This is a genomic window from Mesorhizobium sp. 1B3, assembly GCF_050958605.1.
Taxonomy (GTDB): Bacteria; Pseudomonadota; Alphaproteobacteria; order Rhizobiales; family Rhizobiaceae.
Window position 1 is genome coordinate 169,564 of the sequence record NZ_JBJHDO010000011.1, and the last position, 53,382, is coordinate 222,945.

Below are 53,382 nucleotides of genomic sequence, written 5' to 3' on the forward strand. Positions count from 1 at the left end.
TGGCGGACCAGCCACGCCAATGGACTGGGTTGTCCTTATGCTGACGCAGATAAGGACTGGTTTCCTGGGCAAGCAGGTTTGATGCGGGAAGCGGCACGGTCATACTCCGGCTGGGACACTGAAACAGTAGGGCGCAGGCATGTCGGCGACAATCTTCAAGGACACAATCTTTGCTCTGTCGAGCGGGCGGCTGCCGGCGGGCGTGGCGGTGATCCGCCTCTCGGGGCCGGGTACGCAGCGCGCGTTGCGGGAAATGGTCGGCATGGTGCCGGAAGCACGGCATGCCAGCTATCGTCCAATCCGGGGACGGTCGGGCGAGGTTCTGGATCGCGGGATTGTGATCTTCCTGCCGGGGCCGGGGTCTTTCACGGGTGAGGACAGCGCCGAACTGCAGCTCCATGGAGGCAAGGCGGTCGTGGCGGCAGTTCTCCAGGCGCTCGGGACATTCGAGGATTTCCGGCACGCCGAAGCGGGCGAGTTTACGAAGCGGGCTTTTCTGAACGGGCGGCTCGATCTCGTCGAAGCCGAGGCGCTTGCTGATCTGATCAGCGCCGAGACGGAGGCGCAACGCCGCTTCGCCACTGCCAATGCAGAAGGCGCACAAGCGACGCTTTATGCGGAGTGGCGCCGAAGGATCGTGCATGGGCGCGCCATGATCGAGGCTGAGCTCGATTTTTCCGACGAAGCGGACGTTCCAGGCTCGGTATCGGACCAGGTCTGGGCAGACATGGCCGCGTTGGCCAGGAATATCAGAGCGCACCTTTCCGGATACCACACCGCGGAGATCATCCGGGAGGGGTATCAGGTGGTCATAGTGGGCGCACCCAATGCAGGAAAATCGAGCCTTCTCAACGCCCTGGCGCGCCGAGAAGCGGCCATCGTCACAGATGAACCCGGCACGACGCGCGACTTGGTCGAAGTCGCGCTTGATCTTTCTGGATTGAAGGCGGTCCTGGTCGATACGGCCGGGATTCGGGAAGGGGCGGGGCGGGTCGAGGCAATAGGTATAGAGCGCGCACTGGCACGCGCCGAACGCGCGGATCTCGTTCTCGAACTTCAGGCTTTGGATGAACCAGTCGATGTGGCGATAACGGGAACTGCGCCTCGCATACGGGTTGGTACGAAAGCCGATCTAATTGACTCCCAACGTGACGCGAATGCGTTTGATGTGCTGATCTCTGCGAAGACCGGGTACGGCATCGATGGGCTGATGAGCGAGATCAGCAGACGGGCGCAAGATGCTACGGAAAAGATGGCTGACGTCCTTCCTTCAAGGGTGCGGCACGTCGCGTTGCTCGAACGATGCGCAAGATCGTTGGACGCAGCCGTCGCACAGGAAAGCATGGCCTTGGAACTCAGGGCAGAGGAATTGCGGGATGCCGGTTCCAGCCTAGGGAAGATATCGGGCGCGGTGGATGTCGAGGATCTGCTCGACACGATCTTTTCGGAGTTTTGCATCGGCAAGTGACTCACGTGAAACATGAATTGCTGGCTTCATGACGCCGTCCGGGCGCGGGACGAAGCCATTCCAAGTGACTCACGTGAAACATCATCTGTTCGTGCCAAGAGATTCACGTGAAACATTGAGTTGCCCGTTTGTGGAGCAGGGCATGAAGCGTTTCACGTGAAACTTTCAACGCCTTCGGTAGTCCCTTTCTTGACTTGAGACGGCGGAGAGCGCATCTGCTCCCCAGGATTCAAGAGTATGCTTCGATGGAAATGACATACGACGTCGTCGTGATCGGTGGAGGTCACGCAGGTTGCGAAGCCGCATCCGCTGCTGCTCGCGGCGGGGCGCGGACAGCGCTTGTCACGCTCCAGTTCGCAACGATCGGAGCCATGTCGTGCAACCCTGCTATTGGCGGCCTTGGTAAAGGGCATCTCGTGCGCGAGGTGGATGCGCTCGATGGGCTGATGGGGCGGGTTGCCGACGCGGCAGGAATCCAGTTCCGGCTGCTCAACCGCCGCAAGGGACCGGCGGTGAGGGGACCGCGCACCCAGGCCGACCGGAAGCTCTACAAGGCTGCCATGCAGCGAGCGATCACGGAGCATCCTCGTTTGGACGTCGTGGAAGGCGAGGTCCTGGATATCGAGATCTCCAATGGGCGTGTCGCCAGCGTGGTTCTTGAAGGCGAGAAGCGTATTTCCTGTGGTGCCGTGGTGCTGACCACAGGAACGTTCCTGCGAGGGCTTATCCATATTGGGGAAAGACGGTTTCCAGCCGGGCGCATGAACGAGAAGGCCTCGTTCGGCTTGTCCGAGACGATGGCTCGGGCCGGGTTCAGGCTTGGCCGCCTGAAGACGGGAACGCCGCCTCGGCTTGATGGTAAGACGATCGACTGGGCGTCGCTGGAGAAGCAGGCCGCGGACATCGATCCCGTTCCTTTCTCCTTGATGACGGATCGTATCACGACGCCGCAGATCGAATGCAGTATTACGCGCACCACGGCGGCCACGCATGAGATCATCCGGACGAACATCCATCGGTCGGCCATGTATTCCGGTTCGATCGAAGGAATAGGCCCCCGTTATTGCCCATCCATCGAGGACAAGGTCGTGAAGTTCGGCGACCGGGACGGGCATCAGATCTTCTTGGAACCGGAAGGGCTGGATGACGACACGGTTTATCCCAACGGCATTTCGACGTCGCTTCCTGAAGACGTGCAACTTGCCATTCTCGCGGGCATTCCAGGCCTCGAACGAGCCGTGATGCTCCAGCCTGGCTATGCGATCGAGTATGATCACATCGACCCGCGAGAGCTCGACCAGACCCTCGAGGCGCGGCGCGTGGAAGGGCTTTTCCTGGCGGGGCAGATCAATGGCACCACCGGATACGAAGAGGCAGCGGCACAGGGTATTCTCGCCGGCATCAATGCGGCGCGGCGGGCAGGGGGAGCGGAGGGCGTGACTCTCAGCCGAACCGAAGCCTATATCGGGGTATTGATTGACGACCTCGTCAGTCGCGGCGTGAGCGAGCCATATCGGATGTTCACGTCGCGGGCGGAGTTTAGGCTCTCGCTGCGTTCAGACAATGCAGACGAACGGCTGACGCCGACGGGTATACGACTTGGAATTGTGTCGGATTCCCGTGGGCGACGGTTTGATGAACGACGGCAGTCGCTCGATCATGCCCGCACGCTGATCAAGGGGCTTGGCCTGACGCCGAATGAAGCAAGACGAAACGGCATCGAGATCAGCCAAGATGGCGTGCGGCGCAGTGGATATGAATTGCTCGCTTATGCGGGAATCGATTTCGCCCGTTTGGCATCGATATGGCCTGACCTGAATGATGTGGATCCCGTGACGGCGGAGCGACTGGAAACGGAGGCGCGCTACGCCGTCTATCTCGACAGGCAGGAAGCCGACTTCGCTGCGATTCGTCGGGAGGAACAACGGATGATCCCGAGCGATCTCGATTTTTCGCAGGTACCTGGATTGTCAAACGAATTGAAGCAGAAGATCAGGGAGCGCAGCCCGCGTTCGATCGCCGATGCGCAGCGAATCGACGGCATGACGCCAGCGGCCATCTCGCTCATCATCGCGCACATACGCAATGCTGAAGAGGCCGCATCGCGGAACGCCGCGTGAGCGACCTTCGATTTGAAGGCCTGCGAGCTGTCGCGGGCCCCGTTTCACGTGAAACATTCGAGCGTCTCGCCGAATACGAAGCTATCTTCCTGAAATGGGCGGATCGAATCAACCTTGCTGCTCCATCGACCCTTTCCTATGTCTGGAAGCGGCACATCCTCGATAGCGCGCAGCTGGCATCGCTGGCTCCCGATGCCAGGGCTTGGCTGGATCTCGGCTCGGGCGGCGGGTTTCCCGGCGCTGTGATGGCGATCATCCTTCAAGATCGCGAGGGCGCGCGAATCGACCTGGTCGAGAGCAACCGAAAGAAGGCTGCCTTCCTCCAGACCGCACTTGGGCGCTACAGAGATACGGTTCGCGTGCATGCGCGCCGAATCGAAGACGCATACGAGCTCATTCGGCAACCGGAGATCGTCACGGCACGCGCGCTGGCGCCTCTTTCTATGCTGCTGAACCTTACCTCGCCCTGGCTCATGGCCGGCGCAACGGGGCTGTTTCATAAAGGACGGGATTACCGCGGCGAAGTGAAAGAAAGCCGTGACGCGTGGAATCTCGATCTGGTAGAACATGAAAGTCGGATCGACCCTGAAAGCGTCATCCTGGAAATTCGAAACCTCCGGCCGCGGTAACGCAAAGAGGGTGTCACCGCTGAACGGCCTCAGAGAACCTAGTTTCGGAAAATGAAGAACCGTCCTCGCATTATTACAGTCGCCAATCAGAAGGGCGGCGTCGGCAAGACAACGACCGCCATCAACCTGGCCACCGCCCTTGCCGCGATCGGCGAGCGCGTGCTGATCGTCGACATCGATCCTCAGGGCAATGCCAGCACGGGCCTGGGCATCGATCGGCAAGACCGCAGCGTTTCGTCCTACGACGTGCTGACAGGGGCAATGGGGATCGTAGAGGCGGCCCTGCCGACGGCTGTTCCCGGCTTGTCGATCGTTCCCTCTACCCTCGATCTCCTGGGCGTGGAGATGGAGATCGCCGGAGCGCCCGATCGGGTTGTGCGACTCCGCAATGCGCTGCGCGAGGACAAGGGCGTGCCTTATTCCTATGTGTTGATAGACTGCCCGCCCTCACTCAACCTCCTCACGCTCAATTCCATGGCGGCCGCCGATTCCGTATTGGTGCCGCTCCAATGTGAGTTCTTCGCACTGGAAGGGCTCAGCCAGTTGCTGCAGACCGTCGACCAAGTCCGCCGCACCATCAACCCCAATCTGGCGATACAGGGCATCGTCCTCACCATGTTCGACGGCCGAAACAATCTTGCCAACCAGGTGGTGGAAGACGTTCGGGCGCATATGGGCGACAAGGTCTACGAAACCGTCATTCCCCGTAACGTGCGTGTCTCCGAAGCGCCGTCCTATGGCAAACCGGCCATCCTCTACGATCTGAAATGCAGCGGCAGCCAGGCCTATCTCCAGCTTGCCTCGGAAGTGATCCGGCGCGAGCGGAGGCTGCGCGCGGCATGACCACCCGACCTGCCAACGAAACGACCGGAACGAGACGATGAGTGACGACCTTTCGCGCAAACGCCTTGGCCGTGGCCTTGCCGCGCTGATCGGCGAAATCGACAAGCCGGCCGCGGCCGAGAACCGTCCCGTCAGCGCTGACGGGCGGGCACCGATCGAGTTCCTGTCACCCAATCCGCGCAACCCGCGGCGCCATTTCGGGGATGCCGACCTCGCCGACCTCGCACAATCCATCAGCGAGCACGGCGTCGTTCAGCCCGTGGTGGTGCGGCCAGCATCAGAGAGTGGCCGATACGAGATCATTGCTGGCGAGAGGCGCTGGCGCGCAGCTCAGCGCGCCGGCCTCACGGAGATCCCGATTATCATCCGTGACGTGAACGATCGCGTCGCACTCGAACTGGCAATCATCGAGAACGTGCAACGCGCCGACCTCAACCCGCTCGAAGAAGCGCTTGGTTATCAGCAACTGATCGACGAGCACAGCTACACCCAGGCCGATCTTGGCCAGGTGATCGGCAAGAGCCGCAGCCATGTCGCCAACACGCTGAGGCTGCTGAAGCTGCCCGACGCGGTTCGCGATATGCTCGTCGACGGCTCCCTCTCCGCAGGCCATGCCCGGACCCTGGTGACCGCCGAGGACCCGGCCGGCCTCGCCAAGCGTATCGTGGAGGGGGGGCTGTCCGTTCGCCAGGCCGAAGCCCTCGCACAGCAGCCGCAAGCGGCGACGAAAGAACGCGTTCCGTCGGCCGGTCAGGACAAGGATCCCGATACGCTTGCGCTCGAGAAATTGCTGACGGACGTGACCGGCCTGCGCGTCACCATCAGCCACAAGGACAAGGGTGGCGAGGTGAGGATCGCGTATCGCACGCTCGAGCAGCTCGACGAACTCTGTCGCAAGCTTCAGGATTGAAGCGCGGTGCGTCCTTCGAGGCCCGCTTCGCGGGCACCTCGGGATGAGGTCCGCTGGCCCCAGTTTGCCTTCCTGAACCCGGAAAGCCGGCCTCTGGAAAAGGCATGCGTAAAATCAAGATTCTACAGCGCGGGCGTGAATCCTTTTCCCGCGACGTGCCGTAAACTTCCGTGTCGCCAACGCTCCTCATCCTGAGGTGCCCGCGAAGCGGGCCTCGAAGGATGCACGGCATGACCGTGGCGGGTCTCCGCGCGCGGAGCGCCCGATCTATCTTCTACCGCTGTCGAGCGCGATAGCGAGCAATGTGTGCCGGGCGATTGCTTCGGCCAATTCGGGCCGGCGCCTGGTCTGGAGCACCGCGTTTTGCAGGCGCTCCAGAACGCGGGCGGCGCCGGAGGCGCTCCAGCGTTGCAAGGCGTTTTCGACGGTCCTGCGTCGCGAAAAAAAGACGGGTGGCCGTGCGCCCGCAACGGCCGCAGCCGCGGATTGCCCTTTGGAATCCATCGCCCCGCGCAGTGCGTGCAGGGTCTGGAACTGACGCATCGCGGCGGCGAGCATCGGGTAGATCTGGTTGTTGCCGGAGGCCACCAGCCGCGCGAAAGCGGTCTCCAAGACATCGAGCCGGCCATCGAGCACGGAATCGATCACCTCGTCGACGGACAGCCCGGCCACGTCACCAATCGCCAGTTCGACATCCTCCAGGCTGATCTGATCCTTGCCCTGTGCATAGAGCACGAGCTTCTCCACCTCGCCGCGCGAGGCCATGCGGTCCCCGCCCAAGCTGCGCCGCAGCGCCTGCCTGGCTTCCAGCGTGATCGTCATTCCTGCCTTCTGCAGCTCGTCATCGATGACGGCATCGACGCCTTTCGCCTCATCGGCGTAGCAAGGCAGCGCGATCGCCGCGAAGGCACCTTCGACGACGCTACGCAGCGCCGCGCCTTTCTTGAGGTCCCCCGCCTCGATGAGGATGACTGCGTCGCGCGGCGGATCGCCGGCAAGCACCTTAATCTCCTCGGCGAACGTCTTGCCCGCGCCTGCGTTGCGGATCCAAACCAACCGGCGGTCGGAGAACATCGGGACGGTGCGCGCCTCGTCGATGAGGCGCCCCGGTTGCTGTTCGGCTTCGCCCGCGTCGATCCGTACGACGGAAAAAGGATCGTCAAGGGGAAGACCCGTCTTGCCGGCGAAAAGCCGCGCCCGCTCCGAGACCAGCCCGCGATCGGGTCCGTAGAGAAGGACGATCTTCACCGCTCCGTCGGGCCGCGCCAGCCAGCCGTCGACCTCATGCGCCTTTTTCTGTGCCATGAGGCCTCGCTAGCACGCGACAGCCGCGCGCGCATCAAAATCATGAGGGGAACTTTGATCGTAGCGCCCGGAAGTACGTCATTCTCCGTCGCGCGCGATCTGGAGCATCATTGCCTACCCGAATGCGAAACTTTAAAATCGACAAAGTCTACTAAAACGCTAGACTAAGAGGAAGTAACGGAGGTCCTATGACGTTTCCTTCCAATTCTGCTGGCCGTCGCACGGTGGCAAACGCTGCTCGCCGGTCGAACGTCCAAGTGCTCAGGCATGTGGCGGCCACGACCGCATTCCTTCTCGCCGTCGGTTTCACGGCGGCCTTTGTCTTTGGCGTTCTCGGCCATTGAGGGCGACTGAGAGCAGTTGGGGAGGGGCAGTTCCATCCAGGTTCATTCAATTTTCGGCTTAGACCGGATCGAGCCAGCGGAGGAGAAATGCCATGACTATCCAATTCGTCGCCGACGCCTGCATCCCTGCGGTGCACGGATCCGCCGATGCGCGAAGGCTGCGTGACTTCGCGGCCGCCGCCGAGCAGAACGGCTTCGACGAGGTCGCATTGCCCTTCGGCATCCAGGGGCAGGATGCGATCTTGCTAGCGTCCTACATCTTGCACTCTACCGCCGAGCTCAGGGTGGCGGCCGCCCATGAAGCCGGTCTCGTCGCTCCGGAGATCGCTGCCCGGCAGATCGCGGCTCTCGATCGGTTGAGCGGCGGGCGGCTGACAATCGCCGTTGCCGAAAACGGCACGCAGAATCACGAGGAAAGGCAAGGCCGTCTCGACGAATATCTCGTTCTGCTCAAGCGGCTGTGGGCGAATGACGTGCCCTTCGACCACGAAGGCCGGTACTATCGGGTTGCAGGTGCCTTCACGACCGCGAAGCCCTGCCGGGACGGTCGCGTGCCGATTATGCTTAGGGGGCTTTCGGGACTGGCCATCAAGGTGGCGGCCCGTCACGCAGACATATTCGCGCTGCCCTCGTCGACGGTCGCCGGCGCCGGTCTCACCGTAGAGCGCGTTCGGCGCACTGCGGCCAATCACGGGCGCGCAAGTGCCATTCAGTTCTCATATCCGCTTCGCGCGGCCATCGGCCGAAACAAAGCAGAAGCCAGGGCAAAAGCTGGGCCGGGCCGCGGGGCCAGCGCCGCAACACTGGTCGCCGGCACGCCGGAGCAGGTCGCGCTTGCGATCCTCGACTATCATGCGATCGGCGTTTCCCATTTGGTCATGCATGGTTTCGCTACAGGCGAGGAGGTGGCGGCGTTCGGCCGCCAAGTCATCCCGCTGATTCGCAACGCCGATCGGCACCGGAGCAGGCATACCGGCGATCTTGCGGCCATGTCGCTGCCACCTCCGCGCGACCTGCCCCGGCGGGCCAGCTGACCGCCAGCCAAGACAGGCGTCGATGCAAAATCGCGGGGAGCGGCAGAAACGGGTTGCGTTTTTTCGTGCCATGACCGACCCTGCCTTGTCCCGGGCCTTCGGGTGTCATGAAAGTCGCGTCGTTTGAGTTGCGTTGACGGGGCGGGGGAACAGCCGCCAACCAACAGGTGAGGAACCGATGAGATATCTTCTCCCCCCGCTTCACGAGGGCCACGCGCCGATCTTTCTCCATCAGGCTTTCGAGGATGCGGTGGAAGCGTTCGAGAACTGGGCCCCCGAAGCACCGGAACCAGCGGTCGATTGCGACGGCCGGCCGACGGCCATCAGCGCGGTGTTCGGGCGAATGCGGACATGCACCGATATATTGCCGATGCGTGTCCTGGAGGACGTGCTCGCAGTGTTGCGCGATGTCGACGAACTTGCCCTCGACGCGGGTCAGGCGAGCTATGCGGAGGCGGCCCGCGTCTTGCGCGCGCATTGCGTCGCCCGATTGAAGGCATAGCGCGTATTTTCCACGCTGGATGCGAACGCCAATCCGCGACATTGTACATTTCATTCTCGGCGCGCGCCTGGGCGCGGGCGATCGATGTCACTCACTTCAAGGTGAGGCCGGCACTGTTGCTGGCGCCTGCCTGAGCGACTAAGAAGTTGCGAAATCCAGCGGCTATTCCAACTACGCGATGTCTTCCCTGACCACGTCTTCTGCTTTCCCGGCGCTCGACAACCTGCATGTCGGCATTATCGGGCTGGGTTATGTCGGCCTGCCGCTGGCGATCGTCTTCGCCAAGCATTTCCGCGTCACCGGTTTCGACGTCGACGAGGCTCGTATCGCGGCTCTCAGGGCTGGCATCGACCGTACGGGCGAAGCCACGCCGCAGGAGCTCTCGAGCGAGAATCTTGATTTTTCGGCTGACCGCGGGGTGTTGCGTGACTGCAAGCTGATCATCGTCGCAGTGCCGACCCCGATCGACCAAGCCAAGCAGCCGGACTTGCGGCCTCTGTTCGACGCCTGCCGGACCGTCGGAGAGGTGATCACCGAGGGCACCACCGTGGTCTTCGAATCGACGGTCTATCCCGGCGCCACGGAAGAGGATTGCGTGCCGCTGATCGAGTCCGTTTCCGGATTGCGTTGCAATCGCGACTTTTTCGTCGGCTATAGTCCCGAGCGCGTGAATCCAGGTGATCCGACCCACAAGATCGAGACGGTGGTCAAGGTGACTTCCGGAGGCACCGCCGAGACGGCCGAATTCGTCGACAGCGCCTATCGCCAGGCCATCCCGGCCGGCACCTACAAGGCGCCGTCGATCCGGGTCGCGGAAGCCGCCAAGATCGTCGAGAACACGCAGCGCGACGTCAATATAGCTCTGGTGAATGAATTGGCCGTGCTGTTCGGCAAGATGGGCATCGACACGTTGCAGGTGCTGGAGACGGCGGGCACCAAGTGGAATTTCCTGCCCTTCCGCCCTGGCCTTGTCGGCGGCCACTGCATCGGCGTCGATCCGTATTATCTCACCCACAAGGCGCGCCAACTCAACTTCCATCCGGAGATGGTGCAGGCAGCGCGGCGCATCAACGACGATATGGGCGAGCACGTCGCGATCGAAACGGTCAGGCTGCTCCTCGAACGAAAGCTGACTCCGCCTTTCCGAACGTTGGTCCTCGGCTTCACCTTCAAGGAGAATTGCCGCGATATCAGGAACAGCCGCGTCGTCGACATCGTCAGGAAATTGAGAGGCTTCAACGTCGCGGTCGATGTCCACGATCCCGAGGTAGATCCGCGCGACGTGCGCCAGGAATACGGGCTCGAACTCCGCGAGACGCTCGAAGCCGGGACCTATGACGCGGCGATCGTCGCGGTCGGCCACAAGAGCATCCGCGAAATGGGCGTGGAACGGGTTCGCCGATTGCTGAAGCCGCAAGGCATCGTCTTCGACGTCAAGGGGATTTTTCCAATGGATGGCGTCGATGCGCGCCTCTGACGCCGCGAAAACAAGGCTGGGGCGGTCGACATGAAAATCTTCGCGTACAAGCCCGGTCATGATGGCCACGTGACCCTCGTCGAGGATGGCAGCCTCGTTTTCTCCATCGAGGCCGAGAAGGATTCTGGTCCGCGCTATGCGCCGCTCTCGCCCGAGGACATTCTTCACGGGCTTTCCCTAATCGACGGGATCCCGGACGTCGTCGCGGTATCGGGCTGGCTCAAATCCTTCAGGCCGATGGCTGATCCGATCGGTGCGGGTTACTTCGATGCCGACGGGTCGAAAACCGAAGACAGGCCCCATCGCCTGCTGGGACGCGAAGCCCGTTATTTCTCTTCCAGCCACGAGCGATCCCACATCGTGGGCAGCTACGCCCTGTCGCCTTTTCCGCAGGGCGAACCTTGCTATGCGCTGGTCTGGGAAGGAGTCATCGGCACGTTCTACCGCATCGATGCTGATCTCAAGGTGACGCGCCTCGGCACGCCGCTCAGCGGACCCGGGCACAAATATGCCTTCATCTACGGGCTCGCCGACCCGACCTATCCGGCGGACGCCCGCAAATCGCGCCGCGAGGATGCCGGCAAGCTGATGGCCCTGGCGGGTTTCGGCGGTGAGGGAGGGGAGACGGCCGAGGAAAGGCGGCTGATGGACCGCGTGCTTTCGCATGACGCGGTGGCGTCGGCGCTGAGGAAAGCCGACTTCACCGATTCGCCCTTTTTCAATATCGGCCTGGAGACCCAGGCGTTTCGGGACCTGGCAAGGCGTTATCAGCGCGAGATCTTCGAGCGCTTTCACGATTTCGCGCTAAAAAACATGCGCGACGGCCTGCCGTTGCTCGTCTCGGGCGGTTGCGGGCTCAATTGCGACTGGAACAGCGACTGGCGCGCGACCGGGCTCTTTGCCGACGTCTTCGTGCCGCCCTGCGCCAATGATTCCGGGTCGGCCATCGGTACGGCCGCGGATGCGCAATTCGCACTCACCGGCAACGCAAAGCTCGACTGGTCCGTCTATGCGGGTGAAGATTTCGTCGTCGATGCCACCGATCTCGATGGTTTCGTGGCGGAGCGGCGGGACGATGCCGAGATCGCGCGGCGGCTCGCCGACGGCGCCGTCTTCGCCTGGGTGCAGGGGCGCTACGAGATCGGGCCCCGCGCGCTGGGCAACAGGTCGCTGCTTGCCGCTCCCTTCACCGCGGAAACCCACGCGAGGCTCAACGCGATCAAGCGGCGGGAGGAATTCCGTCCGATCGCACCCATCATGATGGAGGAGGAGCTAAACCGGCTGTTCCACAATCATGGGCCGAGCCCTCACATGCTCTATTTCCAAAAGGTGAAGACCGACGCGCTGAAGGCAGTGACCCATGTCGACGGAACCGCCCGCGTCCAGACGGTGAGCCGCGTCCAGAACAGCCGGATCTACGATCTCCTTTCCGCCTTCAAGCGGCTGACCGGCTATGGTGTTCTCTGCAACACCTCGCTCAATTTCAACGGCAAGGGTTTCATCAACCGCATGAGCGATCTTGCCCTCTACGCCCGTCAGACTGGGCTCGACGGTTTCGTGGTGGGCGACACCCTCTATCGCAAGGCGTGAAGCTTCAGCTTCGGACCAAAAGCAGGTTCTGGCCGGTGGCGCCCACCTCCCTGTAGCCCCGCGCCGCAAGAAAGGCGATACAGTCCGTTTCCCATAGATCGCGCTGGACGGTTTCGATCAGTAGCGCGGCCGGCCAGAGATCGGCTGGGCCTTTCGCGAACAAGGGCAGAAGCGCTCGGTCCTCGTAGCCCTCGACATCGATCTTGAGGAGGTCGATTGTCGAGAAACCTTCCGCTGCCAGGAGGTCCGGCAACGGTTCGATTCGCGCATCCTGTGGCTTCGCGTCGGCGCCGGCCCCGGCAGCCAGCATGGAAGATTGGCCGACATTGCCGCCACCGTCGAAATAGAGCTGCATGACGGCGCTCCTTTCGCCGGCGCCGAGATCGAGCGCGACGACGTTGCGAGCGCCATTCGCTTCGATGTTGAAACGCAGCTTGGCGAATGTGCGGGGATGCGGCTCCAACGCCAGGATCCGCGACGGCGGCCCGGCCAGGCTGGCGACCCACAACGCATAGGTGCCGATATTGGCGCCGATATCGACGAAACTCATCCCCGGGCGAATGTAGGGCTCGATCAGCCGCCGTTCCGCCGTTTCCGGCAGTCGGCCGGCGCCGAAAAGCACGCGGTCGCAATAGTTCTCGGCCGGGTAGGTCCTGAAATTCAGCCCGCCCACCGTGACGTCGTATGGCCCCCGGTACTTGCGCCGGATGCGTTTGCGCAGGCGGTGGCGTGTCGAGCCGGAGAATAGACGATGCGTCGCGAGCCACCATGAAAAGCGGGCGCCAAGCGAGGCCCGACGTCGGCCGAAGAGCGTTTCCGCGTCCAGCTCGGTTGTTTTCATTGGGCCACGGATATCGAACGTTTGGGCTGCGGTTCGTCCAGAGCGGCGCGCGCGGCGCCGGTGACCGCCTCCTTCTGCTCCGGCGTGAGATCCTCGACTTGTTCGCCGTCGGCCAGTCGCACGGTCACCTCCCGATGCGCGAAATGTATGCCCTCCCTCTGGAAGAGCTCGCGGATGGCGGCATAGATGACCTTGCGTGTCACGAACTGATCGCCGGGACGGGTCATGAACTTGACGCGCAGGATCATGGCCGAGTCCTCCATGGCATAGACGCCTTGCGACTTCAGCGGCTGCAGGAACATCTTGCCGATGACGGGATCCTCCAGCAATTGCTGGCCGAGCTTCTTGATCAGCTTGCGGACCCTGTCGACATCGGTGTCGTAGGTGAGCCGCAGCGGCAGTTTCATCATGACCCAATCGCGCGAATAGTTGGTGAGCTGGCGGATTTCGCCAAAGGGAATGGTGTTCACCGCGCCGCGGTGATGGCGCAGTTGGAACGAGCGGATGGAGATCTTCTCGACCACGCCCTTCGCGCCCGCGACTTCGATGTATTCACCTTTGCGGAACGCGTCGTCGAGCAGGAAGAAGGCGCCGGAAAAGATGTCCCGAATGAGCGTCTGGGCGCCGAAGCCTATGGCTATGCCGACCACACCCGCGCCGGCGAAGAGCGGCCCGATCGCCACGCCGAGATTGGCGAGCACGATCATGGTGGCCACGACAACGATCAACGCCACGATGGCGTAGCGGAAGATCGGCAGCAGAGTCGCCAGGCGGGACTGCCCCTTGCCGCTCTCCCCTTCGCTTTCGCCGGGGTTGAATGGCCGGTCCTCGAGCGAGCCGCCTTCCTCGACGATCTTGATGTCGATGAAGTTGTTGACGGCGCTATAGGCCGAAGCCGCGACGAAGATCACCAGCAATATGTCGAGGGTCGCCGAAACAGGATGACCCCCCTCCCGTCCGAGGTCGATGCCCCACAGTCGCGCCAGCAGGCCCATGGACAGGACGAGCACGACCGCGAAGACGGCGTTTTCGAAGAAATACTTGAAGACGGGATTGAATTTCTGCGGCCTCGGCCTCTTCACCAGGAGCTCGGGCTTGAAGACCGTGATCTCCTCGCCCTCCTCGAGAATATCTCGTTCGTGCTCGCTCAGTGCGGCCAATTTCTCCTTGGCCTCCTCCTCCCGTTGCTGGGCGCGCCTATCGGCTGCTTCCTCGCGGGCCAGCCGCCGATAGAAGGATAGTTCCAGGCGCTCGTAGATCGAATCGAGCACCAGGATCGCGACGCCGTAGACGAAGATGGCAACAACGAAAACGAGCAGCGGCGCGCCGACCAGCACATAGCCGCCTGGAAGACCTAGAATGAGCCGCAGCGAACTCACGAACCATGCGATGCCGAGATAAACCAGGATCAACGACAAGGCGGCCCGCGCCGCGAAGCGCTGCCAGGCCGGCTTGGAAGCGGGGTCGCCCTTGCCGAGGAGGATGGCGTGCAGCTCCCGGCGGTGGAGGATCGCAACGGCGCTGAACATGACGGCGCAGATCAGCATCGCCACGATGAAGGCGAGGCGATAGGCGTCGTCGTCGATGCCGAGCAACTGCGTCCAGCGACAAAAACCGATAAGAAAGGCCGCGACCGCGGCTACGAGCGACCAGTCGCGGTGGAGCCTGCGGGCAGCTTCGTCGTCGACGTTGATCAGCCTATGGGCCGGCGTGTCGGGGGCGTAGAAATTCCATAGGATAACCGACCTGACGATGCGGTAGATCGCGAAGACGGAGATGATCAGGAAAGTCGTTTGCCGCGTCGGTTCGTGACCCGTGTCGAAGATCAACGCAACGCCCATGGCGACGACGACGCTGATTCCCGTGCTGAGCAGCATGACCGCGGCCCGTCCGAGCAGAAAGGAGAGCTTTCGCGACCGTCGTGTTTCGTTGGGATGATAGAGTTCCTTGAAATGCTCGCGCGCCCATCCGGTGGTGAAACGATAGGTCTCGAGCCCGAGGAACAATCCGCTGAAGGCCGTGCCGACGGCGACGAGAATCCAGGTGAGCGTGCCCTGCGGGCTCGACGCTTTCAGCATTTCGTCGAAGTTTTTCAGGAAACCAGCCGAGTTTGCGATCATGCCGCGCAGCTTCTGCCGGGCAATCAGGAGCTGCTCGCTCGACAGAGCCGTCACCATCGACATGGAAGGCGACTCCTCCGCCTTCGGCTGCTGCGGCTGCACGACGATCACGGTCGAGCCGGCCTTGCGTGCATCGTCGAGGAACTGGTCGAAGGAAGTTCCGGTGCCGGCCTGCTTGCCGGATGAGGCAAGCGGCAGGAACTGGGCGGAGGCGACCGTGGCACCGAGGGACGTCGCCAGAATGGCTGCGATGAAAATGGGAAAAAGCCATCGGATGAAGACGGTGGCCCGCCGACTGCACATGCCAATCATCGCTAAGAACCTGACTCCTGGCGCGGCTGCACTTTCCCGCTTCCGCCAAACCGCGGATACGCTCATCCGCCTATTTAGGTTCAGTTCCCCCTGCTTCGCAATGTGTGTCCCTGCAATCGCCGGGCGAAGCGAGGCCGGCACACTGTCGTTCTGGCTGAGCATCGGCTCGCCGCCGTAAGGAATCGGACGGCTCCGCCAGGCGCAAACCCACGCGACGCGAGGTAAACTTCCCCTTGCGTCCGATGTCGCGCATTGCAACAGTACGGGACGGGTGGAGAAACACTCTCGGCGATCCGAACAGGTTCGAAACCGGCGTGTGTTTCTTCCGGGCCAGGGACAGGGAATGGACAAAGGGACGGATCTTCTAAGAGTCGAAGGGCTACGGGTATCAATCGCCTTGCAGCGCTCGATGCTGGAGGTCGTAAGCGACGTTTCCTTCCGCGTTCCCGCCGGTAAGACCGTCGCGATCGTCGGCGAATCCGGGTCCGGAAAGTCGATCACCGCGCAAGCGATCCTGGGGATTCTGCCTCCGGTCGCCTCCGTCACCGGCGGCCGCATCCTCTTTCGCGATCCGAAGATGCCGGAAAAGCAGATCGATATCGCCGCGCTCGACCCCAGAAGCGCCGATATGCAGCAATTGCGCGGCGGCCGCATCTCGATGATCTTCCAGGAGCCGATGACCTCGCTCTCGCCGCTGCACAAGATCGGCAATCAGGTGGAGGAGGCGCTCGTGCTCCACCGCAAGGTCGAGCGCGGTCAGGCACGGCCCATGACGGAGGAGATGCTCAGGAGGGTCGGGTTCCCGGATCCTTCGCGAGCCTATGACATGTATTCGATCGAGCTGTCGGGCGGCCTGCGGCAGCGCGCCATGATCGCCATGGCGCTGATTTGCCGGCCAGCGCTGCTGATTGCCGACGAACCCACGACCGCCCTCGACGTGACGGTCCAGGCGCAGGTGCTGGGCCTCCTGAAGAACCTGCAGAAGCAGTTGCACATGTCGTTGCTGCTCATCACCCACGATCTCGGCGTCGTCGCCAGCATGGCGGACGAGGTGATTGTGATGCATCAGGGCGAGGTGGTGGAGGCCGGGACGGTGGAGGCCATTTTCCGGCGGCCTGGCCACGCCTACACAAAAGCGCTGATGCGTGCCGTGCCGACCTTGTCCATGGGCCCGCACGAGAAGCTTGTTGCGCTGCGTGACCACGAGCACGTCATTCCGGCCTCGATGCGCAAAAAACCGGTCGTGGCCGACCGTGAGGGCAAGCCCCTGCTCTGTGTGCGCAATCTGTCGAAAGGCTTCAACATCCGCAAGGAGGGTTGGCTGCTGGGGCATCAGCGCAAGGTGATGGCGGTCGACGACGTCAGCTTCGACGTCTTTGCCGGAGAGTGCCTCGCCATCGTCGGGGAAAGCGGTTCTGGAAAGACGACGGTCAGCAAGCTAATCATGCGGGCTCTCTCGGCGGATGCCGGGCACATCCATTTCGACAACGGCGACATCGATTGCGAGATCACGGAACTCGCCGGCAAGGCGCTGATGGAATTCCGGAAGCGTATCCAGATCGTTTTCCAGGACCCCTTCGCTTCGCTCAGCCCCCGCTCCACGGTGCTCAACATCTTGAGAGAGCCGCTCGAGATCCACGGCATCGGCACGCCGGCTTTGGTCAAAAAGAACGCCGCCGAGCTTATGGGATTGGTGGGGCTACAACCCAGTTACCTCAACCGGTACCCCCACAGCTTCTCGGGCGGCCAGCGCCAGCGAATCGGGATCGCCCGCGCGCTCGCCCTGTCGCCCGATCTCCTGATCTGCGACGAGCCCGTCTCGGCGCTCGACGTTTCCGTCCAGGCGCAGATCCTGAACCTTCTCAAGAAGCTGCAGGCCGAGCTCGGCCTGACGCTGATCTTCATCTCGCACAATTTGGCCGTCGTGAAATATCTCGCCAACCGCATCGCCGTGATGCGCCGGGGCCGGATCGTCGAGATCGCGCCGACGGCCGCCCTGTTCGGCAATCCCGTCCATCCCTACACCCAGGCGCTTCTCAACGCCGTGCCTCATGCCGATCTCGACCACAAGCTCGATTTCGAGCACCAGATCGACGAGACCCAGGACGAGACCGAATGCTGGGACCCGGCCTTCAAATCCGACGACCCGGCGGAACTGTCGCTACAGAAGGTCGCTGACGGTCACTTCGTGCTGTCGCGCGCCCATTTCAAGGAGAGGCTTTCGGCATGACCCCAGCCCGTTCGCTCCGTCTCAAGATGCTCGCCACCCTGGCGGCCCTCTGGTGGCTCGCCGTTCCGGCCGCGGCCGAGGAGCCCGCCGACATAGCGGATGCCGTGAAGAGCGGCGCGCTGCCGCCGGTCGCCGAAAGGCTCCCGGAGAAGCCGCGTATTATCGATATGGCCGCGCTGGGCAAGACCGAAGGGCGCTATGGCGGCACGATGCGCCTGATCATGGCGGATGCCAAGGACATCCGCATGATGACCATCTACGGCTATTCGCGACTGGTCGTCTTCGACAAGGACCTGAACCTCGTTCCGGACATCCTCGAGTCCTTCGACGTGGAGGAGGGGCGTATCTTCACGCTGCATCTGAGACGCGGGCACAAATGGTCCGACGGCGCCCCACTCACGGCCGAGGACTTCCGCTATTTCTGGGAAGACGTCGCGCTGAACGAGGAGCTGTCGCGCGGCGGTCCGGACCAGCAGATGCTGGTCGACGGCAAGCCGCCTCGCTTCGAGGTCGTCGACGAATTGACCGTCCGCTACACCTGGGACAAGCCCAACCCGCTGTTCCTGCCATCGCTTGCTGGGGCCAGCCCCAATTACATCTATCTGCCCGCGCATTACATGAAGCAGTTCCACAAGCGTTATGCCGATCCCGAAAAGCTCGCCGGGGCAGTCGCCAAGGAGAGATCGCGGGACTGGATCGCGCTCCATACGGTGAAGGCGCGGCAATACCGGCCGGAAAATCCGGATCTGCCCACGCTCGAGCCCTGGGCCAACACGACCCGGCCGCCGGCGGAACGTTATGTCTTCAAGCGCAATCCCTATTTCCATCGCGTCGACGCTTCGGGCCGGCAATTGCCCTATATCGGCACGGTGTCGATGACCATGAGCTCGAACGACATCATCCCCGCCAAGACGGGCAGCGGCGAAAGCGATCTTCAGGCGCGCTATCTGCGCTTCGACAACTACACCTTCCTGAAGCAGGCGACGAAAACCCATCCCATCAAGGTGAAGCTGTGGCGCGACGGGACCGGCTCGAAGGCGGCCTTCCTGCCCAACCTCAACACCAATGATGCCGTCTGGCGGGAGATCTTCCGCAAGGTCGAGTTTCGGCGCGCGCTGTCACTGGCCATCAACCGATCGGAGATCAACCAGCAGTTCTTCTACGGCCTGGCGCATGAGGGGGCTAATTCGGTGCTGCAGAGTTCGCCCCTCTACAACGAGAAATTCGACCAGGCCTGGGCCGCCTACGATCCCGAACAGGCGAATGCGCTGCTGGACGGGATCGGCCTGAAGCGAAACGACAGCGGCACGCGGGTGCTGCCGGACGGCCGGCCAGCGCAACTGATCATCGAATTCGCGGGAGATACGCAGGAGACCGATATCGTCGAGCTGGTGCGCGAACATTGGGGCGCGCTCGGCCTCAAGGTCTATGCGCGGCCCTACCAGCTCGACATGTTGAGGCGCCGCTTCCTTGCCGGCGATACGCTCATCTCGGTCTGGAGCGGACTGAGCGTCGGCGAGGCTACGCCCGACCTGCCGCCGGAGGAGCTCGCTCCGGTTTCCGGCGTCCAGGGCAACTGGCCGAAATGGGGAGAACATACCGACAGCGCCGGCAAGGCCGGCGAACCGGTGGATCTGCCGGCGGCGAAGGAGCTTCTCGATCTCTACCGGAGTTGGCGGGTGTCGGAGACCACCGAGCAGCGCCGGGAGATCTGGGAGAAAATGCTCGCCATCTTTACCGATCAGGTCTTCACCATCGGCACGGTCAACAGCGTGCGCCAACCGGTCGTGACTCACGCCAAGCTTCAGAACGTACCGGAGGAGGGCGTCTACGCCTTCTCGCCGAGCGCCTATTTCGGCCTCTATATGCCGGATACGTTCTGGTACCAGGAATAGCCGCTCGTGCTCCGCTATATCGGATTCAGACTCCTTGCGGCGATCCCCACACTTCTGCTGATCAGCGCGCTGATCTTCTTCATCATCGAGCTGCCGCCTGGTGATTATTTCGAGACCTACATTGCGGAGCTGCAGGCCCAGGGCGAAACCGTCGATCCCAGGAAGATCGAATATCTCAAGCATCAATATGGCTTCGACCAACCGGCGATCGTGCGTTACGGCACCTGGTTATGGGGCATGCTGCAAGGGGATTTCGGCTATTCCTTCGAATATGAGATGCCGGTTACGGATGTGGTTGGCAACAGGCTTTGGCTCACCATCCTCGTGTCCACCGTAACCATCATCTTCACATGGCTTATCGCCTTTCCGATCGGCATCTATTCGGCGACCCATCAATATTCGTGGAGCGACTACGGCCTGACCTTCTTCGGCCTGCTCGGCCTGGCGATACCCAATTTCCTGTTCGCCCTGATCCTCATGTATCTGGCGAATATCTGGTTCGGCACGTCGATCGGCCATCTGATGGATGCGCAATATCTCGATCAGCCGATGAGCTGGGAGAAGTTCCGGTCGATAGCCGCGCATATGGTTATTCCGGTAATCGTGATCGGCACGTCGGGCACGGCCGGCATGATACGCCGCTTGCGGGCCAACCTGCTCGACGAGCTCCACAAGCAATATGTGACGACGGCCCGTGCAAAGGGTGTGCCGCCGCTGCGGGCCCTGGTCAAATATCCGCTGCGCATGTCGCTCAACTTTTTCATCGCCGATATCGGCAGCATCCTGCCGGCGGTTATTTCCGGCGCGGAGGTGGTGGCCATCGTGCTTTCGCTTGAGACAACCGGCCCGCTGCTCATCCGCGCATTGCAGAGCCAGGACATGTATCTGGCAGGTTCGTTCCTCATGTTCCTTGCCACGTTGACGGTTATCGGGGTGCTGATTTCCGACATTGCGCTTGCCATACTGGATCCGCGCATCCGCCTGCAGGGAGGGCGTCGCCGATGAGTTCGGCCCTCCCACCCGATGGCGCGCCGCTCGCCCATTTCGTTTCCGACAAGCCGTTCGATCCCAAGGCGATCGAGAAGCTGACGCCGGAACAGGAGCGCATCTATCTCGCCTCGCAGCTCAGGCTCATGTGGTGGAAGCTGCGGAAACACCGGGCAGCGGTGGTCTCGGGCCTCTTCCTTGCGCTGCTCTATCTGTCGATTCCCTTCAGCGAATTCCTGGCCCCTTACAACCTCAATCATCGTCAGGTCGACCACATCTACATGCCGCCGCAGCGGCTGCATCTTTTCCACGAGGGCCGCTTCGTCGGGCCGTTCGTCTACGGTAGTTCGTTCGAGTTGGACATGGAGACGCTGGAGCGGAAGTACGAGACGGATCGCACGAAGGTCTATCCGCTGCGTTTCTTCTGTAAGGGCGAGGAGTACACTTTCTGGGGCCTGTGGCAGGCCAACCGACGCCTGTTTTGCGCAGCCGAGAACGGCACGGCCTATCTGCTCGGCACCGATCGCCTGGGGCGCGACGTGCTGTCCCGTATCATCTACGGCACGCGCATCTCACTGACCATCGGCTTGATCGGCATCACGATCAGTTTCGTGCTCGGCATCACGATTGGCGGGCTGGCGGGATATTACGGTGGGTGGCTGGACCACGTCGTGCAGCGCATCATCGAGGTTCTGCAGAGCTTGCCGAGCATCCCGCTGTGGCTGGCGCTTGCGGCCATCATGCCCGTCACATGGAGCCCGATCCTGGTCTATTTCGGCATAACGCTCATCCTGGGGCTTCTCGATTGGACGGGACTGGCGCGCGCGGTGCGCTCGAAACTGCTGTCGTTGCGCGAAGAAGACTATGTGATGGCGGCGGAACTGATGGGGGCGAGCCCGATACGCATCATCTTCCGGCACCTCATCCCGGGCTTCATGAGCCATCTGATCGCCTCGGCCACCATCACCATCCCAAGCATGATCCTTGGCGAGACGGCGCTGAGCTTCCTCGGCCTCGGCCTTCGCCCACCCGTCACGAGTTGGGGCGTGCTTCTCAACGAAGCGCAGAACATCAATGTCGTCGCGCTTTATCCATGGCTGATCGCGCCCGTCGTGCCGGTGATCCTGGTCATCCTGGCCTTCAACTTCCTGGGTGATGGGCTAAGGGACGCGGCCGATCCCTATCGGTGATCCTTCGAGGCCCGCTTCGCGGGCTTCCGGACGAAGAAGTTGTACCAGACCAAGTTGGTCTTTGAGCGGTCGCGCGTTGCCCCTCACTGTCCTGCCGGACATCTCTCCCCGCGCGCGGGGAGAGAGACGACGGCCGCTTGGGTTTCGCCAATCGGAGCCGTTGGCGATTGGCGAAAGTCGGGACCACAGCGGTCTTCTCCCCGTTCACGGGGAGAAGTGGCCGGCAGGCCGATGAGGGGCTTGCCCGAAGGTCAATCCTGCGTGAGCGAAGCAGGCCTCGAAGAACGAACCAATTCATCCGCTTCGTGAAACGACAAGCCGCGCTCTAGGCGCAAATAGGAGATCAGGGCTTCGAGTGTCGACCACGCCGATTCGTCGTGCACGAGATGATGGCTCAAGATGCCGAGTGGAGCGCCGCCGCGGCCGCGGGCCTGGCGAAGCCGGCGCAGCAGTTCGTCGGCGATCGCCTCCGGACCATGGCCAGTGCGGCCGCCCGTCCAGTTCATCACGTCGATCTGGGTATTCAACTCGGGCAGCGTCGTACCGGTCCTCTGCCAGGACCAGGTGGAAAGAGCGGTGAAGCCGCATTCATGCACGCGCGCCGCCAGCTCCGGGGCTATCCGGTTCCAGGGCGGTACCAGGATGCCCGACAGGCTGCCGGGAAACAAGCCGAGCAGGCGGCGGCGCCCAGACGTCAGTTCGGCAAGCTCCGCTTCCACATCTCGGCCGGCGAGCTCGACCGCCTTCTGGCCCTCGGGCATGTGGTTGCGATGTGCGTAGCCGTGGGTGCAGGAGGTGACGAGCAGCTCATCGGACAGACGGTCGGCCAGGGCCGCGGTGGCAAGGGCCGGGATGACGGCGAGGAGAAGCGGGACGTCGAAACGCCGGACAAGGTCGATCAGCCGGTCGAGGCGGTCGCTCGGTTCGGTCGCATCGTCGTCGCGCAGCCAGAAACGGGCCTGCAGGCCCTCGTCGCGCCAAATGTCGAGCTCGGCGCTGACCGCCCTAAAATGTTTCACGTGAAATGCCCCTGATCGTCCCGCCCATAAAGCAGGGGATCCAGATGCGAAGCGAGCAGCCGGGCGACGTTGGCGATATCGTGGTCGCGCTCCACCTTGCTCCGGCCGGCGGCACCGAGTTCCTGCCGTGCCGCAGGGTCGGTAAGCAGCGTGCGTAGCGCGCCGGCGTAAGCCTCGGCGCTTTCGCCCGTCAGGAATCCCGTCACGTTCTCCTCGACCACGACCGGCACGCCGGCCGTGCGCAATGCCGCGACCGGCAGTCGGCACGCCTGGGCTTCGAGATAGACCATGCCGAAAGCTTCGCTGAAGCCGGGCCAGGCGAAGAGGTCGCCGGTCCGCATCCAGCGCAGCACTTCATCCGGCTGCAGCGCGCCGGTGAACAGGATGCGGCCGGCGGGAAGCGGCGCGAACAGGGCCTCGATATCCGGCCGCATCGGCCCGTCGCCGATGACGACCAGATTCCAGGGGGTGTCGGCCAAACGGCCAAGGGCAGCCGCCAGCAATTGGTAGGAGCTGAACTTGGCGTTCGGCCGCATCATGCCGACGGCGACGATGAGCGGAGCAGGGCTGTAGAAGCTTTCTGTCCCGACCTGCTTGTCCTTCACCGCATCGATCGCGGCGAGATCGATGAAGGGCAGGAGCCGCACGACCGTTCTCATATCCGGCAGGAAGGATTGCAGATACTCCCCGTCCGAAGGCTTCAGGCAGAAGTTCACCGCCGCCTGCCGTACCGCTGCTTGGACAGCCTGACGGGAGACAAGCCAGTCCTCGTCGGTCGCCTGGCGGGTCCGGCAGGCTTCGGCGGTGACGTAGGGGATGCCGAGCTTTACCGCCACTTGCGGGCCGATCCAGTCCGGCGCCTTGCAGTAGGGGTGATAGGTAAACCAGAGGTCGGGCCCGGGCTCCACGCCTTTTTCCCACGCGTCGATCAGCCGACCGGCCTCCGCTTCCGCGGCCAGCCGCCGTTCCGCGCCGATCTCGGCCGATGGCCGCTTCTGGTAGGATATGACGCGCGAAGCGAGCTCGACTTCGTAGCCGGCCTTTTCCAAAGCAGCCATGAGCAGCCGTGCGACCACCCTGTCACCGGATGGAATGGGATGATCGGGTGTCTTCAGCGGCGCATAGAAGGCAATCTTCATGGGGTCATCGATATCCCGCCACGCTCCTGCCCGCCGCGAGTTCGGAGATGATGCGCGCCGTATTTTCCGCGCCCTCGAGATCGATCCGCGGCCGGTCCGGGGCAGGGCGCGCCATGACACGCGTTATTGCCGCAGCAATTTCCTGCGGCGTCTCCATGTCGTGGCTCAGCGTTTCGGCCAGGCCGTTCGCGTCCAGGATTTCCGCGCGACGTATCTGCTCCGTCTCGATGCCGTCGGAAAGCGGGACGACGATCGCCCGGCAGCCGGCCATGCAGAGATCGGCCACCGTGTTGTAGCCGGCCCGCGATATGGAGAGCCTGGCCCTCTTCAGCACGGAAGGCAGGTCCGGCAGGAAGTCGCGAAGGACGACGTCACCGGAGACGAGACGCAGCAGTTCGGCCCGGTCTTCCCTAGAGAAACGCAGTCCGGTGACGATGCACCAGCGCGCATCGCGCAGAATCGAGAGCTCCTTCGCCGCCGCGGCTGCCATGACGAGCTTGCGCCCTAGGGCCCCGCCCCCGACGGATACCACCACGTCGTAAGTCTCTCCGGCCGAGGATGCCGGCGTTTCCTCGGGCGCGACGATGCCGGTGTAAAGCACCTTGTCGGCGATCTCGCCGGCGAGCGGAAAGGTCCGCTCGAGGCGCACCAGCCGCGAGTCGCCATGCACCAGGACATGGTCGAACAGCGACCGGACATAATTGATCGTGTCCCGGTCCTTCTCGATCTTGCCGGTCTCCTGAAGTATGTCGCGCACCGACGAAATTATGACTGGCCGGGGCTGCATTCGCCGAGCGGTCTCTAGCAGCGGCAGCAGCTCGAAGCGCATCTGGCGCCGCCCGAAGGGAAAGGCTTCGGTGATGACGACGTCCGGCTCCGCCTGGGAAAGGATGCCGAGCAGCATCTCGCGGCGCCGGTTCCGGTATTCGTCGGTCAGCGGATTGCCGGAAGGATCCTCCAATTTGTTGAAGGCCTCTCCGACGGCGCGCACCGGCGGCAGGAAATGGACGCGGGCGCCATTATCCTGGAAGTTCGGGATGGGCTCGCCACCGTAGGCGAGCTCGACTTCCATGCCGGCGGCTGTGAGCGCCTTGACGATGCGCATGGCGCGAAAGACATGGCCGACACCCATGAGGTGCTGCACATAGAACAGGATGCGGGTCATGGCTGGACCGTTTCGAGAGTCTTGGCGCCGCCGATGCCGGAGTTTTCAAACCGGCCGATCAGCGTGCCGATCGTCGCCAGATGGTCGAATTTCGCATGGACGCGGCTGGCGCCGGCCACGGCATAGCGTTGCCGCAGGGTGGGGTCGCGGACAAGACGGTCGATCGCCGCGGCAAGAAGCTTGGGATCGTTGGGCGGAACCAACGCGCCGTTGACGCCGTCCTCGATCAATTCCGGAATGGCCGAAACGGGCGTCGAGAGGCAGGCCAAGCCCTGACTCTGTGCTTCGACAAGCACGTTCGGCAGCCCGTCGCGATCGCCATTGCCGGCTACGCGACAGGGCAGGATGAAGAGGTCGGAGGAGCGATAGGCCGACAGGATTTCGGCCTGCGCGCGCGAGCCGAGCAGCGAGATGCGGTCTTGCAGGCCGCGGCGCGCGACATGCGCCTTGAGCTCCTCCCAGAGCTCGCCGCCCCCGACATGCGTCCAGTGCCAGTGCAGATCGTCGGGAAGGAGGGCGAGGGCTTCGACCAGCGTGTCGAGGCCTTTCTTCTCGACCGCCCGCCCAACCGTGAGAAGCCGAGCGGGCCGGTCGGGATTCCCGTCATGTCCGAGAGGGATGTCGGCGGGTTTCGGGAAACGCGAGAGATCCAGCCCGTGATAGACGAGGTCGACCTTATCCGCCCTTGGAGCGAGCGCCTTCAGATGTCGGGCGCCGGATGCCGTGCAGGTGACCGCCCATTCCGCCGATTGCAGCTTTTCCGTGATCTCCCAGTCCGGAGAGGTCCAGATGTCCTTGGCATGGGCCGAGGCGCTCCACGGCACGCGGCGAATCTCGCTCGCATAGCGCGCCACGGAAGACGGGGTGTGGAGAAAGTGGCTGTAGATCCAGCCGCCATCGTCCGGAAATTCCGCGGCAAAGACGAGGGCCTGGCCGAAGCGCCGGATGCGGTTTGCCGTGAAGTCGCGGCGAAAATCACGCAGCCAGCTTCGGCGAGCCTTCGCGTAGCCCGGAAGCCTGCGCATTTTGAGCCATGAGCGCAGGACCCGGACGGGCTCCTGATAGAGATATTCCGGCAAATAGCTCACCGGCGCCCGGATCTCGGCATTGATGGGATGCTGTTTCTTGTCGGTAGGATGGCGAAGCGAGACGAGCCGCAGCGTATAACCGGCCTGCTCCAGCGCGTGGAGCTCTTGTGCGATGAAGGTCTCGGACAGGCGGGGATAACATTTAAGTACCACCGCAATGGTGTTGGCCCGCATGACTCAGGCCCGGCGCCGTGGATCTGTCATGGGCGGATCATGCTCTCGCTGCGTCCCGCATGGGCATGATCCCCTCGTTGCGCTGTTCGAACAGGATCTCGGTCAGCGCGCAGACGCGGGAAAGACCGTCGAGGTCCGGGCTCGCGACGGCTTCCGATGGCAGCGGATTGCGCTTCAGCCGTTCGATCGCGGAAACGAAGGTCGACGGGTTCTTCGCCTTCTCGATGTCAAGCACGTCCACCCATCCGAACTCGGCCGCGCGATGGGCGCGAATGCTCTGCTCCCGGCGCGGCGCCGTGCGTGGCACGAACAAAGCCGGCTTGTCGAAGGACATGACCTCGCAGAAGGTGTTGTAGCCGCACATCCCGACCACCGCGGCGGCGTTGGCAACGAGGGTCTCCACGTTCACGTGGAAATCGACGACATCCACATTGCGCAGCGAAGAAGCCCGCGCCGTGATCTCGAAACGCTGCCGTTCCGTCATGAACGGACCGAGCACGAATAGATAGCGGTTGTCGTTGCCGGCGTTGCGTTTCGCGGCATTCAGCGCAGCCGCCATGAGCTCGTACCCGTCGCCGCCGCCGCCGGCGGTTACGAGGATGTAGCCGCTGCCGAAATGCCGTGCCGTGCCGTCGTCCATCGGCGGCAAGGAGCGGGCGAGGAACCCAGTGTAGCGGGTGCGGGCGAGCAGCTCCTCGCGAAGGTCGATGGCGGATAGAGGATTGTAGAAGCTGCCCGGGCCGTACACCCAGATCTCGTCATAGATTTCCTCGGTGAAGGCAGCGTTCTGCTTGCGCTCCCATTCGGCCTGGAGGAGCTCGGGGGCGTCGAGCACGTCGCGCAGACCGAGCACGGCGATGGCTCCCTGTGCCTTGGCCCAGCGCAAGGTGGGCAGCATTTCGCGCCCGAGCCCGAGCGGCTCCTTGTCGACGATGACCATATCGGGGCGCAAGCGCTCGGCGGCGTCGCGGATGATTGCTTCCCGTGCGGCCAGCGTCTCTTCGAGGGAATGGGCGCTGTTGGCGGAGGAATATTCCCCGTTCGAAAGCTTCTGCGCAGCTGGGATCTGCACATAGCTGACCCGGTCGTGGAACCAGAACGCATCGACAACCGGCGAACCCGAGATGATCGACACTTCCAGGTCGGGGAAGTGGCTGACCAGAGCGTGGGCGATCGTGCGGCTGCGGCGCAAATGACCAAGGCCGAACGTGTCGTGACTATACATCAATATTCGGTGATTGGCGGATCGAGCCATGAAGACCTTGGAAAAGGGCGCCCCTGGGCGGCCATAAGACGTTATCACCCGAGGCAAGTCAACTTCGTGACAGCCCGCCAGCCGGACGAATACCTAATGACTTCTTTAGAACATTCAAGTTCCGATACGGTAAGTTCGAACTGCATTGTCCCGCAGCATCGCCCGTTGCTCTTCCTCCGGATAGGCAGCCAGCGCCGATCGATAGGTGGAAATCAAGCCGGCATAATCGGTCCATAGCTTCTCGATCGGAAAATTGGAACCGAACAGGCAGCGCTCGGGGCTGAAGACGGCGATCGTTTCCGTTACGATATCGGCGATATGACCGGCGTCGTTGCGGTGGATGAAGGTCCCGAGACCGGAAAGCTTGACCACGACGTTTTCCTGCCCGGCGAGACGTCTGATCCCCTCCCTCCACGCGCTGCGGCCAGAAGCCGACAGGTCCTCCGGCATGCCGGAATGCTGGAGAACGAAGGTGATGTCGGCATTGTCCGCCGCCAATCTTGCCGCCTCCGCCATCTGGCCCGTGAACACCTGCAGGTCGAAGGACCAGCCATGGTCGGCAAGCCGGCGCATGTTCCGGCGCAGCATCGGATGGTCCATCAGGTCGGGACGAGCCGCGAAGCGGTACATTTCATTCTCGTGCCAGTGAAGCTGCATGCGAATGCCCCGCATCAACGGAAACCGCGCCTGTCGCTCGAGCGTCTTTCCGACTCCTTCATCGAGAAGATCGGCGTAGCCGACGATCGCATGCGGCCAGCCATATGCCTCGGCGACCGACTGGACCCAGGCGACCTCTTCCACGGCGCCGCTCTTTTCCCAATTGGTCTGAACATAGACCGATCGTTCGACGCCTGTTCCCCCGATGTCGGCAAGAAACTCCTCGATCGGGTAGTCGCGCCGGATCGGCTCGTAAGGGCCGAAGATGCGGGGTACCATCGGGCCCTGCAGCCACGGCAGATCGGCCTGCCTCCAGATGTGGTGGTGCGCGTCGACAATAGGGATCATCATCCAGACCTCGCGAAAGACCGTGCCGCCTGCCCGCGCGCCAGCCGCGAGATGCGGCCGAGTGCGCGCAGCATCCGTTCCAGCGCCGGCAGTCCGCTGCCGTCGAACAGCCCGTCTATGAAGGGCAGAACGCCGGCCATCCCGCGTGTTGCGGGCCGATAATTCGGATCTGCCGCAAGCGGGGTCGCCCAGACGAGGCGATGGCTGAGGCGCGCCAGCCGGCCGATCGCGTGGATCATGGCCGATGGATCGCCTCGTTCGAGGCCGTCCGACAGGACGACGGTGATAGCGCCCCTTACCAGCGCGGCATAACGCGAGACGGAAAGGAACTCCTCCAGCGAGCGGCCGATCAGCGTGCCGCCGTCGAAATCGAGGACGATGCCGGAGAGACGCGACAAAGCCTCGTCGCTGTCCCCATGACGGAGCGTGGCCGTGACGCGGGAAAGCCGGGTCCCGAAGCAGAAGGTCTCCACGCGCTGGGCGCGTCGTGTCGCAAGATGCGCGAATCGCAGATAGGTCTCGGACTGCGCCTTCATCGAACCGGAGACGTCGATGAGCAGGAGCAACTTTCGCCGCCGCCGGGGGCGCGCCAGCCGGAAGAGCCGCAAGGTCTCGCCGAAGGTACGCCGCGCGGCGCGCATCGTGCGCGAAAGATCTATCCGCCGCCCTGCCGGGGAGGGGCGCCAGGCACGGCGCTCCAATGTCGGCAAGAGGTCGAGAGCGCGCTTCAGGCGGGCGAGTTCGCTGGGGTCTTGCGCAAGCCGCCCGAATGCCTTGTGGCCACGCGACATGTCGTCGGCCGCCACCCGGCCGGCTGCGGCGCCTTCGGCTTGTGGCAGAAGCGTTTCGGAGCCCTTCGCCTTCTCGGCGCGGGGCCCTTCGTCTTGTTCCGGCCTACTCACTTTGCCGGCTAAGGTTCCGCGGCCGAACCAGGCTGCGAACGTATCCTCATAGATCGGAAAATCATTCGGGCCATTTGTCAGAGTAACCCGGCCGATACGTTGGAGATCGGCGATGCCGCGCAGCCGACAAAGCCTGACGGCCCGCAGAAAATCGGCCGCGCTGCCGGGATCGACGGACAAGCCCGCCTCGCGCAGCGCCGACGGGAAGCCGGCAAGACGATCGGCCGCGATTCCCGTCACGACCCTCATAGCACACCCGCCTGGGCGACCACCGAGAAATCCTCCTGGTCTTTTACCAGCAGGCCCAACGAGCGCCTGAGCGCATCGGGCCAGGCCACGCCGTCCCGATGGAGCACTTCGGCGGCGCGCGCCCAATCGATGCTTTCGGCGACTCCAGGACGCTTGATGAGCGGCAACCGCCGCACGGCCTCGACCGCTTCGACAAGCCTTTCCGCGGCTTCTCTGGCGACGCCCGGCGCGTGACGCTCGACGATTGCGCGCTCGCGGGCCGGATCTGGATAATCGATCCAGTGATAGAGGCAGCGCCGCCGCAAGGCGTCGTGAAGCTCCCGTGTGCGGTTGGATGTGAGGATCGTCACCACCGGCCTGTCCGCTTTCACAGTTCCGATCTCGGGGATGGAGATCTGAAAGTCGGACAGGAACTCGAGCAGGAAAGCTTCGAAAGCGTCGTCGGCGCGGTCGATCTCGTCGATCAGGAGGATGCACGTATCCGCATTGCGCAGCGCTTTGAGCAGCGGCATCTCAAGCAGGAATTCCGGCGCGTAGAGATCCGACGTCGCGAGCGTCCGCTTGCGCTCGGCGATGCGGATGTGAAGCAGTTGCCTGGCATGATCCCAATCATAGAGCGCGCTCGTCGCGTCGATACCCTCGTAACACTGCAGGCGAATGGCCTGGCGTCCAAGAATCCGTGCAAGCGCATTGGCCACTTCCGTCTTGCCGACGCCCGGCGCGCCCTCCAGAAGCAGGGGTTTGCCGAGTTCCAGCGCCAGATAGAGCGCCGTCACCAATGTTTCGTCGGCAAAGTACCCTGCCTCGGCTAGTCTTGCGTCCAACTCGTCCTGGGCCAGACGCATGGCCTAAAACTGCAGTTTTTCCTCGCAGACCATGCGGAAGCGATTGGAGCAATGCGCCGCCGCGTCGCCTCCGGCCGCCTTGCCTGCCTCGGTGGCGAAAGCCGCCGCCATCGCCGCCTCGTCGTCGAAATGCATTTCCGAGACACCGTCGAAAGGAGCGTCCGCATTTTCCGCGCGCAGCACGTTCGAGGTGTATTTGCGCAACCCCGGCAGGTTGCGGGCGAAAGCGACGTGGTCCTCCATGATCCACTTCCTGAAATCGTCGAAGGCCATGCCTTCCCGCCGTTTCATCAGGGCCATGACCTTGATCATTGCAGTCCTCCTTGGTCGGTTTGGGCGCGTAGCGTGTCAAGGCCGCGCAGGATCTTCTCCGGCGTGATCGGCATCGTCGTGACGCGGACGCCGCAGGCGTCAAAGATCGCGTTGGCGATAGCGGGGATGGGCGAATTTGCCGTCATTTCGCCAATGCCCTTGGCTCCATAGGGTCCGTTCGCGGCGGGGCGCTCGATGATCACCGAGTCCATTTCGGCGATGTCGCCGGGCCCGGGCATCAGATATTGCGAGAAGTCGAGCGGACCATGGGAGCGGTCGGGATAATAGGGCTCGGTGGTTTCATAGAGGGCGTGGCTGATCCCCATCCAGGCGCCGCCGACGATCTGCTGGTGAGCGAGCGCCGGGTTTACGGCGCGGCCGATTTCGTACGCATTGGTCAGTTTGATGACCCTGACCTCGCCCGTCTCGTCGTCGACCTCGACCTCGGCGACCGTGCAAGCATGAGCCTGGCACGAGTCCGGGTCCATCTCACCGGTCTCCGGAACCACTTCGCTTTTTGGTTTCAGGAACATTCCCCGGCCGGATATGGTGCGGCCATGCTTGAAATGGGCGGCAAGCGCGACATCGACCACCGAGATGCCCTTGTCCGGCGCGCCGTCGACGTGGATTCGGCCCTTGCCGTCGGTCACGAGATCGCCCGCATCGGCTTCGAGTTCCGTCGCGGCCACGTCCATCATGACCTCGCGGGCTTCCCGGGCCGCCATCATGATCGCGTTGCCGATCCGGTGCGTGCCGCGGCTGGCGAAGGTGCCCATGCAATGAGGACCGGTGTCGGTATCGGCCGTGTCGATGACGACGCTTTCATACGGAACCCCGAGTGTCTCGGCGGCGATCTGCGCGCCGACTGTCTTGATGCCCTGGCCGAGATCGACGGAGGAGAGGGTGATGACGAAGCCGCCGGTCGTCGTGGCGTGGATCAGCGCTTGGCTGGGGTCGCCCCCGAGATTCATCCCGGTGGGATAGTTCACCGCGGCGACGCCGTGTCCTCTAAGCCAAGCCATGTCACGTCTCCCTCTGATAAGACGACATCGCTGCGAAACGCGGCGGCAGCTCCTTGCCCGTCTGGCGCGCCGCGGCCTGGATCACCTCGACCAGGGCCGCGCCTTCCACCATCTTGCGGTGGGCCTTCATATCCCCGTCGCGATAGGCATTGACCAGCCGAAGCTCCATCGGGTCCATGGCGAGGAATCGGGCGATCTGGTCCATCTGCGACTCCAGCGCGAAATCGCCGATGGTGACGCCGAAGCCGCGCATGGCCGAGGAAGGGGTGCGGTTGGTGTAGACGCAATAGGCGTCGACATGGACGTTCGGGATCGTATAGGGACCCGGCATGTGGGCCGCCGCCTTGGTGGTGCCATAGGTCGAGTGCCGGCAATAGGCCCCGGCATCGACGTAGAGCGTGATCTTGCGGGCGACGATGCGTCCGTCCTTCATCACGCCGTCTTTTATGTAGAGGCGTTCGGAGGCGCGCGGCGACGAGACCTGCATCTCCTCCGCCCGGGAATAGGCGTATTTTACGGGGCGGTTGGTCAGCAGGGCGCCGATCGCGGCGATCGGCTCTACGATGACGTCCACCTTGCCGCCGAAGCCGCCGCCCACCGTGCCGCCGATCAGCCTGAGCTTGTTGAACGGCACGCCGAGGATCAGGGCCATGTTGTCGAGCGTGAAATAAAGCGCCTGCGTGTTGGAATAGACGGTGATGCGGCCATTGCCCTCGGGCTTGGCGATGCAGCCCGTGGGTTCGGTCGGCGCATGCTCGATGGGCGAGGATTCGTAGCGGTGCTCGATGATATGATCGGCATCGGCGAAACCCTTGTCGACGTCGCCGAATCGGATGCGCCGGCAATCGTGGCCTTCGTAGACGAAATAGTTGGTGCCATGTTTTTTGAACGGCGTGGAGATCATGGCCTCCTCGACGTCGAATATGGCCGGGAGGTCCTCATATTCGACGACGACACGGCGAGCGCCTTCGAGAGCCGCCTGAGGCGTCTCGGCGAGCACCGCGCAAATCTGCTCTCCCATGAACAAAACACGGTCTTCCGGCAGGACCGGCTCGTCGTCCGGCCCGACCCCGATCAGCTTCAGGATCGTGTACCAGTTGTTGGGCACGTCTTTATAGGTCAGCACCCGCACGACACCGGGAACCTGTGTCGCCGGCTCGGTGTCGAGCCGCTTGATCAGGGCGTGATGGCGCGTCGAGCGCACCATCCTGAGATGGAGCATGTTGGGGAAGCTGACGTCCTCGTAGAATTGGGTGCGCCCGGTGACATGGCCGCGCGCGTCGGCGCGCTGCACGCTGTCGCCGACGACGCTGAGTTCGGCCTCGCGCTCGCGGGTAAAGAAGCTGGTGTCGATCTTCTCCATGGCCGGCATCCTCAGGCTGCCCTGGAAGTCTGGGAAGCGCGCATCCGGGCAGCGGCGTCCAGAACCGCGTCGATGATCGCCTCATAGCCGGTGCAGCGGCAGATGTTTCCCGAGATCGCCCGCACTGCATCTTCCCGAGTGGGATCAGGGTTTTCGCTGAGCAGGCCCGCCGTCGCCATGATCATGCCGGGGGTGCAAAAACCGCATTGCGTGGCGAAGCCTTCGAGGAACGCTTCCTGGATCGGATGCAGACCGGCGGTCGGGGTGAGGCCTTCGATGGTCGTCACCACGGCACCGTCGATCGTCTCGACCGGCAGCAGGCAGGACATCATCGACTGGCCGTCGACCAGCACGGTGCAGCTTCCGCAAGCGCCCTGCTCGCAGCCGCGCCGCGTGCCGGTGAGGCCTTGCCCCTCGCGCAGCGCCTCCAGCAGTGTCGCGCCCGGCGCAACCAGCATTTCCCGCTCGGCACCGTTGATGGTGAGAGATACGATCGATTTCCTCATGGCTGCCCTCCCGGTAGCGTCGAGGTTCTATTCGCCCAGCAGGGCGCGGCGGATATGGACCGGCGTCACGCGCGCCCGGTACCAGGCGCTGGCATAGGCATCGTCCAGGGGTGCGATATCGTTCACCGCCCGCTTCGCGGCTGCCTCTACATTCGCCCTGTCGAATGATCGTCCGACAAGCGCCTTTTCGACCGATGGTGCGCGCATGGCATGTGGGCCCACGCCTCCAAGCGCGATCCGGCATTCGGTGACCAGCCCGTCGGCCAGCGAAACCAGCGCCGCGACGGTGACCACCGCGGCGGAGTTGACGGTCTTCCGCCCAGCCTTGGCAAACCGGAAACTGCCGCTCGGCGGGAGGGGAAAAGAAACTCCGGTCACGATTTCCTCATGCTCGAGACCGCGTACAACCTGCTCTACCGGAGCGACACGCATGCCCTTCGGAGCCGCAATGCTCGCCGAGGCGCCGAGCGCAACCAGGCAGGCGGCGAGGTCGCCGTAAGGCTGCTTGACGAAGAGGTTGCCGCCGACCGTCGCCATGTTGCGGATGGTGGGCGAGGCCATCGCGTCGAGCGCGGGCCACAGGAAGGCGAGCCGGTCGTCGGACTCCAGAGCCGCGAGCGTGGTCGCCGCGCCGATCGACGCCTCGCCTGCATCGATCGAGATGCCGGACAGCCCGGCCCGGCGCAGGCTCACCAGCGTCGTGAAATCGTCCGTGCCGTAGTTGAGGAGAGGCATAACGGCCGTGCCGCCGGCGATGATTGCCGCGCTCTCCCGACTGCCCAGCACTGCTTGCGCCTCGGCCAACGAGCCGGGCACGACAACCGCTTGCAGCATCGTCTCCTCCCAGAGAACCAGCCTTTTGCCGGGACCTTAGCGGTCTCTTGATTATCCATTATCGATAAATGAAAATCGCTTTGTCAACCGCCTCCTGGCCAATAGGATGTCGAACCGCAATAACGCTGGCCATTCGATGGAAGTTCTATGAGCGAGAAGCCTGTCCTCAAAGCGTCGCTGGAACCGGATTTTTCCAATATTCCGCTGCGGCAGCGGTTGAAGGAAGTGCTGCTGCGGCGCATCCTCGGCGGGCATTACGACCCCGGCGAGAGATTGGTCGAGTTGAGGATCGCGGAGGAATTCGGCACCAGCCAGGGACCGGTTCGCGAGGCGCTGCGTGAGCTCGAGGCGACCGGCCTCGTCACGAACCTGCCCCGGCGCGGTACTTATGTCTCGGAAGTCATGGGCGAGGGGCTTCGCGAGATCTACACGGTTCGCGGAGCCCTGGAAGAGCAGGCGACACGAATCGCCACGCGCCGCGGCACCTGCGACCTCGACTTGCTCGCGCAGGAGGTGGCGTTGATGCGCAAGGCGGCGCTGGCCGGCGATACGCATGGGGTGGTCGAACATTCCGTTAAGTTTCACCGCTCGATCATGGAGGCAGCGAGAAACCGGCTGCTGCTCAACATCTGGCAGTCGCTGCAGATCGAGACGCGCACGACCATCACCATGCTGGTCGAAGGACTCGATCTCGTCGAGATCGCCGACAGCCACCAACCCATCATCGACGCCATTGCGAGCGGCGATGCCGAGGAGGCGGCGCGCGTGGCGCGCGAACATCAAGACTATTTCGAGAGACTGCCGGTGCTGAGCCGCGGAGGGTAGGCGAGGGGTAAGAGCCCCGTAGGCCGCGGCTGTGTAACACCCCCCTCTGTCCTGCCGGACATCTCCCCCTCGAGGGGGGAGATTGGCAGCTTTGGTGTCGGCGCCCCTTCCGCCACGTCGACGATTTTCGAGAAGATACGTGACAGCCGATCTCCCCCCTTGAGGGGGAGATGGCCGGCAGGCCAGAGGGGGGTGCGGCGCGAATGGTCGATCACCGACGCCGTCGGTATGAGCGGCCGCGTCGCGCAGCGTGCCGAGGTGCAGAAAAAAGGGTTGAAGGTGACGTCGGACCTCACCCGCCCAGTCTGTCCCGCACTCGCATCTTGACGTGCTTGGATTCGCGGAAGGCTTCGATGCCTTCCGGGCCGAGCTCACGACCCATGCCGCTCATTTTCCAGCCGCCGAAGGGCGCCTGGAGCTCAGTCGTGTCGTTGACATTGACGCCGATCGCGCCGGCCTCGATCCTGTCGGCCAGTGTCCAGGCGCGTTCGAGATCGCCCGAATAGACGTAGGCAGCGAGACCGAATGGAAGCGCGTTGGCGACGGCAAGGGCCTCGCGGTCGTCGGCGACCGGCCGGATCGCGGCGAGCGGACCGAATGTCTCCTCGGTCAGGGCGAGCGCGGTGTCGGGCACTTCGTCGACCAGCGCCGGCTCGTAGAAGAAACCGCGGTCATAATCCGGCCCGGTGGGAACCCGCCCGCCGATCAGCAGCTTGCCGCCTCGCGCGACCGCGTCGGCCACGTGGCCGGCGACGCGCTGGCGCACTCCTTCATGGAGGACGGGTCCGTAGAGCACGCCGGGTAGCACGCCATGGCCGAGCCTGATCTTCCTGGTCTCCGCAACGAGCGCCTCGACGAAATCCTTGTGGATGCCGCGGGACACCAGGATGCGGTTCACCGCAATGCAGATCTGGCCCATATTGGAGAAGGAGCGCCGTGCCGCGGCGGCGGCTGCTTCCGCCGGGTCGGCGTCATCGAGCACGATGAAGGGGCTCTGGCCGCCGAGTTCGAGCGACAGGCGCTTCAGGTTTCCTGCGGCGGCCCGCATGATCGATTGGCCGGCCGGCACCGAGGCTGTGGCGGTAATCATGCGGATGCCGGGATGTTCGGCGAGTGCCGCCCCGACCTCCGGACCGGTACCGGGAATATCGTTCAGCACCCCGGCGGGCAGACCGGCATCGGCGAAGCACTCGACCATCATGGCGATCGCCAGCGGCGTCTCATGCGGCGGTTTGGCGACCAGCGTGCAGCCGGCAGCCAGGACGGGCGCGACCTTCCAGCAATAGAGGTCGACCGGATAGTTCCACGGCACGATCGCGCCGACCACGCCGACGGGGGCGGTGGTGACGAGGCTGCGGATATCGGAACGCGAGGAGGGCCGGATCGAACCGCCGAGACGGCGGCCTTCCTCGGCATAGTAGCGGATGACCGAGATGCCGAAGGAGATCTCCTTGCGCGAATCAGGCACCGGCTTTCCCTGCTCCCGCGTCAGCATCTCGGCAATGGCCTCGATCCGCTCCTCGACGAGATCGGCGGCGCGATGCAGGATGCGAGCACGCTGGTCGGCGTGAGTTTCCGCCCAGAGCGGCAGGGCCCGTGTGGCAGCCGTCACAGCGCGATCGACATCGGCGCGGCCGGCTATCGCGGTGGAGCCGACATGCTCCGATGTCGCGGGGTCGCGGATCTCCAGGTGCCCGGCCTCCTTGGCCTCATGCCAGGCACCGTCGATATAGAGCTTGCGGTCCATGGCGATCACCGTGCCTTGAGCCGGCGCCAGAGCTGCTCGTAATTCCCGTCGTTCTGGCGGTTGGCAGCTTCCTTGCCAGTGGTGTTGGGGCTGACCATCACATGCGGCTTGATCCCTTGTCTGACCAGCTTCTCCGCGGTGGTCGAGACGATGGCGTGGGCGACCGCGATGGTGACGCTGGTCGAGCTCGCGCCGACAGGCGATTCCAGCCCGTCGATGAACAGTGAGGCGTCGGCCAGCGGAATGCCGGTATCGATGACGACGTCGGCCACCTCGAACAGGCGCTTGCCGGACGAGTGGCGCGACGGGGTCGCCGAGGAATGGGGCAGCGAGGTGACGCCGATCAGCTTGATGCCGCGCTCCTTGCACTCCATGGCGATGTCCATGATCACGGCATTGATGCCGGAATGGGAGAACAGGATCATCGTGTCAGCCGGGTCGACCTGGTGCGAGCGCAGGATCGCCTTTCCGTAGCCCTCCTGGGCATGGATGAACCGGTACTGGCGGGCGCCCATGTCGCCCCACACGTGGTGGAAGGAGATCATCGTGCTCTCCACGATCGGGCGGAAACCGACGATCGTTCCGGTCCGCGGAAAGCTCTCCAGCGCCGGTAAGGCGCCGTGTCCCGTGCCGAAGGTGAAGACGAGCTTGTCGGCGGCGATGCTTTCCGCGCAGAGCTCGGCGGCCTTCTCGATAGCCTCGCCCTGGGTCGAGCGGACCTTTTCCAGCCTTTCGGCCAGCGTGCTGAAATAGCGGTCGACGATGGACGTCATCTGATTGCCTTTCTTGTCTTTTTCGGTCAGGCCGTGATCGCGTCGAGGGCGATCTCGAACAGATCGCGTTCGGCCTTGGCCATAGCCTCGTCGCCGATCTTCTCCTGGGTGAAGGCGTCGACCGTGGCGACGCAGAGCGTCGAGGCACGGGCGCCGAGGATGCGCCCCGCCGTCAGCAGGGCGGAGGTCTCCATATCGGTGCCGATCAGGCCCATTCGCTGGATGTCTCGCTTCAGCCCGTCGATCATTTGCCGGCGCTCGCCGGAAAGGCCGAACATTTCGGTATAGAAACCGTCGTAGGTTCCGTAGATGCCGGCGTGCCAGGGTCTGCCGGAGCTTGCCAGGCGCTCCCGCAGCCTGGTGTTGAGGTCGAAGTCGGCGATCGCCGGGAAGCCGATCGGCGCATAGGTGTTCGACGTACCCTCAGCACGCAGGGCGCCGTCTGCCAGCACGAAGTCGCCAAGTTTGGCCGGGGGCACGGCCATGGCCGTGCCGATGCGCAGGAAGGTCCGGACACCGAGCGCGAAGAGCTCGTGCATGACGATGGTTGCGATCGGTGCTCCCATTCCGAAGGCCGACACGGTCACACGTTTGCCGCCGCGTGTGCCCGTTGCCGTGCGAAGGCCACGATTTTCGGAGACGAAATGCACATCGCTCATATGCTCCGCGATGCGTCCGATGCGAGCCGGGTCGCCGACGAGAATGGCATATTCGCCGATCTCGTCACGACGGGCGCCGATATACCAGGCGGTGTTGGACCGTTCTTCACTCATGTCATGCACTTTCCATTTCAATTGTCCGCCGGGCGCCGAGCAGGGCGGCGGCCGCGCGATGGCCGGCCTGCAGGATCACAGCGGGCTCGGTCGCTCCGCCGGCGAGCGCGGCCAGCACGCCGGCGGCAAATGTGTCTCCCGCGCCGGTCGGGTCGCTGAGCGCGATCGGGGTCGCAGGCACAAAGCTTGTCATGCCGTCGCGCGTCAGCGCCGCACCCTCGCCGCCTTGTGTCTCGATCAGGATTTGCCGCTCGCGTGGCTCGGCGGGCAGCATGTCGTCCACGAAGGCGCGCTCCGCCCGGCTGCAGCAGATCAGGTCGGAGCGCCCGGCGAGCTCCCGCGCGAGCGCCGTGGAAAGCGCGCGCGGATCGTGCTTCACCACCCAGGCGAGTTTCGTTTCGGGGCGCAGGTTCTCAAGAACGGCTTCCGTCGCTCGCGGAGGGCCGATCGTCACGCAAACCCAATCGGCCCTGGCGACCAGGCTCCTTTGGGCATCGACAAGCGTCAGCCCGGCCGGCATGCCGGGATCGTAGAGACAGAAACAGCCGCCGTCGGGCTCGTAGGCTAGCACGGCGACGGGCGTCCGCGCGCCTTCGATCACGGCGAGACCCGCCGCCGGGATGCCGCGCTCGGCAAGCTGGCTGCGATAGGTCTCGCCCCCGGCATCGTTGCCGATCCAGCTCACCGGATAGGCGTCGGCTACCCCGCTCGCCACCAGTGCGGACGTGACATAGGCGGGTGCGCCACCGAGGCGAGGCCAGGCGTTTTCCGGACGATCGAGAATGGTGGTGGTGCGTCCGGGTCGCGGTGACCCGTCGAGCACGGCCACGTGATCCAGGCTGGCATAACCCGTGACGACGATCATGACAGCATCCCGATGGCCTCGGCGAGCGGCACGACGCGGCCCATGTAGCGATCGATGTCCTCCAGCGAGGCTTCGGCCAGATGCGGCCTGTTCGAGTTCGTCGCTTCGCGCGGAACGACCGGCTCGAAGCCGTTGGCGAAGGCGTCCTGCGCCGTAGCGCGAATGCAGACATTCGTCTTCACGCCGGCGATGACCACGCGCGTCACCCTCTGTTCGGCGAGGAAAAGCGCCAGGTCGGTGGCGAAGAAGGCGCTGAATCGCCGTTTGAAGACGGTCGTCTCCTTCTCGCCTCGCGGCTCGAAGCCGGGGAAAAAAGCGGCGTCAGGGGCGTCGGCGAGGTGGTGCACCGGCAGCTTGCGCCATTCGAAATCGTCGAAGGCCGGGCGATGCTTCTCGGCGGCATGGACGACGACGGCCCCGGAATCGCGCGCCGCGGCAAGCAGGGCAGCCAAGGCGGGAAGCACCTCCTCGACGCCTGCATAATGGTTGGGATGCCCGGGTTCGAAGAAGGAATTGATGACGTCGACGAGGATGAGGGCAGTCTTTTCTGTCACCACTGGGTTCCTTTCGCGCGTGCCCGCTTCACGGCGAGCGCCATCAGGGTCAGCACCACGATCACCATCACATAGGGCAGCGTCTGCACCAGCTCGGCGGGAACGCCTCTGCCCTGGAGCCTGATCTGGATGGCGTCGAAGAAGCCGAAGAGCAGGGCGCAGGCAGCGGTCAGCCACGGGCGGTTGCGTCCGAAATAGAAGGCAGCGAGCGCGATGAAGCCGCGTCCGGCGGTGATGCCTTCGTTGAAGATGCCGACGACGCCGATCGACAGATACGCGCCGGCAAGACCCGACATGATTCCCGCATAGGCGGTCGAGATGTCGCGCAGCGTCAGCGGCTTGAGGCCGAGCGCCCTGGCCGCCTGCGGTGCCGCTCCCGTGGCGCGAAGGCGAAGGCCCGCCCGGGTGCGGGCGAGGAACCAGGCTGTCAGAGGCACCATCAGCCATGCAGCCCAAGTGAGCGGGTCGTGGCCCGAAAAGATGGCGCCGAGAACAGGAATATCGGCAATCACCGGAATTTCGAAGCGCGGCAGCCGCGCCACATCCGGGAGGCTGAGCGTTCCCGAGCTGCCATAGGCGGATTTCAGGAAGAAGCGCACGAGGCCGGCGACGGCGATGTTGAAACCGAGCCCGACAATGATCTCGTTTGCCTCGAGCCGGGTAACCGTGAGCGACATGAGGAGGCCGAGAATGCCGCCGGCGGCGGCTGCGACCACCAGGGCGGCGCTCCAGCTCCCGGTCTGGGACGCGACGATGAGCCCGAGCAGGGCGCCGGCGAGCATCATGGAATCCAGCCCGATATTGACCAGCCCGCCGATTCGGTTGATCAGGCCGCCAAGGGCCGCCAGCAGGATCGGCGTCGTCATGACGAAGGCGGCGTGTATGACGTTGTCGATCATGGCCGGTCCCCTTTTCGGATGAAGATCCAGCCGACGCGGGCGACGGCGAAGATCATGACCATGCCTTGCAATATGCTGACGATCTCGATCGGAACGTCGCTGAAAAGCTGAATGGTGGCGCCCGACGTGGCGAGCGCGCCGAACAGGATGGCGGCGAGGAAGATGCCGAGAGCGGAGCCGCGCCCGAGCAGCGCCACCGCGATGCCCGTGAAGCCGTAACCCGGGGAGAAGCCGGAAACGAAGCGGCCGACGCTGCCCAGCGCATGGATGCCTCCGGCCAGGCCGCCGATCGCGCCGGAAAGCAGCATCATCTTGATCACGAGCATCGGCACGTTGATGCCGGAAGCTATGGCGAAGCGGGGGTTGAGGCCGGCGAGCCTCGTTTCGAGGCCGAGTGCGGCCCTGGAGCTCCAGAAGGCATAGGCGAAGAGCAGTGCCACGGCGATCAGGAAGCCGGCATTGAGGGTCGAGGGAGGCATGAGCTTGGGAAGGCGCGCGGCCTCCACCACCATCGGCGTGGCGGAATTCGCGGCGCCAGGGGCCAGAAGCGGCCCGTTGACCAGATAGGCGGTGAGGCTGACGGCGATGAAATTGAGCATCAGCGTGGTGACGACCTCGTCGACGTCGAGCCTGGCCTTGAGCAGGCCCGGCACCAGCATCCACAGGCCGCCGACAATCACCGCCGCGGCCAGAGCGGCCGTCAGGAGGATGAAGGCGGGAAGGCCGACATAGGTGAAGCCGACATAGGCGGCGGCAAGCCCGCCGACGAAAACGCAGCCCTCGACGCCGACGTTGAAGGCGCCGGCTCGGAAGGCGACAGCGGTTGCAAGACCGGTCAGGATCAGAGGTGTCGCCGCCGCGAGGGTCGCGGCGATGCGCTTCGCGCCGCCGAAGGATTCAACCGCGAGAAGTCGATAGACCTCCAAGGGGTTATGGCCGGCGAGTGCCAGCACCAGCGCGGCGGCGATCAGCGCGACGGCAAGGGGAGCGAGCGCCTCCGCCGCGCCCCGCCATCGGGCGGCAGCCGGCATGGATTGGACGGTCGCGCTCATGCCGCGGCTCCCTGGAGCATAAGCCGGCCGATGTCCTCGATCCGGGCGGATCCGCGCTCGACCTCGCCCGTGACGCGCCCGCCGTAAATGACGACGATGCGATCGGAGAGGGTGATCAACTCATCGAGTTCTTCGGAGATGACGAGCACGGCGCCGCCGCGATCGCGGAAATCGAGCAGGCATTGGTGGATGAAGGCGATGCCGCGGATGTCGACGCCGCGTGTCGGCTGGCAGGCCAAAAGCACCTTGGGGTCGCCGTCCAGTTCCCGGGCGATGGCCACACGTTGCTGATTGCCGCCGGACAGGCTCCCGATGGGCTGCGCGGCGGAGCCGCGAACCACCGAATAGCGATCGAGCAGCGCCTCGACGTGACGGGCGATGGCGCCGACCTTCAGCAGACCGTGGCGGCTGAGATCGGAGCGCCGGTGGTGACCCGCGATAGCGTTCTCGCCGATGGAGGCAGGCAGACAGAGACCTTCCGCGGCGCGATCGGGGCTGAGATAGGCGAGGCCCATCAGGCGGCGTTGGCGCAGCGAGCACGTTCTCGCGTCGGCGCCGGCGATACGGATCGATCCCGCGTCGGCCCGGCGGAGGCCCGTAATCGCTGCGGCAAGCTCGTCCTGGCCGTTGCCGGCGACCCCGGCAATGCCGACGATCTCGCCGGCGCGCAGGATCAGGTCGAAGTCGGAAAGACCGGCTTGGCCTCGTGGATCGCACACGTCGAGCCCGGCGATCTCCAGCACCGCTTCGCCCGCATTGCCTGGCCTGGCCGTCGGTCGCGCCAGGATCTCGCCGATCATCATTTCGGCAAGCCTCGGCTTGCTTGCCTCGGCAACCGGCATGGTGCCGATGACCTGGCCCGCGCGGATCACCGTGATTTCGTCCGCCACGGCCAGCACCTCGTCGAGCTTGTGGCTGATGAAGAGAATGGTGCGGCCTTCGTCGCGCAGCTTGCGTAGCAGCGCGATCAGCTCCTTTATCTGCGGCGGCGCCAGCACGGCCGTCGGCTCGTCTAGGATCAGAGCGTCGGCGCCGCGATAGAGAAGGCGCAGGATTTCGACGATCTGGCGGACATGGACCGGTGCGTCCTCCACCGGCATGCCCCAATCGAGCTTGACGCCGGCCAGTTTTTCGAGCCTGCGCGCTTCGGCGAGTGCGGCCTGCCTGTCGAGGCGCCCCAGGGCGTCGACGGGCTCGTGCGCCAGCACCAGATTCTCGAGGAGAGAAAGTCCGGGCACGAGCATGAATTCCTGGTGGACCATGCCGATGCCACGGGCGAAGGCGTCCGCCGGCCCCAAAAAGACAGTGGGAAGACCGTCCACGATCACGACGCCTTCAGTCGGCCTGTCCATGCCTTGCAGGATGCGCATCAGCGTCGATTTGCCTGCACCGTTGCCGCCCACGATGGCATGGACCGTTCCGCGCCTTGCGCGGAAATTTATGTCCTTGTTGGCGACGACGGTCCCGAACCGCCGGGTGACGCCATGGGCACCCAGCCGGATCGATGGATCGGGCGTGATCTCTGGTCTCGGGGTCATCATACGCCTGGCAAGAACCTACTTGAGGTAGTCGGGGTAGCCTTGATCGACTACGTTCCAGACCTTGATTTTGCCCGACAGGATGTCCTGCTTCGCGGTTTCGACCTTTTCGAGGATCGGCGCGGGGACGAGGTCCTTCGTGTGCTTCATTTCGGAAAGGCCGACGCCGTTCTCCTTGAGGCCGAAGGTGACGGTCTTGCCGCCCTGGAACTTGTCCGCCGCGTAGTCCTTGAAGACGCTCTCGACCGCGACGTCGGTGCGCTTGACCATGCTGGTCAGCACCGAGCCCGGCGCGATGCCGTCCTGATCGGTGTCGACGCCGATGGCGTAGTGACCGGTTTCCTTCGCCGCCTGGATCACCCCCATGCCGGTGCCGCCGGCAACCTGGTAGATGATGTCGGCCCCTTCCTCGAACATGGCCTTGGCCATCTGGAGACCGATGGCGGGATCACCGAAATTGTTGGAATATGCGACCTTGACCTGGACATCGGGATTGGCGGCCTTGGCGCCTTCGATGTAGCCAGCGATGAACTTGTCGATGCCGGCCGACTTGGTGCCGCCGATGACGCCGATGATCGGCTGCGGGTTGATGCCCTTTATAGAGGTGTCGGTGGTTACGAGCGCGGCAAGCGTGCCGGCGAGGTAGGAACCTTCCTGTTCCTGGAACAGGACCGATGCGATGTTGGCGCCTTCACGAACCTGATTCAGGATGACGTAGTTGGTCTCCGGATAATCCTTGGCGACTTCGACCATGGGCTCGCCATGGGAATATTCGAGGTCGATGATGAGACCGAAATCGGCATCGGAGGCGCGGCGGAGGATCTCGGCCGCCTGAGCGACCACATCCTTCGATTCCACCGGCTTGCCTTCGATCCCGGTCTCCTGGGCGGCCTTCTGGAAACCGGAATAGGCGAGATCGTTGTAGGACTGGTCTCCCAGCCCGCCCTGCGCGACGATCAGCGCGGCAGGTTTCTCAGCGGCCGTCGCCGCTTGTGCCCCAAGGCCCGAGGCGAGGGCCAAGATGGCCGCGCCCTGCATCCAGTATTTCAACATGGTTTTTCTCCTGTCCGAGGTTCCCCGAACGATGCTGCCGGACGAGGCGGGCCTCGTAGGAATATCGGCGGGCATCGTAGATTGCGCTGACGGCGTCGAGCGGCGTTCCGTCGGCTGCAAAGGAATGACGGGTGACGGCGACGACGACGGCGTCGCCCGTCAGCCCGAGAAGCTTGCGATCGTCCTTGCCGGCGACGCTGGCGACGAGATGTTCGGTGGCGGTGTCCACGGAAAGGCCATGCTCGCCGTAGTAGCGATAAAGCGAGAAATCGCTTGCGCGGGCGACCTTCTCGGTGAGGCCGATCGAATCGATCAGCTCGGCCGAAAGCACCGACCTGTGGCGGGCCACCGCGACGCCATCGACCCTGCGAAGCCTGTCGAGCAGCACCAACTCGGCATCCTCCGGATAGGGTAGCCCGTCCCGCCAGCCGGTCTTGGTGAATGCGATCAACTCGTGGCTCGGCTTGCGGCCGGCCGCCTCGACTGCCTCGGTGAAGGAAAGCAGATAGCCGGGCGCGCGGCGCAACGGTGCCTCTGCCACGAACGACCCGCTGCCCTGACGGCGCGTGATCAGGCCTTCGTCGACGAGCTGCTCCACCGCCTTGGCCACCGTGAAGCGGCTCACGCCCCAGTCCTTGGCGAGCTGCGGCTCGCTCGGGATGCGCGCGCCACTGTCCATGGCGATGATATCCTCGCGCAGCCTGTCGGCGATCTGCAGGTAAAGCGGTCCTTCGCGATCTCCGGTTCTGGGATTCATGCTTCGCTCAAGTTGTCCAGTCAACTGTACAGGTTATTTGCCGGCGTGCAAGGGGGCGATTTCATCGATGCGGCCGGGTCCAAAAGAAAACGCCCCCTGTCCGGTGGGACAGAGGGCGTCGAGAAGTGCGGCTTCTGGAAGGATCAGTGCGATCCGGCCGGCTGCGCTTCCGGCATCTCCGCCGGTTCGGGCAGGTCCTTCTTGGCGATGAAGGTGTAGAACATCGGCACCACGAACAGCGTGAACACGGTGCCGACCAGGATGCCCGAGAAGATCACCAGGCCCATGGAGTAGCGGGCGGCCGCGCCCGCGCCGCTGGCGATGATCAGCGGCACGACGCCGAGCGCCATGGCCGCCGTCGTCATCAGGATCGGGCGCAGGCGCACCTTGGCCGAAGCGATGATCGCCTCGCGCCGGCTGAGGCCATGCTGCTCGCGCTGCTGATTGGCGAATTCGACCAGCAGAATGCCGTGCTTGGTGATGAGCCCGATCAGCGTGATCAGGCCTACCTGCGTGTAGATGTTCAGCGTGCCAAGGCCGAGATTGAGCGGCACGATGGCGCCGAAGATCGACAGCGGCACCGTCATCATGATGATGAGCGGATCGCGGAAGCTCTCGAATTGCGCGGCAAGCACCAGGTAGATCACGATCACCGCAAGGGCGAAGGCGATGGCGATGGTATTGCCTTGTTCCTTCTCCAGCCTGGACTGGCCGGAATAGTCGATGAAGAAGCCGGCCGGCAGCGACTGCCGGGCGATGTTCTCGATGGTGGCCAGACCGTCGCCGGTGGTGACGCCCGGAATCGGCAGCGCCGAGATGGTTGCGGCGTTCAACTGATTGAACTGCTCGATCGAGGCCGGCGAAGCGTTGGTGGAGATGTTCACCACCGCCGACAGCGGCACCATCTCGTCGGTCACGCTGCGAACGAAGAACTCGCCCAGCCTCTGGGGGTTGTCACGATATTCCTGCGGCACCTGCATGATGATGTCGTAGCTGTTCGATTCCCGGTCGAACTGCGCGAAGGAGCCGCCGCCCACCAGCAGGCTGAGCGTCTGGCCGATGTCGCGGATCGGCAGATTGAGCGCCGCCGCCCGGTTGCGGTCGATGGTGACCGTCACCTGCGGAGCGTCGAAGGACAGCGAGTTCTGCACCACGATGAAGCGGCCGGAAGCCTCGGCCTCGCGCTTGATCTTCTCGGCGACCTCGTAGACCTGGCTCGCCTCGCCGGTCGACTGGATGACGACCGAAATCGGCAGCCCGCCGCCGGCGCCCGGCAGCGAGGGCGGCGCGAAGACCAGTGCCTCGACGCCGGCTCCCTTGACGAGACGCGACTGGAGATCCTGCTGGATCTCGGCCTGGGAACGATCGCGTTCGGCCCAGTCCTTGAACGCCCAGACCGCGAAGGCCTGGTTGGTGACGCCGCCGCCGAAGGCGACCGCCGAGAAGGAAGACTGCAGCTCGGGCAGATCCTTGGTCAGGTCCATGAGTTGGTCGACATAGCGGCTGGTGTAGTCCGAGGTCGCATAGCGCGGCGCGGTCACCAGCGAGAACAGCGCGCCCGAATCTTCCTCCGGGGCCAGTTCGCTCGAGGTTTTGGTGAACAGGTAGCCGCCGAGCGCGACCAGCGTCACCACCACCAGCAGCGTCACCGGACGATAGTTCAGCGAGCCCGCCACCAGTCGCTCGTAGCCGTTGGCGAACCGCTCGAAGGTGTTGTCGACGATGTTCTGGAAACGGCTGTGCTGGCCGGCCTTGAGCAGGCGCGCCGACATCATCGGGGTGATCGTCAGCGCCACGACGCCGGAGATGACAACGGCGCCGGCCAGCGTGACCGCGAATTCCCGGAACAACGAGCCGGTCAGGCCGCCGGTGAAGGCAAGCGGTGCGAAGACGGCGGCGAGCGTGATGGTCATCGCCACCACGGCCGAGGTGATCTCGCGCATGCCGTTGAAGGCGGCCTGGATCGCGGACATGCCGTCTTCTTCCATATGGCGGTGGATGTTCTCCACCACCACGATCGCGTCGTCCACGACAAGGCCGATCGCCAGCACCATCGCCAGGAGCGAGAGCAGGTTGATCGAATAGCCCATGACGAAGAGCACGAAGCAGACGCCGACCAGCGACAGCGGGATGGTCACGATCGGCATCAGTACCGAGCGGAACGAGCCGAGGAACAAAAGAATGACCACGATGACGATAGCCACCGCTTCGGCGATCGTCTTGAAGACCTCCTCGATCGAGGCGCCGATCTGCTCGGTCGCGTCATAGACCATGGTCACGGTCATGTCCTGCGGCAGGCTTGCCTGCAGCGCGGGAAGCTCCTTGATGACGGCGCCGGCCGTGTCGAGCGGGTTTGCCGCCGGCGTCGGGAAGATACCGATGAAGATGCCGGGCTCGCCGTTGAAGTTCACCCTCGTATCGGTGTTCTCCGCCGCCAACTCGACGCGTGCCACGTCACGCAGCCTCACCACGTCGCCATTCTCCGATCGGAGCGGCAGCGCCCCGAAGGCCTCCGCGGTCTGCAGGGTCGAGCGAACGGTGATCGAATAGGCGACGAACTCGTTTTCGGTCTTGCCGGGGGCGGACAGGAAGTTCGAGGCGTTGACGGCGTTCATGACTTCGGCTGCCGTCAGACCGCGTGCGGCCAGCTTGATCGGGTCGACCCAGACGCGCATCGAATAGTTTGCCGCGCCAAGGACCTGGACCTCGGCCACGCCCTCGATGGTGGACATGCGGGGACGGATGACGCGCTCGATATATTCGGTGAGCTGCTCCGACGTCATGTTGGGGTTCTGGATCGCCAGATACATGATGGCGAACTGCTCGCCCGTGCCCTTGACGATGACCGGGTCCTCGGCGTCTGTCGGCAACTCGCCGCGCACGCCCTGCACCTTGGACATCACCTCGGTAAGAGCGATGTCGGGGTCGGAGCCGAGCTTCATCTGCACGGTGACGACACTGGCCGAGGGACGGCTCTGCGAGGTCACGTAGTCGATGTTTTCCGTGGTCGAGACGGCGCGCGCGATCGGCTGGCTGATGAAGCCCTGGATAAGATCGGCACTGGCCCCGGGATAGGTCGTGGTGATCGTGATCACCGTCTCCTCGACCTCCGGGTATTGGCGCACCTGGAGGTTGAAGATGCCTTGCAGGCCAAGCAGCATGATGAGCAGCGCCAGCACCGTCGAAAGGACCGGGCGGCGGATGAAGATGTCGGAGATGCTCATTTCTGGGCAGCCTGCTGATTGGGTGGCGTGTTCACGTCGAGCGTGTTGTCGACGACCACCGGCGCGCCGTTGCTGAGCCGGTTCTGGCCGGCAGTGACGACCTCCTCGCCCGGCGACAGGCCCTCGGTGATCTCGACCAGGCCGAGGTTGCGCCGGCCGGGCTTGACGAAGATCTGGTGGGCGACCAGCGAGGATTTGTCACCGGCCGCGGCGGCGGGAGCGCCTTCTGCCGGCTGGGCCGGAGCCTCTTCATCCCCTGCCTTTTCGGCCGGCCGCACGACATAGATATAGTCGCCGTAAAGGCTGGTAACGAGCGCGGTCTGCGGCAACGCCACGATATTCTTCTCCTCGGGCAGCACCACGCGCACGTGGACGAACTGGCCGGGGCTCAACTGGTCGCCGGTGTTGGCGACCTCCGCGCGCACGGCCACAAGCCGGCTGGCTGGGTCGATCTTGGGATCGATACCGAGAATCTGACCCCGGAAAGGCAGGCCCTCATCGTCTTCTCCCGTGCCGAGTTGCACCGGCTGGCCGATTTTGAGCAGCGGCAGCTGCTGTTCCGGGATGGAAAAGTCGACCCGCATCGTGTCGAGGTCTTGCAAGGTCGCGACCCGGTTTCCGGGTTGCAGGAACTGGCCGAGGTCGACGCGCGGAATGCCGACAGTGCCGCTGAACGGGGCCCTCAGCTGCTTCTGGTCCAGAACGGCCTGCAGCTTTGCGACCTGGGCGGCCGAGACGGCCGCCTGTGCCCTGGCCGCGTCGAGCGTGACTTGGGAGCCGACGCGACGATCCGCCAGTTCCTGGGCGCGCGTCAGCGCCGTCTGGTCGTTGGCGGCCTGTGCCTTCTGCGCCTCGAGATCTGCCTTCTCGACGGCGTCGTCGAGCTGGATGAGCACCGCTCCCTGTTCGACCTTCTGATTGGCCTGGAAGCGGATTTCCTTGACGATACCCGTCGTCTCCACCGTCAGGTCGACGCCCCGAGCGGCACTCACAGTGCCGATCGCCTCGACGCCCGGCGTCCAGGTGATCGGTTCGACCTTGACCGTCGAGACGGTCACCGGCTGTACCGGCATGTTGGCGAAGAATTGCTGGATGGCGCGATCGCGGAAGATGTTGAATCCGACGAGGCCGCCGACCACCAGGACGAGAAGTATGAACGCGATGACAAAGCGCTTGATCATGACGGAGGCGAACCTGTGATTGTCTTTTAAAAGGGTGCGACTTTCGATCGTGCGGCGTCGCGCCGCTGTGCGAATCCACGGCTGGATTCAACCGGCGCGTTACTGTACCGTCTGGACGGTATTGTCAATTCCGGCGCATACAGTTCCTGACATAAGTGTGATCGCGACATCGTGAAGTCAAAGAAAAGTTCCAGGCTGAAGATCCTTCTTGCCGCAGACGAGCTGGCCCATGATCTCGGACCTGGAAACCTGTCGTTGGAGGCGGTGGCGCATCGCGCGGGCGTCTCCAAAGGTGGGCTGCTCTACCATTTCCCGTCCAAGGCGAAGCTGCTCGAGGCGCTCGTGGAGCACCATATCGAAGCTTTCGACGCCATGCTTTCCGAGAAGCAGAAGGCCAAGGGCGACGAATGCAATGGGTTGCTAGCAGCCTATCTTGACCTCGTGATGGCCGATTTCGACAAGAAGCAGCCACCGCCTTCGGGCGTATTGGCGGCTCTCGCCGAGAATCCGGATTTCATCGCCCCGATCCGGCAATATAACCGCCTGCTGCTCGACAGGCTCAAGGCGAATGCGACCAACGAGGCCGCCGCGCTCATCATGTTTCTCGCGCTGGAAGGCATGCGAGCCATGCAGGTCTTCGGCCTCGACGTGCTGACGCTCAAGGAGCGGGATGAGGTCATTGCGGCCTTGCACGTTCCCATTGAAGCCGGCAAGCCTTGACTTTGACGGGTTTTTCCTGTCTAAGCCGCCCGAAATTCCGCGACGAGTTCCACTCCGAGCAGCCGACCGGGACGCCATAGAGCCTTGATCGATCCCGGAGGCCAACACCCGGCAGCGCGATGCGCCCCCGGGTGCTTTTTGGCTTTGGCCTATCGAAAGTGCCGGTGGCCCGGTTGGAGCAAAGGCGCGGAAGCATTACCTCTCCGGCATTGTCTGGATGCCGGAGACGAAGGGAAGATGAATGTTTGAATCCCTGCAAGAGCGCCTTGGCTCGATCCTGAACGGCCTCACCGGCCGCGGCGCGCTGTCCGAAGCCGACGTGGCGGCGGCGCTGCGCGAGGTTCGGCGCGCATTGCTCGAGGCCGACGTGGCGCTGGAGGTCGTACGTTCCTTCACCGAGCGCGTGCGCGAAAAGGCTGTGGGCGCCGCCGTGCTGAAGTCGATCAAGCCCGGCCAGATGGTCGTCAAGATCGTCCATGACGAACTGGTCGAGATGCTCGGCCAGGAAGGCAAGACGATCGACCTCAACGCGCCGGCCCCGGTGGTCGTGATGATGGTCGGCCTGCAGGGTTCCGGCAAGACCACGACTACGGCGAAGATCGCCAAGCGGCTTGTCGAACGGCAGAACAAGCGCGTGCTGATGGCCTCGCTCGACACGCGCCGGCCCGCCGCGCAGGAGCAATTGCGCCAGCTCGGCGAGCAGACCAAGGTGCCGACTCTGCCCATCATCGCCGGCCAGTCGCCCGTCGACATCGCCAAGCGCGCGGTACAGGCCGCCAGGCTGGGCGGCCACGACGTGGTGATCCTCGACACGGCTGGCCGCACCCATATCGATGAACCGCTGATGGCCGAGATGGCCGAAATCAAGCGGGCTTCCAGCCCGCATGAGATCCTGCTCGTCGCGGATTCTCTCACGGGTCAGGACGCGGTCAATCTCGCCAGGAGCTTCGACGAGCGCGTCGGCATTACCGGCCTTGTCCTCACCCGCATGGACGGCGACGGGCGCGGCGGTGCCGCGCTGTCGATGCGCGCTGTCACCGGCAAGCCGGTCAAGCTCATCGGCACCGGCGAAAAGATGGATGCGCTGGAGGAATTCCATCCCAAGCGCATCGCGGACCGCATCCTCGGCATGGGCGACATCGTCAGCCTCGTCGAGAAGGCCGCCGAGACGATCGACGCGGAAAAAGCCGCGGCGATGGCCAAGAAGATGCAGTCGGGCAAGTTCGACCTCAACGACCTCGCCGACCAGCTTGGCCAGATGGAGAAAATGGGCGGTATGGGCGGCATCATGGGCCTCATGCCCGGCATGGGCAAGATGAAGGAGCAGATGGCCGCGGCCGGTCTCGACGACCGGATGTTCAAGCGCCAGCTCGCCATCATATCGTCGATGACCAAGGCGGAGCGCGCCAATCCCGATATGTTGAAGCACAGCCGCAAGAAGCGCATCGCCGCCGGCTCCGGCACCGATGCTGCGGAGATCAACAAGCTCCTCAAGATGCATCGCCAGATGGCTGACATGATGAAAGCAATGGGCGGCAAGGGGAAAGGCGCCGGCATGATGCGCGGCATGATGGGCGGCCTGGCTTCGAAGATGGGCCTCGGTGGCGGCATGGGCGGCCTGCCGGATCTGTCGAAAATGGATCCCAAGCAGCTCGAGGCCCTGCAGAAACAGGCCGAGGCGGCTGGGCTCGGCGGCGGCCTGCCCAAGGGCCTGCCGGGTGGATTGCCCGGTCTTCCCGGCGGCATGAAACTCCCGGGCGGCTTTCCCGGTCTGGGTGGCGGGCTGCCGGGTCTCGGCAAGAAGAAGTGAGCAGAACCATGGGTGACCAGGCCGAGAAAGAGAAGGCGCTTGTCGCGCTCGCCGAATACCGCGCATCGATCGACAATATCGATGCGGCGGTGATCCACATGTTGGCCGAGCGCTTCCGCTGCACCAAGGCGGTGGGCGTGCTCAAGGCGGCGCATGACCTGCCGGCCGCCGACCCGGCACGCGAAGGCCAGCAGATCGCGCGGTTGCGTCAACTTGCGCGCGACGCTCATCTCGATCCCGATTTCGCCGAGAAATTCCTGAACTTCGTGATCAAGGAAGTGATCCGCCATCACGAGCAGATCGCCGCTACCAATGGCGGCGCCACGACATCCGCCCCTCCCGGCGGGGTCAACGAAACCCACTGACGCCGCCCTCGGCAGTCTCGACGAACCACTGAATCGCAACGGATTGAACCTTTAGGAGAAAACCATGGCACTGAAAATCCGTCTCGCCCGCGCGGGCTCCAAGAAGCGCCCGTACTACCACATCGTCGTCGCCGACGTGCGTTCGCCGCGCGACGGCCGCTTCATCGAGGCGATCGGCTCGTGGAACCCGCTGCTGCCCAAGGACGGCGAGCGCGTGAAGCTCGACGCCGACCGCGTCAAGCACTGGCTGGCCAACGGCGCGCTGCCGACCGACCGCGTGCTGCGTTTCCTCGACCAGGCAGGGCTCTCCAAGCGCCCGGCCCGTTCGAACCCGACCAAGGCCTTGCCGGGAAAGAAGACGCAGGAGCGCCTCGACGCCATCAAGAAGGCCCAGGAGGAAGCCGCCGCCGCGCTGGCAGCTGCCACCGCTCCGGCCGAGGAAGCCGCGTCCTGATCGGACCGACATCGATGCTTTCGGAAACGGCGGGTCCTTGACCCGCCGCTTTCATTTTGAGCGGTCACCGAGGGGCGGGGAAGGAAGCGGGCACCTTTCCCCTTTCCCACCCGCCCT

Annotated in this window: 47 protein-coding genes (1 of these 47 only partly in view); 18 read left to right on the top strand and 29 right to left on the bottom strand. The window is 64.0% G+C overall.

Annotated elements, in window-relative coordinates; genetic code table 11:
• A protein-coding gene (locus ACCO56_RS25710; protein WP_433643740.1) for a thioredoxin domain-containing protein crosses the window boundary here: on the bottom strand, window positions 1–97 show its 5' portion. It extends 1,925 nt beyond the left edge of the window; the window shows 97 of its 2,022 coding nt (coding positions 1–97); the start codon lies at window positions 95–97; its stop codon lies off the left edge, out of view.
• A gap of 42 nt (window positions 98–139) precedes the next feature.
• Here ACCO56_RS25710 and mnmE point away from each other — a divergent pair, with 42 nt between their 5' ends.
• From mnmE to ACCO56_RS25735, 5 genes are all read left to right on the top strand, one after another.
• The gene (mnmE, locus tag ACCO56_RS25715) at window positions 140–1,468 is read left to right on the top strand and encodes a tRNA uridine-5-carboxymethylaminomethyl(34) synthesis GTPase MnmE (protein WP_433643741.1); all 1,329 of its coding nucleotides are present in this window, start codon (window positions 140–142) and stop codon (window positions 1,466–1,468) included.
• A 245-nt stretch (window positions 1,469–1,713) separates the two neighbouring features.
• Window positions 1,714–3,588, top strand: coding sequence for a tRNA uridine-5-carboxymethylaminomethyl(34) synthesis enzyme MnmG (gene mnmG / locus ACCO56_RS25720; RefSeq protein WP_433643742.1), 1,875 nt, complete (start codon window positions 1,714–1,716; stop codon window positions 3,586–3,588).
• Window positions 3,585–4,217, top strand: coding sequence for a 16S rRNA (guanine(527)-N(7))-methyltransferase RsmG (rsmG, locus tag ACCO56_RS25725; protein WP_433643743.1), 633 nt, complete (start codon window positions 3,585–3,587; stop codon window positions 4,215–4,217). The genes mnmG and rsmG overlap by 4 nt, the downstream gene beginning before the upstream one ends.
• Before the next feature lie 51 nt (window positions 4,218–4,268).
• Window positions 4,269–5,060 (top strand): ParA family protein, encoded by a 792-nt coding sequence (locus tag ACCO56_RS25730; protein WP_433643744.1) that lies wholly within the window; start codon window positions 4,269–4,271, stop codon window positions 5,058–5,060.
• 37 nt (window positions 5,061–5,097) lie between these two features.
• Entirely contained in the window at window positions 5,098–5,970 is an 873-nt protein-coding gene (locus ACCO56_RS25735; RefSeq protein WP_433643745.1) for a ParB/RepB/Spo0J family partition protein, read from the top strand.
• Between the two features lie 267 nt (window positions 5,971–6,237).
• Here ACCO56_RS25735 and holA read toward each other — a convergent pair whose 3' ends face one another.
• A complete protein-coding gene (holA, locus tag ACCO56_RS25740) occupies window positions 6,238–7,275 on the bottom strand; it encodes a DNA polymerase III subunit delta (protein ID WP_433643746.1) in 1,038 nt (345 codons plus the stop codon).
• 436 nt (window positions 7,276–7,711) lie between these two features.
• Here holA and ACCO56_RS25745 point away from each other — a divergent pair, with 436 nt between their 5' ends.
• The 4 genes from ACCO56_RS25745 (at window position 7,712) to ACCO56_RS25760 (ending at window position 12,222) form a co-directional block, all read left to right on the top strand.
• Entirely contained in the window at window positions 7,712–8,653 is a 942-nt protein-coding gene (locus ACCO56_RS25745; RefSeq protein ID WP_433643747.1) for an LLM class flavin-dependent oxidoreductase, read from the top strand.
• Window positions 8,654–8,831: 178 nt separating this feature from the next.
• Complete coding sequence (locus tag ACCO56_RS25750) at window positions 8,832–9,155, top strand: hypothetical protein (protein ID WP_433643748.1); 324 nt, start codon at window positions 8,832–8,834, stop codon at window positions 9,153–9,155.
• 178 nt (window positions 9,156–9,333) lie between these two features.
• Window positions 9,334–10,632 (top strand): nucleotide sugar dehydrogenase, encoded by a 1,299-nt coding sequence (locus ACCO56_RS25755; protein ID WP_433643749.1) that lies wholly within the window; start codon window positions 9,334–9,336, stop codon window positions 10,630–10,632.
• A gap of 30 nt (window positions 10,633–10,662) precedes the next feature.
• Window positions 10,663–12,222 carry a carbamoyltransferase C-terminal domain-containing protein gene (locus ACCO56_RS25760; protein ID WP_433643750.1) on the top strand — a complete coding sequence of 520 codons (1,560 nt, stop codon included), beginning with the start codon at window positions 10,663–10,665 and terminating at the stop codon, window positions 12,220–12,222.
• A gap of 4 nt (window positions 12,223–12,226) precedes the next feature.
• Here ACCO56_RS25760 and ACCO56_RS25765 read toward each other — a convergent pair whose 3' ends face one another.
• The gene (locus ACCO56_RS25765) at window positions 12,227–13,063 is read right to left on the bottom strand and encodes an FkbM family methyltransferase (protein ID WP_433643751.1); all 837 of its coding nucleotides are present in this window, start codon (window positions 13,061–13,063) and stop codon (window positions 12,227–12,229) included.
• The gene (locus ACCO56_RS25770; RefSeq protein WP_433643752.1) at window positions 13,060–15,486 is read right to left on the bottom strand and encodes a mechanosensitive ion channel domain-containing protein; all 2,427 of its coding nucleotides are present in this window, start codon (window positions 15,484–15,486) and stop codon (window positions 13,060–13,062) included. The genes ACCO56_RS25765 and ACCO56_RS25770 overlap by 4 nt, the downstream gene beginning before the upstream one ends.
• Window positions 15,487–15,838: 352 nt before the next feature.
• Between ACCO56_RS25770 and ACCO56_RS25775 the strand changes: the two genes are divergently transcribed.
• From ACCO56_RS25775 to ACCO56_RS25790, 4 genes are read left to right on the top strand one after another with little or no spacing between them, the layout of a single operon-like run.
• Window positions 15,839–17,725 (top strand): ABC transporter ATP-binding protein, encoded by a 1,887-nt coding sequence (locus ACCO56_RS25775; RefSeq protein ID WP_433643753.1) that lies wholly within the window; start codon window positions 15,839–15,841, stop codon window positions 17,723–17,725.
• A 26-nt stretch (window positions 17,726–17,751) separates the two neighbouring features.
• A complete protein-coding gene (locus tag ACCO56_RS25780) occupies window positions 17,752–19,620 on the top strand; it encodes an ABC transporter substrate-binding protein (protein WP_433643793.1) in 1,869 nt (622 codons plus the stop codon).
• Between the two features lie 6 nt (window positions 19,621–19,626).
• The gene (locus ACCO56_RS25785; protein ID WP_433643754.1) at window positions 19,627–20,625 is read left to right on the top strand and encodes an ABC transporter permease; all 999 of its coding nucleotides are present in this window, start codon (window positions 19,627–19,629) and stop codon (window positions 20,623–20,625) included.
• On the top strand, window positions 20,622–21,797 hold the full coding sequence (locus ACCO56_RS25790) for an ABC transporter permease (protein ID WP_433643755.1): 1,176 nt from the start codon (window positions 20,622–20,624) through the stop codon (window positions 21,795–21,797). The genes ACCO56_RS25785 and ACCO56_RS25790 overlap by 4 nt, the downstream gene beginning before the upstream one ends.
• Before the next feature lie 251 nt (window positions 21,798–22,048).
• On the opposite strand, the gene ACCO56_RS25795 is transcribed toward ACCO56_RS25790, so the two are convergent.
• The 13 genes from ACCO56_RS25795 to ACCO56_RS25855 all read right to left on the bottom strand — a co-directional run bounded on the left by ACCO56_RS25795 (window position 22,049) and on the right by ACCO56_RS25855 (window position 34,675).
• Entirely contained in the window at window positions 22,049–22,816 is a 768-nt protein-coding gene (locus tag ACCO56_RS25795; protein ID WP_433643756.1) for a polysaccharide deacetylase family protein, read from the bottom strand.
• Entirely contained in the window at window positions 22,813–23,955 is a 1,143-nt protein-coding gene (locus tag ACCO56_RS25800; RefSeq protein ID WP_433643757.1) for a glycosyltransferase family 4 protein, read from the bottom strand. Before ACCO56_RS25800 ends, ACCO56_RS25795 begins: the two co-directional genes overlap by 4 nt.
• A gap of 4 nt (window positions 23,956–23,959) precedes the next feature.
• Window positions 23,960–25,120, bottom strand: coding sequence for a glycosyltransferase family protein (locus tag ACCO56_RS25805; protein ID WP_433643758.1), 1,161 nt, complete (start codon window positions 25,118–25,120; stop codon window positions 23,960–23,962).
• Complete coding sequence (locus ACCO56_RS25810; RefSeq protein WP_433643759.1) at window positions 25,117–26,382, bottom strand: glycosyltransferase family 4 protein; 1,266 nt, start codon at window positions 26,380–26,382, stop codon at window positions 25,117–25,119. Before ACCO56_RS25810 ends, ACCO56_RS25805 begins: the two co-directional genes overlap by 4 nt.
• Before the next feature lie 37 nt (window positions 26,383–26,419).
• Window positions 26,420–27,607: a glycosyltransferase family protein gene (locus ACCO56_RS25815; RefSeq protein WP_433643760.1), complete on the bottom strand. Its 1,188-nt coding sequence runs from the start codon at window positions 27,605–27,607 to the stop codon at window positions 26,420–26,422.
• A gap of 144 nt (window positions 27,608–27,751) precedes the next feature.
• On the bottom strand, window positions 27,752–28,642 hold the full coding sequence (locus tag ACCO56_RS25820) for an amidohydrolase family protein (protein WP_433643794.1): 891 nt from the start codon (window positions 28,640–28,642) through the stop codon (window positions 27,752–27,754).
• Window positions 28,642–29,793, bottom strand: coding sequence for a vWA domain-containing protein (locus ACCO56_RS25825; protein WP_433643761.1), 1,152 nt, complete (start codon window positions 29,791–29,793; stop codon window positions 28,642–28,644). Before ACCO56_RS25825 ends, ACCO56_RS25820 begins: the two co-directional genes overlap by 1 nt.
• Window positions 29,790–30,638: an AAA family ATPase gene (locus tag ACCO56_RS25830; RefSeq protein ID WP_433643762.1), complete on the bottom strand. Its 849-nt coding sequence runs from the start codon at window positions 30,636–30,638 to the stop codon at window positions 29,790–29,792. The genes ACCO56_RS25825 and ACCO56_RS25830 overlap by 4 nt, the downstream gene beginning before the upstream one ends.
• A 3-nt stretch (window positions 30,639–30,641) precedes the next feature.
• Complete coding sequence (locus ACCO56_RS25835; protein ID WP_433643763.1) at window positions 30,642–30,950, bottom strand: EthD family reductase; 309 nt, start codon at window positions 30,948–30,950, stop codon at window positions 30,642–30,644.
• Window positions 30,947–31,972: a xanthine dehydrogenase family protein molybdopterin-binding subunit gene (locus ACCO56_RS25840; protein WP_433643764.1), complete on the bottom strand. Its 1,026-nt coding sequence runs from the start codon at window positions 31,970–31,972 to the stop codon at window positions 30,947–30,949. Before ACCO56_RS25840 ends, ACCO56_RS25835 begins: the two co-directional genes overlap by 4 nt.
• A gap of 1 nt (window position 31,973) precedes the next feature.
• Window positions 31,974–33,335, bottom strand: a complete 1,362-nt coding sequence (locus tag ACCO56_RS25845) for a xanthine dehydrogenase family protein molybdopterin-binding subunit (RefSeq protein ID WP_433643765.1) — start codon at window positions 33,333–33,335, stop codon at window positions 31,974–31,976.
• 11 nt (window positions 33,336–33,346) lie between these two features.
• Window positions 33,347–33,841 (bottom strand): (2Fe-2S)-binding protein, encoded by a 495-nt coding sequence (locus ACCO56_RS25850; RefSeq protein WP_433643766.1) that lies wholly within the window; start codon window positions 33,839–33,841, stop codon window positions 33,347–33,349.
• Window positions 33,842–33,868: 27 nt separating this feature from the next.
• Window positions 33,869–34,675, bottom strand: coding sequence for an FAD binding domain-containing protein (locus ACCO56_RS25855; protein ID WP_433643767.1), 807 nt, complete (start codon window positions 34,673–34,675; stop codon window positions 33,869–33,871).
• A gap of 147 nt (window positions 34,676–34,822) precedes the next feature.
• Here ACCO56_RS25855 and ACCO56_RS25860 point away from each other — a divergent pair, with 147 nt between their 5' ends.
• Window positions 34,823–35,500, top strand: a complete 678-nt coding sequence (locus ACCO56_RS25860) for a GntR family transcriptional regulator (protein WP_433643768.1) — start codon at window positions 34,823–34,825, stop codon at window positions 35,498–35,500.
• A gap of 292 nt (window positions 35,501–35,792) precedes the next feature.
• Here the strand turns inward: ACCO56_RS25860 and ACCO56_RS25865 are convergent, their stop codons facing one another.
• The 12 genes from ACCO56_RS25865 to ACCO56_RS25920 all read right to left on the bottom strand — a co-directional run bounded on the left by ACCO56_RS25865 (window position 35,793) and on the right by ACCO56_RS25920 (window position 49,916).
• Complete coding sequence (locus ACCO56_RS25865) at window positions 35,793–37,247, bottom strand: aldehyde dehydrogenase family protein (RefSeq protein ID WP_433643769.1); 1,455 nt, start codon at window positions 37,245–37,247, stop codon at window positions 35,793–35,795.
• 5 nt (window positions 37,248–37,252) lie between these two features.
• Window positions 37,253–38,020, bottom strand: a complete 768-nt coding sequence (locus ACCO56_RS25870; RefSeq protein WP_433643770.1) for a sugar isomerase domain-containing protein — start codon at window positions 38,018–38,020, stop codon at window positions 37,253–37,255.
• Window positions 38,021–38,046: 26 nt separating this feature from the next.
• Window positions 38,047–38,793 carry a nucleoside phosphorylase gene (locus tag ACCO56_RS25875; protein ID WP_433643771.1) on the bottom strand — a complete coding sequence of 249 codons (747 nt, stop codon included), beginning with the start codon at window positions 38,791–38,793 and terminating at the stop codon, window positions 38,047–38,049.
• Between the two features lies 1 nt (window position 38,794).
• Window positions 38,795–39,658: a carbohydrate kinase family protein gene (locus ACCO56_RS25880; protein WP_433643772.1), complete on the bottom strand. Its 864-nt coding sequence runs from the start codon at window positions 39,656–39,658 to the stop codon at window positions 38,795–38,797.
• Window positions 39,655–40,212 carry a cysteine hydrolase family protein gene (locus tag ACCO56_RS25885; protein ID WP_433643773.1) on the bottom strand — a complete coding sequence of 186 codons (558 nt, stop codon included), beginning with the start codon at window positions 40,210–40,212 and terminating at the stop codon, window positions 39,655–39,657. Before ACCO56_RS25885 ends, ACCO56_RS25880 begins: the two co-directional genes overlap by 4 nt.
• Window positions 40,209–41,111 (bottom strand): ABC transporter permease, encoded by a 903-nt coding sequence (locus tag ACCO56_RS25890; protein ID WP_433643774.1) that lies wholly within the window; start codon window positions 41,109–41,111, stop codon window positions 40,209–40,211. The genes ACCO56_RS25885 and ACCO56_RS25890 overlap by 4 nt, the downstream gene beginning before the upstream one ends.
• Window positions 41,108–42,163: an ABC transporter permease gene (locus tag ACCO56_RS25895; RefSeq protein ID WP_433643775.1), complete on the bottom strand. Its 1,056-nt coding sequence runs from the start codon at window positions 42,161–42,163 to the stop codon at window positions 41,108–41,110. The genes ACCO56_RS25890 and ACCO56_RS25895 overlap by 4 nt, the downstream gene beginning before the upstream one ends.
• Window positions 42,160–43,704, bottom strand: coding sequence for an ABC transporter ATP-binding protein (locus ACCO56_RS25900; protein ID WP_433643776.1), 1,545 nt, complete (start codon window positions 43,702–43,704; stop codon window positions 42,160–42,162). The genes ACCO56_RS25895 and ACCO56_RS25900 overlap by 4 nt, the downstream gene beginning before the upstream one ends.
• 15 nt (window positions 43,705–43,719) lie before the next feature.
• A complete protein-coding gene (locus ACCO56_RS25905; RefSeq protein WP_433643777.1) occupies window positions 43,720–44,754 on the bottom strand; it encodes a BMP family lipoprotein in 1,035 nt (344 codons plus the stop codon).
• Window positions 44,675–45,511 (bottom strand): GntR family transcriptional regulator, encoded by an 837-nt coding sequence (locus tag ACCO56_RS25910; RefSeq protein WP_433643778.1) that lies wholly within the window; start codon window positions 45,509–45,511, stop codon window positions 44,675–44,677. Before ACCO56_RS25910 ends, ACCO56_RS25905 begins: the two co-directional genes overlap by 80 nt.
• Window positions 45,512–45,654: 143 nt before the next feature.
• Entirely contained in the window at window positions 45,655–48,735 is a 3,081-nt protein-coding gene (locus ACCO56_RS25915; RefSeq protein ID WP_433643779.1) for an efflux RND transporter permease subunit, read from the bottom strand.
• Window positions 48,732–49,916, bottom strand: a complete 1,185-nt coding sequence (locus tag ACCO56_RS25920; RefSeq protein ID WP_433643780.1) for an efflux RND transporter periplasmic adaptor subunit — start codon at window positions 49,914–49,916, stop codon at window positions 48,732–48,734. The genes ACCO56_RS25915 and ACCO56_RS25920 overlap by 4 nt, the downstream gene beginning before the upstream one ends.
• 171 nt (window positions 49,917–50,087) lie before the next feature.
• Between ACCO56_RS25920 and ACCO56_RS25925 the strand changes: the two genes are divergently transcribed.
• The 4 genes from ACCO56_RS25925 (at window position 50,088) to rpsP (ending at window position 53,265) form a co-directional block, all read left to right on the top strand.
• Window positions 50,088–50,636, top strand: coding sequence for a TetR/AcrR family transcriptional regulator (locus tag ACCO56_RS25925; protein WP_433643781.1), 549 nt, complete (start codon window positions 50,088–50,090; stop codon window positions 50,634–50,636).
• 241 nt (window positions 50,637–50,877) lie between these two features.
• Window positions 50,878–52,446 carry a signal recognition particle protein gene (gene ffh, locus ACCO56_RS25930; protein ID WP_433643782.1) on the top strand — a complete coding sequence of 523 codons (1,569 nt, stop codon included), beginning with the start codon at window positions 50,878–50,880 and terminating at the stop codon, window positions 52,444–52,446.
• An 8-nt stretch (window positions 52,447–52,454) separates the two neighbouring features.
• Window positions 52,455–52,811 (top strand): chorismate mutase, encoded by a 357-nt coding sequence (locus ACCO56_RS25935; protein WP_433643795.1) that lies wholly within the window; start codon window positions 52,455–52,457, stop codon window positions 52,809–52,811.
• A gap of 64 nt (window positions 52,812–52,875) precedes the next feature.
• The gene (gene rpsP / locus ACCO56_RS25940) at window positions 52,876–53,265 is read left to right on the top strand and encodes a 30S ribosomal protein S16 (RefSeq protein ID WP_433643784.1); all 390 of its coding nucleotides are present in this window, start codon (window positions 52,876–52,878) and stop codon (window positions 53,263–53,265) included.
• The last annotated feature ends 117 nt before the right edge of the window (window positions 53,266–53,382 follow it).

Bases quoted from the DNA above. Each gene is read 5' to 3' on its own strand.
- mnmE (WP_433643741.1), top strand. From the start codon at position 140: ATGTCGGCGACAATCTTCAAGGACACAATCTTTGCTCTGTCGAGCGGG.
- mnmG (WP_433643742.1), top strand. From the start codon at position 1,714: ATGGAAATGACATACGACGTCGTCGTGATCGGTGGAGGTCACGCAGGT.
- ACCO56_RS25730 (WP_433643744.1), top strand. From the start codon at position 4,269: ATGAAGAACCGTCCTCGCATTATTACAGTCGCCAATCAGAAGGGCGGC.
- ACCO56_RS25735 (WP_433643745.1), top strand. From the start codon at position 5,098: ATGAGTGACGACCTTTCGCGCAAACGCCTTGGCCGTGGCCTTGCCGCG.
- holA (WP_433643746.1), bottom strand. From the start codon at position 7,275: ATGGCACAGAAAAAGGCGCATGAGGTCGACGGCTGGCTGGCGCGGCCC.
- ACCO56_RS25745 (WP_433643747.1), top strand. From the start codon at position 7,712: ATGACTATCCAATTCGTCGCCGACGCCTGCATCCCTGCGGTGCACGGA.
- ACCO56_RS25750 (WP_433643748.1), top strand. From the start codon at position 8,832: ATGAGATATCTTCTCCCCCCGCTTCACGAGGGCCACGCGCCGATCTTT.
- ACCO56_RS25755 (WP_433643749.1), top strand. From the start codon at position 9,334: ATGTCTTCCCTGACCACGTCTTCTGCTTTCCCGGCGCTCGACAACCTG.
- ACCO56_RS25760 (WP_433643750.1), top strand. From the start codon at position 10,663: ATGAAAATCTTCGCGTACAAGCCCGGTCATGATGGCCACGTGACCCTC.
- ACCO56_RS25765 (WP_433643751.1), bottom strand. From the start codon at position 13,063: ATGAAAACAACCGAGCTGGACGCGGAAACGCTCTTCGGCCGACGTCGG.
- ACCO56_RS25770 (WP_433643752.1), bottom strand. From the start codon at position 15,486: ATGTGCAGTCGGCGGGCCACCGTCTTCATCCGATGGCTTTTTCCCATT.
- ACCO56_RS25775 (WP_433643753.1), top strand. From the start codon at position 15,839: ATGGACAAAGGGACGGATCTTCTAAGAGTCGAAGGGCTACGGGTATCA.
- ACCO56_RS25780 (WP_433643793.1), top strand. From the start codon at position 17,752: ATGCTCGCCACCCTGGCGGCCCTCTGGTGGCTCGCCGTTCCGGCCGCG.
- ACCO56_RS25790 (WP_433643755.1), top strand. From the start codon at position 20,622: ATGAGTTCGGCCCTCCCACCCGATGGCGCGCCGCTCGCCCATTTCGTT.
- ACCO56_RS25800 (WP_433643757.1), bottom strand. From the start codon at position 23,955: ATGAAGATTGCCTTCTATGCGCCGCTGAAGACACCCGATCATCCCATT.
- ACCO56_RS25805 (WP_433643758.1), bottom strand. From the start codon at position 25,120: ATGACCCGCATCCTGTTCTATGTGCAGCACCTCATGGGTGTCGGCCAT.
- ACCO56_RS25810 (WP_433643759.1), bottom strand. From the start codon at position 26,382: ATGCGGGCCAACACCATTGCGGTGGTACTTAAATGTTATCCCCGCCTG.
- ACCO56_RS25815 (WP_433643760.1), bottom strand. From the start codon at position 27,607: ATGTATAGTCACGACACGTTCGGCCTTGGTCATTTGCGCCGCAGCCGC.
- ACCO56_RS25820 (WP_433643794.1), bottom strand. From the start codon at position 28,642: ATGATCCCTATTGTCGACGCGCACCACCACATCTGGAGGCAGGCCGAT.
- ACCO56_RS25825 (WP_433643761.1), bottom strand. From the start codon at position 29,793: ATGAGGGTCGTGACGGGAATCGCGGCCGATCGTCTTGCCGGCTTCCCG.
- ACCO56_RS25830 (WP_433643762.1), bottom strand. From the start codon at position 30,638: ATGCGTCTGGCCCAGGACGAGTTGGACGCAAGACTAGCCGAGGCAGGG.
- ACCO56_RS25835 (WP_433643763.1), bottom strand. From the start codon at position 30,950: ATGATCAAGGTCATGGCCCTGATGAAACGGCGGGAAGGCATGGCCTTC.
- ACCO56_RS25840 (WP_433643764.1), bottom strand. From the start codon at position 31,972: ATGGCTTGGCTTAGAGGACACGGCGTCGCCGCGGTGAACTATCCCACC.
- ACCO56_RS25845 (WP_433643765.1), bottom strand. From the start codon at position 33,335: ATGGAGAAGATCGACACCAGCTTCTTTACCCGCGAGCGCGAGGCCGAA.
- ACCO56_RS25850 (WP_433643766.1), bottom strand. From the start codon at position 33,841: ATGAGGAAATCGATCGTATCTCTCACCATCAACGGTGCCGAGCGGGAA.
- ACCO56_RS25855 (WP_433643767.1), bottom strand. From the start codon at position 34,675: ATGCTGCAAGCGGTTGTCGTGCCCGGCTCGTTGGCCGAGGCGCAAGCA.
- ACCO56_RS25860 (WP_433643768.1), top strand. From the start codon at position 34,823: ATGAGCGAGAAGCCTGTCCTCAAAGCGTCGCTGGAACCGGATTTTTCC.
- ACCO56_RS25865 (WP_433643769.1), bottom strand. From the start codon at position 37,247: ATGGACCGCAAGCTCTATATCGACGGTGCCTGGCATGAGGCCAAGGAG.
- ACCO56_RS25870 (WP_433643770.1), bottom strand. From the start codon at position 38,020: ATGACGTCCATCGTCGACCGCTATTTCAGCACGCTGGCCGAAAGGCTG.
- ACCO56_RS25875 (WP_433643771.1), bottom strand. From the start codon at position 38,793: ATGAGTGAAGAACGGTCCAACACCGCCTGGTATATCGGCGCCCGTCGT.
- ACCO56_RS25880 (WP_433643772.1), bottom strand. From the start codon at position 39,658: ATGATCGTCGTCACGGGTTATGCCAGCCTGGATCACGTGGCCGTGCTC.
- ACCO56_RS25890 (WP_433643774.1), bottom strand. From the start codon at position 41,111: ATGATCGACAACGTCATACACGCCGCCTTCGTCATGACGACGCCGATC.
- ACCO56_RS25895 (WP_433643775.1), bottom strand. From the start codon at position 42,163: ATGAGCGCGACCGTCCAATCCATGCCGGCTGCCGCCCGATGGCGGGGC.
- ACCO56_RS25900 (WP_433643776.1), bottom strand. From the start codon at position 43,704: ATGATGACCCCGAGACCAGAGATCACGCCCGATCCATCGATCCGGCTG.
- ACCO56_RS25905 (WP_433643777.1), bottom strand. From the start codon at position 44,754: ATGTTGAAATACTGGATGCAGGGCGCGGCCATCTTGGCCCTCGCCTCG.
- ACCO56_RS25910 (WP_433643778.1), bottom strand. From the start codon at position 45,511: ATGAATCCCAGAACCGGAGATCGCGAAGGACCGCTTTACCTGCAGATC.
- ACCO56_RS25915 (WP_433643779.1), bottom strand. From the start codon at position 48,735: ATGAGCATCTCCGACATCTTCATCCGCCGCCCGGTCCTTTCGACGGTG.
- ACCO56_RS25920 (WP_433643780.1), bottom strand. From the start codon at position 49,916: ATGATCAAGCGCTTTGTCATCGCGTTCATACTTCTCGTCCTGGTGGTC.
- ffh (WP_433643782.1), top strand. From the start codon at position 50,878: ATGTTTGAATCCCTGCAAGAGCGCCTTGGCTCGATCCTGAACGGCCTC.
- ACCO56_RS25935 (WP_433643795.1), top strand. From the start codon at position 52,455: ATGGGTGACCAGGCCGAGAAAGAGAAGGCGCTTGTCGCGCTCGCCGAA.
- rpsP (WP_433643784.1), top strand. From the start codon at position 52,876: ATGGCACTGAAAATCCGTCTCGCCCGCGCGGGCTCCAAGAAGCGCCCG.